This window comes from Janthinobacterium sp. SUN211, assembly GCF_030587315.1.
Classification (GTDB): Bacteria; Pseudomonadota; Gammaproteobacteria; order Burkholderiales; family Burkholderiaceae_D; genus Janthinobacterium; species Janthinobacterium kumbetense.
This window is the reverse complement of record NZ_JAPWIC010000002.1, coordinates 517,074-574,007: the sequence shown is the minus strand read 5'-3', so window position 1 is coordinate 574,007 and position 56,934 is coordinate 517,074. Positions and strand designations below refer to the sequence as shown.

At 60.8% G+C, this 56,934-nt stretch carries 55 protein-coding genes (2 of these 55 running past the window's edge); 28 read left to right on the top strand and 27 right to left on the bottom strand.

Annotated elements, in window-relative coordinates:
- The 3 genes in view from O3301_RS08320 to O3301_RS08310 are tightly spaced (at most 14 nt apart) and all read left to right on the top strand, a layout consistent with a single transcriptional unit that may run on beyond the window.
- Positions 1 to 2,127: the 3' portion of a phage tail protein gene (locus O3301_RS08320; protein ID WP_305056093.1), read on the top strand. 744 nt of this gene lie to the left of the window's left edge; 2,127 of the gene's 2,871 nt are visible here — the last part of the coding sequence; its start codon lies beyond the left edge, outside the window; it ends in the stop codon at positions 2,125 to 2,127.
- 14 nt (positions 2,128 to 2,141) lie between these two features.
- Positions 2,142 to 2,750, top strand: coding sequence for a phage tail protein (locus tag O3301_RS08315; RefSeq protein ID WP_305056092.1), 609 nt, complete (start codon positions 2,142 to 2,144; stop codon positions 2,748 to 2,750).
- On the top strand, positions 2,747 to 3,979 hold the full coding sequence (locus O3301_RS08310) for a phage late control D family protein (protein WP_305056091.1): 1,233 nt from the start codon (positions 2,747 to 2,749) through the stop codon (positions 3,977 to 3,979). Before O3301_RS08315 ends, O3301_RS08310 begins: the two co-directional genes overlap by 4 nt.
- A 138-nt stretch (positions 3,980 to 4,117) precedes the next feature.
- Here the strand turns inward: O3301_RS08310 and O3301_RS08305 are convergent, their stop codons facing one another.
- From O3301_RS08305 to O3301_RS08290, 4 genes are all read right to left on the bottom strand, one after another.
- On the bottom strand, positions 4,118 to 4,816 hold the full coding sequence (locus tag O3301_RS08305; protein ID WP_305056090.1) for a hypothetical protein: 699 nt from the start codon (positions 4,814 to 4,816) through the stop codon (positions 4,118 to 4,120).
- A gap of 367 nt (positions 4,817 to 5,183) precedes the next feature.
- A complete protein-coding gene (locus tag O3301_RS08300; RefSeq protein ID WP_305056089.1) occupies positions 5,184 to 6,071 on the bottom strand; it encodes a trypsin-like peptidase domain-containing protein in 888 nt (295 codons plus the stop codon).
- Positions 6,072 to 6,301: 230 nt separating this feature from the next.
- Entirely contained in the window at positions 6,302 to 6,805 is a 504-nt protein-coding gene (locus tag O3301_RS08295; protein ID WP_305056088.1) for a hypothetical protein, read from the bottom strand.
- A gap of 230 nt (positions 6,806 to 7,035) precedes the next feature.
- Entirely contained in the window at positions 7,036 to 7,479 is a 444-nt protein-coding gene (locus O3301_RS08290; RefSeq protein WP_305056087.1) for a helix-turn-helix domain-containing protein, read from the bottom strand.
- 294 nt (positions 7,480 to 7,773) lie between these two features.
- Between O3301_RS08290 and O3301_RS08285 the strand changes: the two genes are divergently transcribed.
- From O3301_RS08285 to O3301_RS08240, 10 genes are all read left to right on the top strand, one after another.
- Positions 7,774 to 7,977, top strand: coding sequence for a hypothetical protein (locus O3301_RS08285; protein ID WP_035820909.1), 204 nt, complete (start codon positions 7,774 to 7,776; stop codon positions 7,975 to 7,977).
- 37 nt (positions 7,978 to 8,014) lie between these two features.
- Positions 8,015 to 8,203 (top strand): hypothetical protein, encoded by a 189-nt coding sequence (locus O3301_RS08280; protein ID WP_046682347.1) that lies wholly within the window; start codon positions 8,015 to 8,017, stop codon positions 8,201 to 8,203.
- On the top strand, positions 8,200 to 8,463 hold the full coding sequence (locus O3301_RS08275; protein ID WP_305056086.1) for an ogr/Delta-like zinc finger family protein: 264 nt from the start codon (positions 8,200 to 8,202) through the stop codon (positions 8,461 to 8,463). The genes O3301_RS08280 and O3301_RS08275 overlap by 4 nt, the downstream gene beginning before the upstream one ends.
- Before the next feature lie 120 nt (positions 8,464 to 8,583).
- The gene (locus O3301_RS08270; RefSeq protein ID WP_305056085.1) at positions 8,584 to 8,985 is read left to right on the top strand and encodes a hypothetical protein; all 402 of its coding nucleotides are present in this window, start codon (positions 8,584 to 8,586) and stop codon (positions 8,983 to 8,985) included.
- A gap of 101 nt (positions 8,986 to 9,086) precedes the next feature.
- A complete protein-coding gene (locus tag O3301_RS08265) occupies positions 9,087 to 9,302 on the top strand; it encodes a hypothetical protein (protein ID WP_305056084.1) in 216 nt (71 codons plus the stop codon).
- A gap of 2 nt (positions 9,303 to 9,304) precedes the next feature.
- Complete coding sequence (locus O3301_RS08260; RefSeq protein WP_305056083.1) at positions 9,305 to 9,730, top strand: hypothetical protein; 426 nt, start codon at positions 9,305 to 9,307, stop codon at positions 9,728 to 9,730.
- Positions 9,730 to 11,496: a replication endonuclease gene (locus O3301_RS08255; RefSeq protein ID WP_305056082.1), complete on the top strand. Its 1,767-nt coding sequence runs from the start codon at positions 9,730 to 9,732 to the stop codon at positions 11,494 to 11,496. Before O3301_RS08260 ends, O3301_RS08255 begins: the two co-directional genes overlap by 1 nt.
- Before the next feature lie 50 nt (positions 11,497 to 11,546).
- Positions 11,547 to 11,735, top strand: coding sequence for a hypothetical protein (locus O3301_RS08250; protein ID WP_305056081.1), 189 nt, complete (start codon positions 11,547 to 11,549; stop codon positions 11,733 to 11,735).
- A complete protein-coding gene (locus O3301_RS08245) occupies positions 11,716 to 12,780 on the top strand; it encodes a DNA cytosine methyltransferase (RefSeq protein ID WP_305056080.1) in 1,065 nt (354 codons plus the stop codon). The genes O3301_RS08250 and O3301_RS08245 overlap by 20 nt, the downstream gene beginning before the upstream one ends.
- Positions 12,777 to 12,995 (top strand): AlpA family transcriptional regulator, encoded by a 219-nt coding sequence (locus O3301_RS08240; RefSeq protein WP_305056079.1) that lies wholly within the window; start codon positions 12,777 to 12,779, stop codon positions 12,993 to 12,995. Before O3301_RS08245 ends, O3301_RS08240 begins: the two co-directional genes overlap by 4 nt.
- 2 nt (positions 12,996 to 12,997) lie before the next feature.
- Here O3301_RS08240 and O3301_RS08235 read toward each other — a convergent pair whose 3' ends face one another.
- Complete coding sequence (locus O3301_RS08235) at positions 12,998 to 14,281, bottom strand: integrase family protein (protein WP_305056078.1); 1,284 nt, start codon at positions 14,279 to 14,281, stop codon at positions 12,998 to 13,000.
- A gap of 256 nt (positions 14,282 to 14,537) precedes the next feature.
- Between O3301_RS08235 and mutS the strand changes: the two genes are divergently transcribed.
- Positions 14,538 to 17,171 carry a DNA mismatch repair protein MutS gene (mutS, locus tag O3301_RS08230; protein WP_305056077.1) on the top strand — a complete coding sequence of 878 codons (2,634 nt, stop codon included), beginning with the start codon at positions 14,538 to 14,540 and terminating at the stop codon, positions 17,169 to 17,171.
- The gene (locus O3301_RS08225; RefSeq protein ID WP_305056076.1) at positions 17,168 to 18,205 is read left to right on the top strand and encodes a hypothetical protein; all 1,038 of its coding nucleotides are present in this window, start codon (positions 17,168 to 17,170) and stop codon (positions 18,203 to 18,205) included. Before mutS ends, O3301_RS08225 begins: the two co-directional genes overlap by 4 nt.
- A gap of 169 nt (positions 18,206 to 18,374) precedes the next feature.
- Here O3301_RS08225 and O3301_RS08220 read toward each other — a convergent pair whose 3' ends face one another.
- Entirely contained in the window at positions 18,375 to 18,926 is a 552-nt protein-coding gene (locus tag O3301_RS08220) for a peptidylprolyl isomerase (RefSeq protein ID WP_099666953.1), read from the bottom strand.
- A 93-nt stretch (positions 18,927 to 19,019) separates the two neighbouring features.
- On the opposite strand from O3301_RS08220, the gene O3301_RS08215 reads away from it, so the two are divergent.
- Positions 19,020 to 20,141 carry a cupin domain-containing protein gene (locus O3301_RS08215; protein ID WP_251350385.1) on the top strand — a complete coding sequence of 374 codons (1,122 nt, stop codon included), beginning with the start codon at positions 19,020 to 19,022 and terminating at the stop codon, positions 20,139 to 20,141.
- A gap of 353 nt (positions 20,142 to 20,494) precedes the next feature.
- Positions 20,495 to 20,749, top strand: a complete 255-nt coding sequence (locus tag O3301_RS08210) for a hypothetical protein (protein WP_034783358.1) — start codon at positions 20,495 to 20,497, stop codon at positions 20,747 to 20,749.
- Between the two features lie 171 nt (positions 20,750 to 20,920).
- Here O3301_RS08210 and bamC read toward each other — a convergent pair whose 3' ends face one another.
- From bamC to O3301_RS08170, 8 genes are all read right to left on the bottom strand, one after another.
- Positions 20,921 to 22,114 carry an outer membrane protein assembly factor BamC gene (gene bamC, locus O3301_RS08205; protein ID WP_251350384.1) on the bottom strand — a complete coding sequence of 398 codons (1,194 nt, stop codon included), beginning with the start codon at positions 22,112 to 22,114 and terminating at the stop codon, positions 20,921 to 20,923.
- Positions 22,115 to 22,194: 80 nt separating this feature from the next.
- Positions 22,195 to 23,073 carry a 4-hydroxy-tetrahydrodipicolinate synthase gene (gene dapA / locus O3301_RS08200; RefSeq protein ID WP_099666950.1) on the bottom strand — a complete coding sequence of 293 codons (879 nt, stop codon included), beginning with the start codon at positions 23,071 to 23,073 and terminating at the stop codon, positions 22,195 to 22,197.
- A gap of 84 nt (positions 23,074 to 23,157) precedes the next feature.
- Complete coding sequence (locus O3301_RS08195; RefSeq protein WP_305056075.1) at positions 23,158 to 23,730, bottom strand: bifunctional 2-polyprenyl-6-hydroxyphenol methylase/3-demethylubiquinol 3-O-methyltransferase UbiG; 573 nt, start codon at positions 23,728 to 23,730, stop codon at positions 23,158 to 23,160.
- 42 nt (positions 23,731 to 23,772) lie between these two features.
- Positions 23,773 to 24,450 (bottom strand): site-2 protease family protein, encoded by a 678-nt coding sequence (locus O3301_RS08190; RefSeq protein ID WP_289911080.1) that lies wholly within the window; start codon positions 24,448 to 24,450, stop codon positions 23,773 to 23,775.
- 93 nt (positions 24,451 to 24,543) lie between these two features.
- Positions 24,544 to 25,167, bottom strand: coding sequence for an L-threonylcarbamoyladenylate synthase (locus O3301_RS08185; protein ID WP_077407642.1), 624 nt, complete (start codon positions 25,165 to 25,167; stop codon positions 24,544 to 24,546).
- A gap of 38 nt (positions 25,168 to 25,205) precedes the next feature.
- Positions 25,206 to 26,090, bottom strand: coding sequence for a protease HtpX (gene htpX, locus O3301_RS08180; protein ID WP_099666947.1), 885 nt, complete (start codon positions 26,088 to 26,090; stop codon positions 25,206 to 25,208).
- A 92-nt stretch (positions 26,091 to 26,182) separates the two neighbouring features.
- Entirely contained in the window at positions 26,183 to 27,016 is an 834-nt protein-coding gene (locus tag O3301_RS08175) for a 3',5'-nucleoside bisphosphate phosphatase (RefSeq protein WP_305056074.1), read from the bottom strand.
- A gap of 90 nt (positions 27,017 to 27,106) precedes the next feature.
- The gene (locus tag O3301_RS08170; RefSeq protein ID WP_251350382.1) at positions 27,107 to 27,982 is read right to left on the bottom strand and encodes an alpha/beta fold hydrolase; all 876 of its coding nucleotides are present in this window, start codon (positions 27,980 to 27,982) and stop codon (positions 27,107 to 27,109) included.
- Positions 27,983 to 28,188: 206 nt separating this feature from the next.
- Between O3301_RS08170 and O3301_RS08165 the strand changes: the two genes are divergently transcribed.
- The 5 genes from O3301_RS08165 to O3301_RS08145 all read left to right on the top strand — a co-directional run bounded on the left by O3301_RS08165 (position 28,189) and on the right by O3301_RS08145 (position 33,808).
- Positions 28,189 to 28,713 carry a gamma carbonic anhydrase family protein gene (locus tag O3301_RS08165; protein ID WP_305056073.1) on the top strand — a complete coding sequence of 175 codons (525 nt, stop codon included), beginning with the start codon at positions 28,189 to 28,191 and terminating at the stop codon, positions 28,711 to 28,713.
- Between the two features lie 4 nt (positions 28,714 to 28,717).
- Positions 28,718 to 29,698: an Hsp33 family molecular chaperone HslO gene (hslO, locus tag O3301_RS08160; protein WP_305056072.1), complete on the top strand. Its 981-nt coding sequence runs from the start codon at positions 28,718 to 28,720 to the stop codon at positions 29,696 to 29,698.
- A gap of 140 nt (positions 29,699 to 29,838) precedes the next feature.
- Entirely contained in the window at positions 29,839 to 32,247 is a 2,409-nt protein-coding gene (locus O3301_RS08155) for a TonB-dependent receptor (RefSeq protein WP_305056071.1), read from the top strand.
- Positions 32,247 to 33,377 carry a glycerophosphodiester phosphodiesterase gene (locus O3301_RS08150; protein ID WP_099666942.1) on the top strand — a complete coding sequence of 377 codons (1,131 nt, stop codon included), beginning with the start codon at positions 32,247 to 32,249 and terminating at the stop codon, positions 33,375 to 33,377. Before O3301_RS08155 ends, O3301_RS08150 begins: the two co-directional genes overlap by 1 nt.
- A gap of 152 nt (positions 33,378 to 33,529) precedes the next feature.
- Complete coding sequence (locus O3301_RS08145; protein ID WP_099666941.1) at positions 33,530 to 33,808, top strand: hypothetical protein; 279 nt, start codon at positions 33,530 to 33,532, stop codon at positions 33,806 to 33,808.
- 338 nt (positions 33,809 to 34,146) lie between these two features.
- On the opposite strand, the gene ftsB is transcribed toward O3301_RS08145, so the two are convergent.
- From ftsB to O3301_RS08130, 3 genes are all read right to left on the bottom strand, one after another.
- Positions 34,147 to 34,470: a cell division protein FtsB gene (gene ftsB, locus O3301_RS08140; RefSeq protein WP_035821182.1), complete on the bottom strand. Its 324-nt coding sequence runs from the start codon at positions 34,468 to 34,470 to the stop codon at positions 34,147 to 34,149.
- A gap of 62 nt (positions 34,471 to 34,532) precedes the next feature.
- Positions 34,533 to 35,816, bottom strand: a complete 1,284-nt coding sequence (eno, locus tag O3301_RS08135) for a phosphopyruvate hydratase (RefSeq protein ID WP_034750709.1) — start codon at positions 35,814 to 35,816, stop codon at positions 34,533 to 34,535.
- 141 nt (positions 35,817 to 35,957) lie between these two features.
- Complete coding sequence (locus O3301_RS08130) at positions 35,958 to 37,610, bottom strand: CTP synthase (protein ID WP_099666940.1); 1,653 nt, start codon at positions 37,608 to 37,610, stop codon at positions 35,958 to 35,960.
- Between the two features lie 247 nt (positions 37,611 to 37,857).
- Between O3301_RS08130 and O3301_RS08125 the strand changes: the two genes are divergently transcribed.
- Positions 37,858 to 38,265, top strand: coding sequence for a PRC-barrel domain-containing protein (locus tag O3301_RS08125; protein ID WP_251350379.1), 408 nt, complete (start codon positions 37,858 to 37,860; stop codon positions 38,263 to 38,265).
- A gap of 30 nt (positions 38,266 to 38,295) precedes the next feature.
- Here the strand turns inward: O3301_RS08125 and O3301_RS08120 are convergent, their stop codons facing one another.
- The 5 genes from O3301_RS08120 to O3301_RS08100 all read right to left on the bottom strand — a co-directional run bounded on the left by O3301_RS08120 (position 38,296) and on the right by O3301_RS08100 (position 43,615).
- Entirely contained in the window at positions 38,296 to 40,554 is a 2,259-nt protein-coding gene (locus O3301_RS08120) for a TonB-dependent receptor domain-containing protein (RefSeq protein WP_305056070.1), read from the bottom strand.
- A gap of 38 nt (positions 40,555 to 40,592) precedes the next feature.
- Entirely contained in the window at positions 40,593 to 41,372 is a 780-nt protein-coding gene (locus O3301_RS08115; protein WP_305056069.1) for an energy transducer TonB, read from the bottom strand.
- Positions 41,369 to 41,794: a TonB system transport protein ExbD gene (exbD, locus tag O3301_RS08110; RefSeq protein ID WP_305052868.1), complete on the bottom strand. Its 426-nt coding sequence runs from the start codon at positions 41,792 to 41,794 to the stop codon at positions 41,369 to 41,371. Before exbD ends, O3301_RS08115 begins: the two co-directional genes overlap by 4 nt.
- 3 nt (positions 41,795 to 41,797) lie before the next feature.
- Complete coding sequence (gene exbB, locus O3301_RS08105) at positions 41,798 to 42,547, bottom strand: tonB-system energizer ExbB (RefSeq protein WP_289916742.1); 750 nt, start codon at positions 42,545 to 42,547, stop codon at positions 41,798 to 41,800.
- Between the two features lie 153 nt (positions 42,548 to 42,700).
- Complete coding sequence (locus O3301_RS08100) at positions 42,701 to 43,615, bottom strand: ChaN family lipoprotein (RefSeq protein ID WP_305056068.1); 915 nt, start codon at positions 43,613 to 43,615, stop codon at positions 42,701 to 42,703.
- Between the two features lie 199 nt (positions 43,616 to 43,814).
- Between O3301_RS08100 and O3301_RS08095 the strand changes: the two genes are divergently transcribed.
- Positions 43,815 to 45,224 carry an FAD-binding oxidoreductase gene (locus O3301_RS08095; RefSeq protein WP_369812180.1) on the top strand — a complete coding sequence of 470 codons (1,410 nt, stop codon included), beginning with the start codon at positions 43,815 to 43,817 and terminating at the stop codon, positions 45,222 to 45,224.
- On the opposite strand, the gene O3301_RS08090 is transcribed toward O3301_RS08095, so the two are convergent.
- Entirely contained in the window at positions 45,225 to 45,704 is a 480-nt protein-coding gene (locus O3301_RS08090) for a GNAT family N-acetyltransferase (protein WP_305056067.1), read from the bottom strand.
- Positions 45,705 to 45,743: 39 nt separating this feature from the next.
- Positions 45,744 to 48,884, bottom strand: a complete 3,141-nt coding sequence (locus tag O3301_RS08085; RefSeq protein WP_305056066.1) for an error-prone DNA polymerase — start codon at positions 48,882 to 48,884, stop codon at positions 45,744 to 45,746.
- 97 nt (positions 48,885 to 48,981) lie between these two features.
- Here O3301_RS08085 and O3301_RS08080 point away from each other — a divergent pair, with 97 nt between their 5' ends.
- Positions 48,982 to 49,776 carry a PhzF family phenazine biosynthesis protein gene (locus O3301_RS08080; protein ID WP_305056065.1) on the top strand — a complete coding sequence of 265 codons (795 nt, stop codon included), beginning with the start codon at positions 48,982 to 48,984 and terminating at the stop codon, positions 49,774 to 49,776.
- Between the two features lie 177 nt (positions 49,777 to 49,953).
- Complete coding sequence (locus tag O3301_RS08075; RefSeq protein ID WP_099666931.1) at positions 49,954 to 52,356, top strand: TonB-dependent siderophore receptor; 2,403 nt, start codon at positions 49,954 to 49,956, stop codon at positions 52,354 to 52,356.
- Between the two features lie 58 nt (positions 52,357 to 52,414).
- Here the strand turns inward: O3301_RS08075 and O3301_RS08070 are convergent, their stop codons facing one another.
- Entirely contained in the window at positions 52,415 to 52,810 is a 396-nt protein-coding gene (locus tag O3301_RS08070) for a VOC family protein (protein WP_251350369.1), read from the bottom strand.
- Positions 52,811 to 53,209: 399 nt separating this feature from the next.
- Positions 53,210 to 53,743, bottom strand: coding sequence for a histidine phosphatase family protein (locus tag O3301_RS08065; RefSeq protein ID WP_305056064.1), 534 nt, complete (start codon positions 53,741 to 53,743; stop codon positions 53,210 to 53,212).
- Between the two features lie 196 nt (positions 53,744 to 53,939).
- Here O3301_RS08065 and O3301_RS08060 point away from each other — a divergent pair, with 196 nt between their 5' ends.
- Positions 53,940 to 56,138: an OsmC domain/YcaO domain-containing protein gene (locus O3301_RS08060; protein ID WP_305056063.1), complete on the top strand. Its 2,199-nt coding sequence runs from the start codon at positions 53,940 to 53,942 to the stop codon at positions 56,136 to 56,138.
- An 86-nt stretch (positions 56,139 to 56,224) separates the two neighbouring features.
- Positions 56,225 to 56,827, top strand: a complete 603-nt coding sequence (locus tag O3301_RS08055) for a 2-hydroxychromene-2-carboxylate isomerase (protein ID WP_305056062.1) — start codon at positions 56,225 to 56,227, stop codon at positions 56,825 to 56,827.
- Here the strand turns inward: O3301_RS08055 and coaD are convergent, their stop codons facing one another.
- Positions 56,828 to 56,934, bottom strand: the 3' portion of a protein-coding gene (gene coaD, locus O3301_RS08050) for a pantetheine-phosphate adenylyltransferase (protein ID WP_305056061.1). It continues 1,039 nt past the right edge of the window; only the last 107 of its 1,146 coding nucleotides appear in the window; its start codon lies beyond the right edge, outside the window; its stop codon occupies positions 56,828 to 56,830.

Below are 56,934 nucleotides of genomic sequence, written 5' to 3'. Positions count from 1 at the left end.
AGCCAGAACGAGAACCTGGAACTGGTGCGCGACGCAATGTCGATCTTTGGCGACCTGCACCACGCGGAAATGGTCGCGCCCACCCTGGCCAAGATGAAGTTTGCCAACAAGGCATTCTTCGGCGCCGAGTCGGGCGAAGAGAACGAGCGCATCTTCATGGACTTGCTCAAAGTCATCGAGCAACGCGGCGGCACGGCCAGTTCGGAGAAATTCCACGACCAGGCCAACATGATGCAAAAGGTCATCACGGCCACGGGCGGACGCGTGGGACCGACGGAATGGCTAAACTTCATCAAGACGGGCGGCATTGCCGCCAAGATCATGGACGACAAGCAGTTCTATTACCAGATGGAACCGCTGGTGCAGGAAGTTGGCGGCCACCGTGCCGGCACGGCCCTGATGTCCGGTTATTCGAACCTGTATCAGGGACGCACCACCAAGCGCGCCGTGACCAATTTGGAAAACCTGGGACTGATCGGTGACCACAGTAAAGTGAAGCACGATAAGGTCGGTCAAGTCTCTACGCTTGGCCCTGGCGCCCTGCTTGGCAGTGACATTTTCCGGCGCAGCCAATTTGAGTGGCTGGAGCAAGTGCTGTTGCCACAACTGGAAAAGAAAGGCATCACGGATCCCAAGAAAATTGAGGACACCATCGGCAGCCTGTTTTCGACGCGCACGGCCGGCAATCAGTTTCTGGATATGTTCAAGCAACGCATCCAAATGCACAAGAACGCCAAGCTGAACGCAGGCGCGTATGACATCGAGCAGATTTATGACCTGGGCAAGCAGCAGGCCGGCGGCGCCGAACTGGAAGCGACGGCCAGGCTGGCCAACCTGAAACTGACCATGGGCGAAAAAATCCTGCCGCTGTACGCGCAGGGACTGGAAATGGCCATCAATGCCATTACACGCCTGAATGCCTTTATGGAACGCAACCCGACCGTGGCCAAGATCATGATTACGGCCTTTGCCGTGCTGGCTGGCCTGCTGCTGGTGCTCGGCCCGCTGATGCTGGGCATTGCCGCCCTGATCGGCCCGTATGCCATGCTGCACGTCATGTTCGCCAAGATGGGCGTGACGGGCGGCGTGCTCACGCCCATCCTGCGCAACCTGGGCGGTGCCTTCATGTGGGCAGGCCGGGCCGTACTATGGCTGGGCCGTGCCCTTCTGATGAATCCGATTGGCATCGCCATCACGGTCATCGCCGGCGCCGCCTTCCTGATCTACAAATACTGGGAACCGATCAAGGGTTTCTTTGGCGGCCTGTGGTCGGACGTCAAGACGGCGTTTGCCGGCGGCTTTACCGGCATCAATAGCCTGATCGCCAACTGGTCACCACTGGGCCTGTTCTATCGCGCCTTCGCGGGCGTGCTGGGCTGGTTCGGCATCACGCTGCCGGCCACGTTCACCGACTTCGGCGCCAGCATCCTGCAGGGCATCACCGCATCCTGGGCGCCCATTTCCGCCTTCTTTGCCGACATCTGGTCGCGCCTGCGCACGGTCTGTGCCGGCGGCATGGGCAGTATCAGCGCCCTGATTATCAACTGGTCGCCTGTCGGCGTGTTTTACCAGGCGTTTGCGGGCGTCATGAGCTGGTTCGGCATCAAATTGCCGGCCCAGTTCACCGAGTTCGGCGCCAACATCCTGCGCGGCCTGGTCAATGGCATCACGAGTTCCATGGGCGCCGTCAAGGACGCCATCAGCAACGCCGGTTCCAGCACCATTGCCTGGTTCAAGGAAAAGCTGGGCATCCACAGCCCGAGCCGCGTGTTTGCCCAGCTGGGTGACTACACCATGCAAGGCCTGGCCATGGGCCTGGACCGCAGCGAGGGCGCGCCGATTGCCAAGGTTTCCGGCCTGGCACAGCGCCTGACGCAATTGGGCGCCGGCATCGCCATCGGCGCGGCCACGGCCCTGCCGGCCAGCGCCTTCGACACGCGCGCGCCGCTGTCACAAGGTGGGTTCGGCGCCGGCATGACCATCCAGGGCGACAAGATCGAAATCACGATCCAGGCGCAAGCCGGTTCCGATCCCCAGGCCATCGCGCGCGCCGTGTATGCGGCCATGGAACAGCGCGACCGCGAAAAGGCGGCACGCATCCGCTCGTCCCTGCGCGACCACGATTAAGAAAGAACAGCACCATGATGATGATTTTAGGAATGTTCGTGTTCAGTCTGCCGACGCTGGCCTATCACGAGCTGCAGCGGCAAACGGAATGGAAGCACGCCAGCACGGCCCGCGTGGGCCTGCGCGACGCGCACCAGTACGTGGGGCCCGGCGACGACACGATTACGCTGTCGGGCTGGGTAGCCCCGGAACTGACCGGCTCCCTGTACTCGCTCGATGCGCTGCGCATGATGGCGGACACCGGTAAATCGTGGATTTTGATCCAGGGTACGGGCCGCATTCTCGGCTCGTACCGCATCACCAGCATGACGGAGGGCCGCACCATTCTTGACGGCAGCGGCGGCGCGCGGCGCGTCGAGTTCTCGATTGCGCTCAAGCGCGACGACGACGGCGTGCTGGCCATGGTCGGCCTGGGCGACATCGGCGACCTGAAAAACATGCTCAGCATCGACGGCATGACCAGCAGCATTGCCGGCGCGGCCAAGAATGCCGTGGGCAGCGTGGTCGGCAATGTGGTCGGCGGCATCACGTCGAAATACGGCGGCGTGGTCAGCGAAATGAAAGACAAGATCGGCGGCGGCATCAGCGGCGTCATCGGCAGCGCGGCGGACAAGTTCAAATGAGCGAGCATATCCCCGCCTTCAAAGTCAGCATCGAGGACAAGGATTTGACTGCCATCGTCTCGCCACGGCTGATCAATCTGACCTTGACCCTGTGTCGTGGTGACGAGAGCGACCAGCTCGACATTTCCCTGGACGACAGCGACGGCAAACTGGCCCTGCCGCCGCGCGGCGCGCAGATCGCCCTGGCGCTGGGCTGGCAGGCCACCGGCCTGGTGGACATGGGCAAGTTCACCGTCGACGAGGTGGAGCACAGCGGCGCGCCCGACACCATCACCCTGCGCGCCAGATCGGCCAACCTGATCGACACCTTCAAGCAGCAGCAGGAACACAGCTTTCACAAGACCACCTTGGGCGCCATCATCGAGGCCATCGCCTTTCGCAACGAGCTGGCGTCGGGCGTCTCGGCGCGCCTGCGCGATACCGCCGTCGAGCACATCGACCAGACCCACGAGAGCGACGCGGCCTTCCTGCGCCGGCTGGGCAGGAAATACGACGCGGTGGCCACCGTCAAGAATGACACCTTGCTCTTCATCCCCATCAACCAGAGCCGCACCGCCAGCGGCAAGGCGCTGCCCGTCATCCCCATTACGCGCGCCCTGGGCGACGGCCACCGCTACCACAGCGCCGAAAGCGACGCCTACACGGGCGTGCGCGCCTTCTGGCATGACGAGCGCTACGCGCGCCGCCGCAGCGTTGTGGCCGGCGTGCCCGGCAACAGCAAGCGCCTGCGCACCACCTTCGCCAACGAAGCCGACGCGCGCGCGGCGGCCGTGGCCGAATGGCAGCGCATCCTGCGCGGCCTGGCCACCTTTGAAATGAGCCTGGCCCTGGGCAACCCGGCCGTGTTCCCGCAATCGCCCGTGACCGTGCAAGGCTTCAAGCCCGAGATCGACGCCACCGAGTGGCTATCGGTCAAGGTCACGCACAGCCTGGGCGGCAACGGCTTTACCACGCGGGTGGAATTTGAAACGAAGACGGAGGCAGTAGAGGCCGAGCGCGAGGACGAGAAAGACCCGGACGAAGGCATCACGGGCGTAGTGGCGAAGTGGAAGGACGTGGCGGCGAAGAAGAAAAAGGCGGGGCAGGAACAGTCTGGCGCCAGTGGCCAGCTCAAAACGCTGGAGCATCTTTATAAGAGCAAGCACGGCGCGAAGCGGGCGGCGAAACTAGCATGGGAGCACATCAAAGAAGTGCGGGAAATCATCCACGAAAATAGAGAAGAATCTTAGAGAGCCATTCAAGTAGAACGAGGCATATCGAAAGCATGAATTTGTACTACTTACCTCTGCAGAAAAGCTGTGCTCGTCTCAAAGTAGATACATTTGCCACTCCATGTATAAATCACCAATGCACACTGCGTCACTTAACTACTCAGGCTCTGAGAAGATCTGTTGCCCTGCAGAAAAACTTGGCTCACTTTGATAAATATCAGCCGATTCCCAACGTCTTTCCAGTTCATCAACATCGGCACTATCCAAACCTATCGCCGCAAGCGTCTTAATCGCTGATAAAGCACCAATGGCTATTAATAGACGAGTGTTAGCAATGTAAAAATTCCAATCATGGTCATGAGTATGTTTTATCCCAAGTAGCTTTGAAGAGAGCTCGCGTTTTTTGTCTGGTGAGCAATACTTAAAAAAATCGGATAAGGAGCCGCCTAAATTTTTTACCTCGTGAGCAAATGAGTTGCGAAACTGTCCGACGGCGTCAAGCTGTTCTCTCACGTTTTTTGAGAAAATACTCAACTTATGGGCCAATTCCAAACGTTTAAAATTTGAAAGATTACTAAAATGATCGTACCAAATTTCGCGGTTTGAATCATTTCCCACCGAAGCAACCAGCGCGTGTGTGACCGCAGCCTCACAAAGAACAGCAAGTTTTACGATATAAGCCCAGTCATCTGGCTCTGAGTGGAGCTTATCAATAAAACCTTTAGGAATATCAAGGCGACTCTCAAGACTTGAATATAAAATGAGTTTCTTTCTATGGACCTTTTCCTGTTGGGAAAAGTATTCATTCCGCTCTTCCAAACTCCAATCATGTTCTACATCGTTCACCATTCTCATGTGAGTTTTCCTTTAATCGGTTTTTTAAGGCGAATCCTCAATCTAGGCCAACTGCAACCACTGACAAGTTCGCGTCTAAAACGGATGTTTCTGGCGAGTGCAAATAAATTTACTCTGGATAGGCTTTCACAGAAGCTGGGTAAATCCGTCCACATCATACGCATCAATTACTTCGGATTTACTCATAACCATGCTCTCCATATTGCTGGAGCAGCGTCCCAGCCTTAAACCGAGGGGTCGCTTTCGGCCGGTTGCCGTCGTTGGTCGGTTCCGCCCCAAAGCAGACTTTCGGATTAACGAAAGACGTCTAGCCTTGGGCTTAATACCGGCTACATATATAGCTTTTCTATTGTCGTTGCCCCGCACGTCATGTCGCGAGCGGAATGAAGGGGGCCCCAACAGGAAAGACTTGCTCGTCAAAGTCTCTAATCAAGTCGCCGTGCAAGGCGATTGCCAGGTTCAGGGAGGTCTTTGTTAACGGTATCTGAGTCAGTGCTGACGGAATTTCGACCACATGCAGCGTACCCTGGCTTGTTGTTTCAATTACACCCCAAACGACGCCTAGAAATTGGCCCTTCGAACCCGGCGCGAGAGTGCCGTCGTCCTGCCGGTAAAAAGGCGACTCGAACGAAAAGACCGGTGAGCCACTTGATCCCGCATAGGCAGCTACATCGACAAGAAAATCTCTTCGGTTTTTGTAGTGCGCCAAAGGATGGGTTGCGGTAGTACCCTTCCTCACAATTGGCATATTGTTGTGCGAGTCGAACAGCCCAACCGGATATCCAATTACCATGACCGGTTCCATGGTACGCATATTTTTCCGATCAATCTCGCTTGGCAGCCACGAAGCATCGATAATCATCGACCTAATTTGTTTCCCTGCACCTAACAAGTTACCAATCGGGATGGTCACGTCAATGGCGCAAAGATCGACGTTTTGATCGCGATGGTGATAGAGGTTTCCTGCAAGAGGCATTGTAAATAGTTGATCTTGGCGTCCCACCGGTTGGTGCTGCTTGTTCAAATCTGTTACCGACGTGGCGTGGGAAATAAGAAAGTGTACAACCTCGGCGCCATGGACAACATGCTTGTTCGTTATGAGCAAGCATTTAGCGATATTGGTGGTGGAGTGCGCCACCCGATATAGGAAGCCTGTGCCTACAGATGTTGGCTCCGCACTAGTTAGGCCTGCAGAGATTCGGACGGTAGTAAGCACCAGGGCATCTTCGGTGCGGGTTGCGGCTGGTGTCGGCATTCGTATACTTTCATTAGGAGTTTATCTCGCTGCGTCTGAGGCTCAGCGACTGTCACCGATCGGTGACTGACCGTTCTTGGCCACATGCTGCCGATTGAACGCAAAGGCGGTGCTTGCCTCAATTATTATAATTGTTCTCTTAGGTGCAATAGAATATCGGACGTTCTACCGAACAGCTAAGTGTGCGTAAGCCGAACAACCGAGCAAGGAATGTCAGACCGATTGTAGGCTCAAGCATCGTGTTCTGGTTTTAGTAATGCAATCCGGTTCTGATACCACTGGTATGACGCCCATGCTACCCCAGCAATGGACGCTAGCTCTACAAACATTCGTGTGTAGTTGACCAGCATCCCTTGAGACTGCCGAAAGGTTAGGTGAAACACCAAGGAGAGAGCTGCCAGCACCGTTAGCGCGAAGATCCAGGCCAAGTATGAATACCAGCCTTTGCGACTAAAGCCAGCGTTAACTTCCCAGTGATAGATAGCTTGGCCCACCCAAAGAGCGATGACAAAAGACAACGCCCCACTGGTAAGCCCGTAAGTTGTTTGATAAGAACTCACCTCGTCGTCGTAGCTGGATGGACCACTACCGCGCATGACGGCTATTGGTTCGTCCAGATCAATGTACGACGGAACGCCGAGCACTTCGCCACAAACAGTAAAGCCGATGCCAATGACAATGAGGGCGATGACTCCGACGAACCAACTTAGAAACGTGCGCATCAAAGGAGGCATAACGGTATCTATACGGTTTAGTTGCCGGGACACACCGGCTAATTTTTCAAGGACAAGAGACAGCTTCTGGCCGAGAGCTGTCGTTCGCAACCGATAATGTATGGTGCCAAAGGGAGCCGCCCGACTCGCCCGCCTTATGCACTCGCTTCCGAGGGTTCCAGCTGCTGAATATTATGCAGAGCAAACAAGCAGCAATTACAATAAGCATAAGAAGGTGAATCATTTGCAGACTATTTTTCCTTTTTTCGTCCGCTGCCGGCCACATTAAAAGTCTGCGGCCCAATGATATTACCCACGAAATTTTGCCCAATCTTGCCATGGGTTTCAACGTGTGGGGCATTCCCTACTTCGGATGCTGAGGGCGTTGGCGAGCGCATGCCATCAATCATTCCAAGTACACCTGCTTTCCCGCGAACGTCCATACTTCGATAACCAGTCAACAGTTCATGCTCGTCCGCAGGCAACGCAGACAATGCATGTTCTCCTGTCAGCAGATACAACACATCTACCCCAGCCGCAGCAACGGCCGCCAAATAGTCTGAATCTGGCGTGCGGGAGCCATTTTCATAGTTGAACTGGGCACCCTTTTTTACTCCACCAAGGGCCGCAAACTCATCTTGATTGAGGCCAAGACGTTTTCGTTCTTCCTTGAGACGATCAAAAAAATACTTCATTTGAGTACAAATACCTTTCCAAATCACTCAAATGAGTGATATATTTACGCCATTCCGTAGCGATTACAGATCATAACATTATGAATAATTTGTCAAAAGTCGGTCGTACTGCCAAGGGCGTCACGTCACGCCCCCTTGGCGTCCGCTTGACCCCTGCTGAGGTGGATGAGGTCGAAGGCTATGCAGAGAAACTTGAGCGCTCCCGTGCCTGGTTTCTCCGCTTCCTAATCCTGCGCGGCCTTGCCGATTACAAGCGTGAACTCGCCTCCAAACCCACCCACTAAGGACAACGTCATGTACCCCGATGCAAAACGTATCCGCAGCCACCGCGTCATGCTGCGCCTGGACGATTACGAGCACCAGCTTGTTTCCTCGATCGCCAACTACCAGGGCGAAGAGCTTGCGGTGCTGGTACGCCAGATCGTGATGCGTGAAGCCTTGGCTGTGATCGCCTTGGATGACGCCACCATCGACAGCGTACAGCGTCGCAGCGTTTAAACCGAGTCACTTTTGAGCAACTCTAAAGTTACAGAAAATGCCAGACCATCAAATTAACCTCAATGACGAAGAGCGCGCGGTGCTGGAACTCGTGCGCCAACGCCAGGGGCTGGCAAGTATCGATCAGGCAGCGGAATGGCTCGTCAAGTCGCGCTTACGCATACAGTCGAAGAACATGACAGGTCGCGGTCGCGCCCTGTACCAAGTGGAAAGAAAGCTGAAATGAGAGTCATCGGCCTGCCCTGCCCGCATTGCGAATACACCGTCCGCGCCGTCAAAAGCCGCACGATGTCCGCCATGTTCAAGGAAATCACCTACATGTGCCAGAACCCCGAATGCGGGCACTCCTTCGTGGCAGGCCTGGAAGTACTGCGCACCCTCTCGCTGTCCGCCATGCCCAAGCCGGATATCCGCATCCCGCTGTCCCAGCATGCGCGCGCGGCGGCTACCAGCCAGCTGGCCCTAGACCTGACTGCGGGCTGCTGATGACTATCCCTATCCTCGCGCCGCCGTAGCCAAGCTGCCGTAACTCCCCTCTTTTGCTGTGCCCTGCAGCGCTCTCTTTTGAGCGTGAGGGATTCGTTCAACCTGAAATAAGGAAAACCGATGGAAAACACGCTGCACGCCACCAGTCATGCCGACAAATCCATGGCATCAAGCACGATCCGCCCGACCATGCAAAACTGTATTGTCCCCGTGGCACCAACGTGTTTTCTGCTGCAAGCCAGCGCGGGCGTCGGCATCGCGGCGCTGACCGCCCACATCCATGAGATTGCCAAGACCTATCACGCCTACGGCGCTGCCAATCTGACCTTCATCGTCAGCGATGCGCGGGCACTGGAACGTGACGGCTTTTTCGCACCAGCCAAGCAGCGCGCCCTGGTCGGCAAGCTGGCCATCGAATTGAACTACATTTTCGCCAACGAAGCAGGTTCCCGCCACTGCTGCGGCGCATCGCACACGCTCCCGTACTGGGCAGAACATTTTCTCGAGGCAGGAGCACGCTGATGCTGCGCCTGGCCAAAACCTGCGGCATCTGGCTGCTGTCGCTCCTGATCGTCATTGCCCCCGGCGTGCTGCGGGCCATCGGCGCCATCAAGGACTGAACCATGCCGGCGCCCCTTATCGACAACCACCTGTCCTTCCAGCCTGCCGCCGAGATTTTGGCCGCGCGCGACAAGATTTTGAGTGTGTTGAACTCGTTCAAATCAAGAAAGATAAAGTTAATGAAAGAGAATCTGAAAACATTCTGCAGCGGCCTGCTGGCCGGATTGGTCATATTCGCGCCCGTGTTGATGGCAGCATTTGGTTGGATCGGGAGTTGAAAATGCGCAGCATAGCCAATGAATTGGCAGCCGTCGCTGCCGTCGCCGGACCGACACTAACCAAACAAGAGTTGGAAACCAGGGCGTTTCTGGCCGAAATGGACGCTGTGTCCGCGCAGATCAATGCAACACCACGCGAACAGCGCATGGAACGCTCAGCGGCTGTGCTGGCGATGATCGCCACACCGGCAGACGTCGAGGCTATCCGCGCCGCTTACTGGACACGTGTACCGCTGGCCGCTCGCATGGTAGCCGTCATGTCGGCGCGCATGCCAAAAGAGCGTGCACGCGACGCCCTAAATAAATTCAATGCATTGGAGCGCGGCCGCATCTGGGTCGAACTGGACAAGCTGCAAGGCAACCTCAGCGTGGTCAAGAAATGTATGAATGGCGGACGCATGCCTGGCGCCACGGGCAGGGCGGATTGATGTTGAGCATGGGGATACCGTCGCGCATGGCGAACGCCGTGCATCGCCTGTTCGGGGGATTGAACTGCCGCCGCGGCGAAGTGATCGATGCAATTCTAGCCGACGACCAGCGCCTGCCGCTGGCCGATAGTAACGGCATGATGACCGGCCCGGGCGCTATCTCGGTGGCCGCATTGCAGGCCGCGCGCGAGTGCTACGAGGTGTGCTCAAGCCTGCACGATGAGCACGCCATCAAGGCGCGAATCGACGCGATATGCAGTCGTCGCGGCGTCAAGTCGCCAGTGGCGGCAACGATACGCGGCTACATCGCGCGCGCCGCAGATCATGCATGGTGGCGCCGCGCACTGCGCAAGGAATTGATGCGCCGCTTCGAACATACGTCTATTCAGCTAGGCCTGACCTACGTGCGAGCGGATCCGTATGTGAGCCGCGAAACGTGCCTGGCCCAAGCGGCGCAGAACGAGGCAAACCAGAAAGCGCTGGCGGCCGTGACGGCCACCAATGAAAACGGCGACGTCTACAGCCTGGCCGAACTGGCCGAACTGGGTATGGGCAATAAAACGCTTCGACGCGGCGAATTGATGCTGCGCATTCGCGGCTTTGAAGAGGTGGCAGACAAGATGCGCCACGTTGGCATGTTCTGGACCATCACATGCCCCAGCAAGTACCACTCGGTGGGCGGTACGAACGCAAAATACACGGAATTCGGCAGTCCGACGCCGCGCGCGGCACAGGCGTATCTGGTTAAGGTATGGTCCGCCATCCGTTCCGCGCTGCATCGTCGCGGTATCCAGCCCTACGGCTTCCGCATCGCTGAGCCGCACACGGACGGGTGCCCGCACTGGCACATGCTGCTGTTCGTCGCGCCTGAACACCAGGCAGAGATGGAAGGCGTGATAAATGCCTACGCCATGCGCGAGGATGGCGACGAGCCAGGCGCCATCAAAAACCGCGTCAAGCTGGTACGGATCGAGGCGGGGAAAGGCACGGCGGCGGGCTACATCATCAAGTACGTCTGCAAGAGCATTGACGGCGCAGGCGTGGGCGATCACAAGGCATTCGAAGATGGCCACACTTACGTCATCGTGCCCGATATGTTCGACAAAAAGGAATTCACGGCATCCCAGCGCGTCACCTATTGGGCGCAGGTACACGGCATTCGCCAGTTCCAGCAGATAGGCGGCGTGCCGGTGGGAGTGTGGCGCGAGTTCCGCCGACTATCGGAGGAGTCGGTGCGCAATGCGCCGGAACCTATCCGCGAGGCGTACCAGGCCGCGCAGAAAGTCGAGTCCGAAAATCCCGCCATCGCCCAGCGCGCCGACTTCGCCCGTTTCATATGGGCCATGGGCGGCCCTACCGTGGGCCGCCGGGCCGCGATACAGCTTGCCAAGCGGGTAGAAGACGTCGAAGGGCGCTATGAGCAGGTGGAGGCGCACAGGCCCGTAGGCGTGTATCTGGCGGCGCAGCCGCATGCGGTCTATGAGTCCACCCGCTACCGCTGGACGATAGACCGGGCCGGGGTGGCCCTTGCCGTTCCTCGGACTGGTGTAAATAAGTATACGCAGGCCCCGCAAGCGCCGGTGGCAGTAGCACCAGAAAACAAAAAATTCACTCCGTCCTTCAACGCCGGCCGGAGTTTTGATAGAGAGGGCGCGCCATGCGCCCGGATTGATACCGATGCCATCTATCTGCACCACAAAAAACGGCAGCCAGGCGGGCCAAGCGCGCATCTGGCGCATCTGCAACGCAAATATAAAAAGGAGTGATACCCATGCAAACACCTGAATTATCTCGGCCGGTCTCCATTGGCGACCGCGTGACATTCGATACCGACGAAGGCTACCAGGCCGGCACCGTCAACGACCTGCGCCGCGACGTGGGCAATGGCGAGCTGCATGCCTGGGTGGAACTGGACCACCAGTGGGTCGGTATGTTCCGCGCGGTGCCCCTTGCCGCGCTGCAGTCCGCAAGCGCTGCCGCGCCGCATGTGGAACTCGCAAGCTGAGGCTATCCCGGTGAGCGCTTTTTACAACGAAATTGACCCATACGCAGCCGCTTGGCTGCGCAACCTGATAGAGGCCGGCCACATAGCGCCGGGAATTGTTGATGAACGATCGATCGAAGATATTTGTCCTGACGAGCTCGTCGGCTACACGCAATGCCACTTTTTCGCTGGCGTTGGAGTTTGGTCCTATGCTCTTCGTCGCGCAGGATGGGACGATTCGCGACGAGTCTGGACAGGCTCGTGCCCGTGCCAGCCTTTCAGCTCGGCAGGCGGCGGCGCTGGGTTCGCTGACGAGCGGCACCTGTGGCCAGCATTTCACCACCTTATCCGCGAACACGCTGAATGGTGTCGCCGGAAGAAGCTCCAGCCTCCAGTCATCCTTGGAGAGCAGGTTGCGAGTAAGGACGCAGATACTTGGCTCGACCTTGTACAAACTGACATGGAAGCCCTGGGCTATGCCTTCGGGGCGCTTGCGTTCCCGTCTGCGGGCGTCGGTGCTCCGCATATCCGGGACCGCACCTACTGGATGGGTAACGCCAGCGGCTCGGGACTGGAAGGACACACCGGGAATGGTGGCGCAACGCGATGGAAAGGATCGGGTGGATCAGCTACCCAGGCAAGCGTACTTGTGCGGCTGGCCGACGCCAACCCGCACGGACTCGGTGCGCACGCCAAGCCAGAACTTCACCACGCACAACATAACACTCAATCATGCAGCACTGTTTTCGGGATGGCCAACGCCCAATACGCTGGACGTAATCGACAGGAAGGGACTTCGGCCCAGCCGCGTAGCGACCAATCGGACGAGCGGCTATTTGACGGAGATGGTGCCATTGACAAGCAACTGCGCGGCCCGACTAACGGCATCTGGAGAGATGCTGACTGGCTGCACTGCAGGGACGGCAAGTGGCGGCCAGTTGAACCCGGCACATTCCCGCTGGCTGATGGGGCTCCCGCCCGAGTGGGACGCCTGCGCGCCTACGGCAACGCGATCAACGCGGAGCAAGCGCGCATCTTTATCGAATCAGTAATGGAGACAGAATGACCAGACCAATCTATGTTGACCTCCCAGCGGTATCGGGCCTGGTTACGCTGGCTACAGCAACGATCCAGCGTCTGGTGAGGGAAAACGCATTTCCGAAGCCGCGCCAGCTCTCACCAAATCGTGTCGCATGGTTGATGCGAGAAATAGAGGAATGGGCGGAAGAACGTCCAATTTCAGACATTCCACCACCAGCTAATACCAGCAGGCAAAAATAAAGTTATCGAGCCAATACTTCCAGGTGCGCGTCGAGCCGGCCCAGCCACTCTCTGCGCTCCTGGTCGTATGCGTGCCTGTTGTAGACGCCTACGACGCCCTTCTTCATATGACCAAGCACCGCCTCGGCAACCTCCTCCGGACATCCCAGTATTGCTAGCTGCGTGCGGCAGCTGCGCCGCAAATCATGCGGCGCCCAGTTTGTTACCGGCAGTCGTGGACGAAGGTCGTCCGGCTTCGTTGCGCTGTACGGCATAGAAACCCAAACCGCACAACCCACCGATTTTTGCTCCATGTAACCCACCTTTCCGTACGACTCAAAAAGGTATTTTCCTTTTACTACCCCCATACGGCGGCGTACCACGACCTCCGCCCGGCCGACCAGGGGAACACGCATATCTGTAGCATGCTCACGCCATGAATTCTTTGTCTTCGCTTTTGGAATCGTCCACCAGAGCCCGTCAGCCTCCTCGCTGATTTCGGTGACTTCCATGGCCATAATTTCCGACCCGCGAGTGCAAGTCCACAAATAGAGTGTCAATGCATCACACACCGTCTTTGAAAAATTTGGAAGCCACTTGATCAAGGTGGCCAACTCCTCGGCGCTCAACACTCGCTTGACTGGCCCGGCCTGGACGCCTTGCACCACTCGCCCCTTGCTTCGCAACTTGCCACGCATTATCAAGCGCCACCAGTTTGGCACGGTATCAGGCAGGCGCCCTGCATCGTGGACGTAGTCCCAAGCAGAGCCAAGCTCAGCTCGTAGCTTGGCGGCCTGGACCGGAATATGCGCAAAGCTCTCTATCAGGTCGAAGGCATCGGAGCGAGAAACCTCTGCTGCGGGCATCTCGCCGAAATCGCCCAGCATCGTCTCAAACATCCGCACCACTTCCTTGACGCCTTTTTCGCCGCGATTGCGCGACAGGTGGCCAGCCACATACATGTCCGCCACACGCCGGACCGTCAGCAACGTCTTCGCTTTGCGCTCACGCTCTGCCTCAGTAGCCTTGCGCGACTGCTCGCGTACCTCGCGCTTATCGACGGCTAGGTCGACGCCGGCACTGCGCGCACCCCGCAAGCGCTCCCACTCAACAGTCGCGGCGGCCAAGGAAATCGCAGGCCATTCGCCAATCTTAGTTTGCCGCATGCGCCCATCGAGCGGGCTTTTATACCGATAAATCCATGATCTCTTAGATTTCGTAGCCTCAAGTCGCAGCCCTGGGCAGTCGGAAATGGTAAAGTGTTGGCCAGCCGCGAGCAGCTTTGCCGCTCTTGCATCAAATTGCATTGTCATCTCACTCAGCGTAGGTTCAGCGTAGCTTTTTACCAGCTCTTGGAACAATAAACGGCTTTTTGGCGTAACTCTTTGAAATTGAGCAATTTAGCTACGCCAAAACATGAAGTGTGATGATATGCGGTGATATGGATAGATGCAATAGAGCGAATGCTAGCCCGCCAGAACAACGAAATAAATCAAAGACTTACAGATGAATATGCAGTCAAATCAAGAGCTTGCGAAAATCCAGAAAAGCAAACTCACGCCCATGATGCAACAATATCTTGGTATTAAAGAAAACCACCCGACGATGCTGGTCTTCTACCGCATGGGCGATTTCTACGAACTGTTTTTCGAAGATGCGGAAAAAGCCTCCCGCCTGCTGGGCATTACCCTGACGGCGCGCGGCGTGGCCAGCGGCAACCCGATTAAAATGTGCGGCGTGCCGTTTCATTCGCTCGATGGTTACCTGGCCAAGCTGGTCAAGCTGGGTGAGTCGGTGGCCATTTGCGAACAGATCGGTGACCCGGCCACCAGCAAGGGGCCCGTCGAGCGCAAGGTCATGCGCGTCGTCACGCCCGGCACCCTGACGGATGCGGACTTGCTGCCCGAGAAGGCCGAGCGCCCGCTGCTGGCCATGTGCAGCATCACGCAGCGCAAGACGGTCACCACGGGCCTGGCCTGGCTGTCGCTGGCCAGCGGCGCCTTGAAACTGATGGAGTTTTCCGGCGACAGCGCCACCGTGGCCGTACGCCTGCAGCAGGAGTTGGAACGCATCGTGCCGGCCGAAATCTTGAGCGGCGACAACGGCAACCTGTTTGACGATTACGCGGGCACGCACATCAACCGCGTGCCGGACTGGCATTTCGACGTGGTGGGCGGCCACAAGGCCCTGCTCGACCAATTGGGCGTGGCGACCTTGACGGGCTTTGGCGCCGATGGCCTCGGTGCCGCGTTCGGCGCGGCCGGCGCGCTGCTGCGCTATGCGCAATCGACGCAGGGCCGCGGCTTGCAGCACGTGCGCTCTTTGATCACGGAAACGGAAAGCGAATTCATCGGCCTGGATGCGGCCACGCGCCGCAACCTGGAATTGACGGAAACCATCCGCGGCCAGGAATCGCCGACGCTGTTTTCCCTGCTGGATCATTGCCGCACGGCCATGGGTTCGCGCATGCTGCGCCACTGGCTGCACCATGCGCGGCGCGACCAGAACGTGGCGCGCGCGCGCCATGAAGCGATCGCCGCGCTGGCACAAAGCGAAGCGGCGGGGCCCCTGGCCGCCACGCTGGCGCAAGTGCCCGACATCGAACGCATCACCACGCGCATCGCCCTGCTGTCGGCCCGTCCGCGCGACCTGGCCGCCCTGCGCGACGGCTTGCTGCAACTGCCGGCCCTGCGCGGCGACGTGGTCCGTTGTTATGGCCATGGCCAGGGCGGCGAAAGCGGCTTGCTGGCCGCCATCCACGGAGCGCTGGCCACGCCGACGGCCTGCCTGGACTTGCTGGTGCGCGCCGTGGCGCAGGAACCGGCCGCCATGGTGCGCGACGGCGGCGTCTTCGCCACCGGTTTCGACGCGGAACTCGATGAATTGCGCGCGCTGTCGGAAAACGCAGGCCAGTTCCTGCTCGACCTGGAAACGCGCGAACGCGCACGCACGGGCATCGCCAACCTGCGCGTCGAATACAACAAGGTGCATGGCTTCTACATCGAAGTCACGCACGGCCAGACGGACAAGGTGCCGGACGACTACCGTCGCCGCCAAACCCTGAAAAACGCCGAGCGCTACATCACGCCCGAACTGAAAGTGTTCGAAGACAAGGCCCTGTCGGCGCAAGACAAGGCGCTGGTGCGCGAAAAGATGCTGTACGACCTGCTGCTGGCCGAACTGGCGCCGCACATCGGCACCCTGCAGACGATTGCGCAGGGTCTGGCCCAGCTCGATACCCTGAATGCGCTGACGGAACATGCGCAGCAGCACAACTGGGCCGCGCCGCAACTGGTCGACGAGCCGTGCATCAACATCGTCGAAGGCCGCCACCCCGTGGTGGAAAAGCAGATCGAACGCTTCATCGCCAACGATTGCCGCTTCGTCAACGAGCGCCGGCTGCTGTTGATCACCGGCCCGAACATGGGCGGTAAATCGACCTTCATGCGCCAGGTGGCCCTGATCACCCTGCTGGCCTACGTGGGCAGCTACGTGCCGGCCGCGTCCGCCACCATCGGCCCCATCGACCGCATCTTCACGCGCATCGGCGCCACCGACGACCTGGCAGGCGGACGCTCGACCTTCATGGTGGAAATGACGGAATCGGCCGCCATCCTGAACGGCGCCACCGAGCATTCCTTGGTACTGATGGATGAAGTGGGCCGCGGCACCTCCACCTTCGACGGCCTGGCCCTGGCGTGGGCCATCGCGCGCCATTTGATCGACACCAGCCGTAGTTTCACCCTGTTTGCCACACATTACTTTGAGCTGACGCAATTGCCGGACAGTCATCCGAGCGCCGCCAACGTGCATTTGTCCGCCGTCGAGCACAAGGACAGCATCGTCTTCCTGCACGCCGTGCAAGCCGGTCCCGCCTCGCAAAGCTATGGCTTGCAGGTGGCGCAACTGGCTGGCGTGCCGCAGCCCGTGATCAAGGCGGCGCGCAAGCACCTGGCGCGCCTGGAAGCGCAGGCGCTCGACGCCACGCCGCAACGCGACCTGTTCGTGCTGCCTTCCGCCGATCCGTATGCGCAAGAGGAAGAAGAGGAAGAAGAGGAAGCGGCGGCGCCGCTGGCCGCGCTGAACGCGGCGCAGCAAGCCTTGCTCGACGCCATCGCCGACCTCGATCCCGACGCGCTCACGCCGCGCGACGCGCTGGAGCAGCTGTATCAATTGAAACGGCTGGCCGCCGCATGACCTTCCGGCGCAGCTCGATACGCCTGCTGGCCGCCGGCTTGCTCGCTGCCAGCCTGCCATGGCAAGCGGCGGTGGCGGCCCCCGCCGACCAGGCCGGCTTCGAGTTTGCCGTGCTGGGCCATTCCTTCAACGCGGGGCCGGACGATGCCCCCCTGAAAAAAGCCATCGCCGACACGAGCGCCTTCAATGCCTCCTTCGTCGTGGCCACCGGCATCAAGGCCGCCAGCGAATCGTGCAGCGACAAGCTGTATGGCCAGCGCAAGGACTTGCTCGACGCCAGCGGCCCGCCGCTGATCGTCTCGCTGTCGGCAAGCGACTGGGCCAACTGCCGCAATTCGCGCGGCAGGGTCAACGCCATCGAACGCCTGAACCGCTTGCGCGACGTGTATTTCGCCGATGACCAGAGCCTGGGCCAGCACAAGCTGACCCTGTCGCGGCTGTCATCGACGGCAAAATTCCGCAGCTATGCGGAAAATGCCCATTGGGAATACGGCGGCGTATTGTTTGCCACCGTGAATCTGCCGGCGAATAACAACCATTTCCTGCCGGAAGCGGGACGCAACAGCGAATTCGAAGACCGCCTGGTCGCCAACCGTTCCTGGCTGCAGCGCCTGTTCGCCATGGCGCAGCGCAAGCAGCTCGACGGCATCGTGCTGTTTTCCGATGGCGACGTGGGCGTGCTCGATGAAGACGACAATTCGCTGCTGCCCAGCTTCAGCTCGAAACAGGATGGCTTTGCCGGACCGCGCAAGCAAATCCGCACCCTGGCGAAGAAGTTCAGCGGCAAGGTGTTATTGGTCGATACGCAGCGCGATGGCGACGCGGATGGCAAGGAGGGAAAAAGTAAAAAAGCCGCAGCCAGGGCAGGCGGGCCGAAAATCAGCTGGAAAGGCAACCTGGGCCACGTCAGCATCGACAACGACTGGTCCGCCATCGCCGTCCGGCCCGGCAAGACCCCATTCTTTGAGGTACGTCAACGCGCTACCCGCCCATCGGCGCAGGCGCGAACCAAGGCGTCGACGCTGCGCCGATAAAATAAAGGCCGGCACGCAGCCAGCCTTTATCTAACAAACAACAGACGTCACGACGCCTGACAAAACCGTAGCGAGCAGCAGTGATTTGTGGCCGAGAAGCGCAACCGTACTCTAGTACGGTGAGCATCGCCGGCCGCAAAGCGCGCCGCGCAGTAGGTTTGGTCAGGTGTTAATGAATGGGGTGGGTGCGGAAGTGATCGCCCTCTTCGCCTTCGCCTTCATCATCTTCATCGCCATGGTCATGGCCGTGTGCGCCATGCACGTGGCCATGGGCGATTTCTTCTTCGGTGGCTTCGCGCACGTCGGCGACGGTCAGCGAGAAGCGCAGCGCGATGCCGGCCAGTGGATGGTTGCCGTCCAGCACGACTTTGTCGTCGGCGATATCGGTGACCGTGAAGATCATCGCTTCTTCATCCGGCGAATCGCTTTCCGGCATGCCTTCGAACTGCATGCCCACTTCCAGCGGCTCAGGCAGGCGATTGCGCGGCTCGACCTTCACCAGGGCTGGATCGTATTCGCCGAAAGCATCATCCGGTTCGATCTGGATCGTGTTGGAATAGCCAACTTCCTTGCCGTCGAGCTCTTCTTCGATCTTCGGCAGGGTGTTTTCATAATCACCGTGCAGGTAGACCATCGGCTGACGGCCGTCTTCGATCAGATTGTCTTGCGCGTCTGACAGTTTGTAGTTGACAGTCACGACCGTATTTTTGGCAATCTTCATTATGCTTCCTTTCATTGTATAAGCTGGCAAATTATACCTTCACGCCGCCAACGGCAGGCGCATTCCTGCATTTCCGGTTGTTATAATGGGCGCATGAAAACATTAACTCTCCTCGGCGATATCACGCCGGCGCAATTCCTGCGCGACTACTGGCATAAAAAACCCTTGTTGATCCGTCAAGCCGTGCCTGGCTTCAAGGCGCTGTTCGATTTCAAGGCCCTGGCCGAGCTGGCTACCCTCGATCACGTCGAATCGCGCCTGGTCAGCCATGCGGATGGCCACTGGAACATGCAGCAAGGCCCTCTGACCAGCCTGCCCTCGCTGAAACAGAAGGAATGGACCCTGCTGGTGCAGGGCGCCAACCTGCACAGCGCCAAGGCCGATGCCCTGCTGCGCCAGTTCCGCTTCCTGCCGGACGCGCGCCTGGACGACCTGATGGTCAGCTTCGCCACCGATGGCGGCGGCGTGGGCCCGCATTTCGATTCCTATGACGTATTCCTGCTGCAAGGCCAGGGCAAGCGCCACTGGCGCATCGGCGCGCAGAAAGACCTGAGCCTGATCGACGGCTTGCCGCTGAAAATCCTCAGCAACTTCACGCCCGATGAAGAATTCACGCTGGAACCGGGCGACATGCTGTATCTGCCGCCCCACTACGCGCACGACGGCGTGGCCATCGGCGATTGCCAGACGTATTCGATCGGCTTCCGCTCGCCCACGTTCCAGGAGCTGGGCGAAGCGTTCCTGCAATTCATGGCCGACTCGATCGACTTGCCGGGCATTTACAGCGATCCGGACTTGAAAGCGTCGGGCAAACCGGCGGAAATCCCCCGTGAAATGCTCAGCACCATCGCGGAAGAAATGAACAAGGTGCGCTTCACGGAAGAAGACGTGACCATTTTCCTTGGCGAACACCTGTCGGAACCGAAACACAATGTATTTTTCACGCCGCTGTCCAAGCCGCTGACGGTAGGCCGCTTCGCGGACGCCGCACAGAAAAAGGGTGTCGTGTTGTCGCGCAAGACCCTGATGCTGTATCGTGGCAAGAATGTCTTCATCAATGGCGAATCGTTTGCCATTGGCAAGGCCGATAAAGCGGCCCTGGAAACCCTGGCCAACGAACGCGCCCTCGATGGCGCCGCCGTGGCCCAGGCTTCCGATGACGTGATGGATGCGTTATATACGTGGTATCAGGATGGCTGGCTCGAACTGGCTTGAATGGGGGCGGCGTAGCAAAGTGGTATTACAGTAGGTAAAATAACAGCATCTGCGTTAGCGCAATAAAACATATTATTTTTATATCGTTTTGTCGCGCTTTCGCAAATCGCTTACACTTGCTTGCAATTTGCTTCGGCAAATATTGCGATATCACAAAATAGTTGCGAATTTGCCTCTTGCTCCTATTGCGACGCACCAAAAATCGCTATAATATTCGGTTAGGAAGTTTCCGTTGTCTGGCAGGCACCACCTGGTACGAAAAGCCTTCGAAGACGACCTAACGAGCGATAATTACCGGTAATTATTCATCGCAACAATATTGATTTATTTTTTGAAATAATTAAGGAAAACAAATGAAAAAATCCCTGCTGATCGCCTCCCTGATGGTTGTTGCTCTGGCTGCTTGCAGCAAAAAAGAAGAAGCTCCTGCACCAGCACCAGTAGTTGAAACCCCAGCACCAGCACCAGCAGTTGAAGCTGCTCCAGCTGCTGCTGCTGACGCTGCTGCTTCGGCCGCTACCGACGCTGCTGCTGCTGCTTCGGCTGCCGCTTCGGCCGCTACCGACGCTGCTTCGGCTGCTTCGGCTGCTGCATCGGCTGCTAAGTAATTTAGCACCCTGCACTAGGAAAAGCCGACCTTCGGGTCGGCTTTTTTGCGTCCGGCGTTTTATCCGCAGGATATAAGGCCGGACGCAGGCAATAAAAAAGGCTGCGCCGGTTTCCCGGATCAGCCTTTTTTATTGCGCGGCAGGTTGTGATACCCGCCGCAAATGCACCGCTTACTTCAGCTGCTCGTTCAGCAAGCCCAGGATCTTCTCGGCCACTGGCGAGACATCGGGCTGGCCTTCGTTGCTGAGAATGCTGACCAGGCTGGTCGAGCCATTGCCGGCCTTGACCAGGACGCGATAGCGCTGCGCTTCCTTGTCCTTGTCGGACGACGAACCCCAGCTGAACAGTTTCGAGAAGAAACCATCCTTCTTGACCGCGTCCGGATCGACGTAACGCACGAAATACGTGCCTTGCGTGCGGTCGCGGTCTTCCACGGTGAAGCCGACGCGGTCCAGCGCCAGGCCGACACGGCGCCAGGCGCGGTCGAAACCTTCATCGACTTCGATGGCGCGCGCCGGCGTGGCGGCATCGCCCACCAGCTTGGCGTGCAGCGGCTGCACGATGGCGCCATCAACGGCCGTCTTCGCTTGTGCTTCATCGCTGGCCGCGCCCAGGCGCGTCATCAGCTTGGCCAGGAATTGCGCCTCCAGGCCCGGATCGTTGGGACGCGCGGTCCAGGTGGTGGTTTCCTTGTCGCGGCCCGTGACGACCTCTTCCACGCCACGGTGGCTGATGTAGATCTCGGTCGAACCATCGGCCAGGCGCTCCACGCGGGTGCGGAACTTGTCTTTTTCACCAGTCGAGTACATCGAATCGAAGGCCTTGCCGATGGTGTTGCGGATAAAGTCTTGCGGCAGCTTGGCGCGGTTTTCGTTCCATTCGGTTTCCATGATGCCAGCCGTAGGCTGGTCGATGGCAACGGTAAAGCCCGAATCTTCCCAGAATTGCTTGAGTTGCGGCCACAGCACTTCAGGCGACTGCTTGACGACCAGCCAGCGCTGGTTGCCCGCGCGCTCGACCTTCACGCCACCGGCCGTGACGGGCACGACACCCACCACGCCGTCGGCGCCCACGATGACGGGCGTGCCGGCCGTGGCGTTGCGCTGCGCGTTGTAGCCGGAAGCCGTGGCCACGCCGTTTTTCGAATCCGGCAAGGAATAACGGTTGTCCTGCTGCAATTGCGTCAGGTCAGGCGGCACGTCCAGGGTGCTGGCTTTCTTGACCGACTTGTAGTCGACCTTGTCGCCGCCGACTACCGAACTGATCATGCCACAGCCCGCGAGGCTGGCTGCGACGGCGCCGATGACGATGCCGCGGACGGCGATGGTGGCAGGCGCCGGTTTGGTTTTCTTGCAATTAGTCATGTCGTAACTGGATAAGAAGCTAAGTAGCAGCTGGAATCAGGAAAGGTCCGGACTGGTCAAGCCCGGGCTTGAAGTTCGGCTTAAGACAGGATGCCAGCGTCGCGCAAGGCATCGCGCACGGTGGCATGGCAATTTTCAGCCAGCGGCACCAGTGGCAAGCGTATGCCGGCTGGCATCAGGCCCATTTCGGCCAGCGCCCATTTGACGGGCACCGGGTTGGGCTCGACAAACAATTTCTGGTGCAAAGGGAACACTTTGTTATTGATGGCAATCGCCGTGGCGCGCTCGCCCGCCATGGCTGCCACGCACAGTTCGTGCATGGCGCGCGGCGCAACGTTGGCCGTCACGGAAATGTTGCCGTGGCCGCCGCAGAACATCAGCGCCATGGCCGTCGGATCGTCGCCCGAGTACACGGCGAAGTCAGCTGGAACCAAACGCAGCAGGTCGATGCCGCGGCCGATATTGCCGGTCGCATCTTTCACGCCGACGATATTCGGGATGGCGGACAGGCGCACGATGGTCTCGTTGCTCATGTCGGCAACCGTGCGGCCAGGCACGTTGTACAGGATGACGGGAATGTCGACGGCTTCGGCGATGGCCTTGAAGTGCTGGTACATGCCTTCCTGGGTAGGACGGTTGTAGTACGGCACCACTTGCAAGACAGCATCGGCGCCCGCTTCTTTCGCGTAGCGCGTCAGTTTGATGGCCTCGGCCGTGGAGTTGCCTCCGGCGCCGGCGATGATAGGAATGCGTCCCTTGGCATGTTCGACGGTCAACTGGATCAGTTCGCAGTGTTCTTCCACGCTGACTGTTGCCGATTCGCCCGTCGTGCCAACGATGACGATGCCGTCCGTACCCTCGGCGATATGCCAGTCGATCAGCTTGCGCAGACCTGGAAAGTCCAGACTGCCGTCTGCGTGCATCGGGGTGACGATTGCTACAATGCTGCCCTTGATCATAGTAAGTTTATAGCGCCGATAAATAAAACAACGATTGTAGCGGATAGCCCGCGCCTGTGGTGCATTCTGACATAGTATGGCCGCTCAAAACGTCGGCAGCAGGGCTGCCAACCGTGGAAAATCCGGCCGGACGGCGCAAATTCGTTGCACCAGAGCAGCTTTTGGCTGTTCCACGCGCCCATCCTCATACGCTACCACACGCAAGCCATGCTGCACCGCCCAGGTCAGCATTTCGCCTTCCTTCAGCAGGAATTTCGGATTCGACGGCTTGCCGAACTGCTCATTGCCCTCGGCAAACGTTTCATACAGCAACACGCCATCGGGCGCCAGGCTGGCCACCATGGCTTCCAGCAGCGGCCGGTGCAGATAATTGGTGACGACGATGCCGGCAAAGCGGCCGGGAGCGAAAGGCCACACGGCGCCCGGCGCTTCCAGGTCCACCAGCGAGGTGGTGATGTCCGTGCCAGCCGCCTTTTCCAGCATTTCCGGATCATGGTCGAGCGCGATCACGGGGTGGCCCAGGCTGACCAGGTGGCGCGCGTGGCGGCCTGCGCCGCAGGCCAGGTCCAGCACCTCGCCGCCCGGGATCAGGGGCGCCCAGCGGCGCAGCCAGCCGGAAATCGCTTCGGTTTCTAATATTGGTTCAGTTACTTGCATCGGTACTTCCATCAATTATGTGCGTACATCCAGTTGCGGGCATCAAGTCAATATCGCCGTCAGGGGCGTGACCAGGGTGACAAAAATGCCGATGACAAATTCGATCGCCGCCAGCAAGGCGCGGTTCAAGATGCCCGTGTACATCAGCAGCACCAGGGCGCCGAAGACATACAGGCTGTAGCGCTCGATGCTGGCGTAAGGGCGCGCCAGCTGCATCGGCAGCAAGCCCGTCATGATGCGCCCGCCATCGAGGGGTGGCACGGGAATCAGGTTAAAGACGAACATGGCCGCATTCACGCTGACGCCGGCGCCCGCCATCTTGCGGAAAAACATGCCCATTTCCGTCGGCGGCAAGACGCTGAGCACGACAAAGGCGATCATCCAGCCCAGGCCCATGACGAAATTGGCGCCAGGCCCGGCAAACGCCACCCAGGCCATCTGCTTCTTCGGATTGCGCAGGCGGCTGAAATCGACGGGCACCGGCTTGGCATAGCCGAACGGCACCTGGATCGTGAAATACAGCATCAAGGGCAGCAAGATCGTGCCGAAAGGGTCGATATGCCGCATGGGATTGAGGCTCAGCCTGCCCTCGTTCGAGGCTGTGGGGTCGCCGAAATAGCGGGCCGCGTAGCCGTGCGCCGCCTCATGCAGGGAAATGGCAAACAGCACCGGCACCAGGTAGACCGCAACGGTCTGGACTATCGTATTGAAATCGCTCATGACCGCGATTCTACCAGAGGCGAACTAGGCTCTTTCTTACGTTGTCATTAAGAACAGGTGAAGACCGGCGCCAGCACGGGCGTGCGATGCCGCCTACAAACCCAGCACGGCCGGGTCGCCCCGTCCCACGCGCACCACTTCCGGCTCCGGCCCCGTCAGGTCGATCACGGTGCTGGGACCATGCGCGCAGACGCCGCCGTCGACGATCAGATCGACCAGTTTTTCCAGGCGCTCGCGGATCGTGTCGGCATCCGTCAGGCTGTCTTCGTCGCCCGGCAAGGTCAATGTCGCGCCCAGCAGGGGCTGGCCCAGCTCTTCCAGCAGGCATTGCACGATGCGGTGCTGCGGCACGCGCAGGCCGATGGTCTTGCGCGAAGGATGGCTGAGGCGGCGCGGCACTTCCTTCGTCGCTTCCAGGATAAACGTGTAGGCGCCGGGCGTGGCCGCCTTGAGCAGGCGGAACTGGCGGTTGTCCACGCGGGCATACACGCCCAGCTCGCTCAAGTCGCGGCACAGCAAGGTTAAATGGTGCTTTTCATCCACGCCACGGATGCGGCGCAGGCGCTCGACGGCGCCCTTGTCGTCGAGCTGGCACACCAGCGCGTAGCAGGAGTCGGTGGGCAAGGCCACCACGCCGCCGGACTGGATGATCTGCGCCGCCTGCTTGATCAGGCGCAATTGCGGATTGTCGGGGTGAATATGAAAAAATTGACTCATGTGTAAGCGTTCTGGCGAACCAGCTTGTTAAGTTGGCATTATTGTACGCTGCGCAGCGCGGCGATGCGTTGTTCCAGCGGTGGATGGGTGGCGAACAGCGCGCCCCAGCCGCCATTGCCGCCGCTGATGCCCAGCGCCTGCATCGATTGCGGCAATTCGCCCGGCGGCACGCCGCCCAGGCGGGCTAGCGCATGCATCATCGGCGTGGGGCTGCCCAGCAGCTTGGCGGAACCGGCGTCGGCGCGGAATTCGCGCTGGCGCGAGAACCAGGCCACGATGATGGACGCGAGCAAGCCGAAGATCACTTCGCACACCATCACGGTCACAAAATAGCCGATGCCGCGCCCGCCGCCTTCGCGGTTGTTATTTTTCAGCAGCACATTGTCGACAAAGAAACCCACCACGCGGGCCATGAAGACGACAAAGGTATTCACCACGCCCTGGATCAGGGTCAAGGTGACCATGTCGCCATTCGCCACGTGGGCGATCTCGTGACCCAGCACGGCTTCCACTTCATCGCGGTTCATGCTTTGCAGCAAGCCCGTGGACACGGCCACCAGCGCCGAATTCTTGAAGGCGCCCGTAGCGAACGCATTCGCGTCGCCTTCGTACACGGCCACTTCCGGCATGCCGATGCCGGCCCGCTCGGACAGCGCCCGCACGGTATTGACCAGCCACAACTCCGTCGACGACGTCGGATTGTCGATCACGCGCGCACCCGTGCTCCACTTGGCCATCGGTTTGCTGATCAACAGCGAAAAGATCGAGCCCGTGAAGCCCACCACCAGCGAAAACACCAGCAGGCTGCCCAGGTTCAAGGTGCTGCCGCGCGCCGGATTGCCCACGCCCAGCAAACTGAGCACGAGCGACAGCACCAGCATCACGGCCAGGTTGGTTGCAATAAACAGGACGATACGTTTCATGGGCGATGGCTCCGGAAAACAAGAATGACTAAAAGATAAGTATGCAGTCGCGACTTTTCAAGCCCGCGCGGCAGGCGCAGGCCAGCCGCGCCCTAGAACCAGTCGTGCCAGATTGGCGTGACATTCGATGGTAAAGGCGGCAACATGGCAAAATCCACGCGCGACTCGCCCGGCGCATGGAAATCCGTGCCGCGCGAGGCGAGGAAGCCGTAGGCGTTGGCCAGCTGCGCGTATTCCGGATACTGGTCCGGGCTGTGGCTGCCCGTGACGACTTCGATGGCCACGCCGCCGAGTTGCTTGAATTCATCGAACAGCACGCCTTGCGCCATGTCGCTGAAGCGGTAGCGGCCCGGATGGGCGATGACGGCCACGCCGCCCGCGCCGCGGATCCAGCCGACCGCTTCGGCCAGGGTGGCCCAGCGGTGCTCGACGTAGCCCGGCTTGCCTTCCGACAGGTATTTCTTGAACACGTCGGGAATGTTCGCGCATTTCCCCGTTTCCACGATGTAACGGGCAAAGTGCGTGCGCGACATCAGGTCCGGGTTGCCGACGAATTTCAAGGCCCCTTCATAGGCGTCGGGGATGCCGGCCAGGTCCAGCTGGCGGGCGATTTCGCGGCCGCGCGCGTCGCGTCCCGAACGCGTGCGGTGCAAGCCCTGCACGAGACCCGGATTGTTTTCATCGACTTGCAAGCCGACGATGTGCACGGTTTCGCCGGCCCACGTAATGGAAATTTCCACGCCGGCCACGAAGCGCATGCCCAGCTCCAGCGCGGCCGTGCGCGCAGCGGCGACGCCGGACACTTCATCGTGGTCCGTCAGCGCCCACACGTCCACGCCCGCCTTGCGCGCGTAAGCGGCCACGGCGGCCGGTGACAGCACGCCGTCGGAGATATTCGAATGACAATGCAGGTCGACTTTAAGCATGTGAAAACAATACCCTGCACGGGCTCAGCATGGAAGAAGTTTTCATTGTACGCTGCTTGGCCAATCGCGCTGCAGCGTTCCCGACACACATCAGGCCAAAAACGCTTCCACCAGCCGCGCCAGTGCCTGCGGCTGATCATGATGCAGCATGTGGCCCGCATCCGCCATCATCTCGCAGCGCACATCCTTGATGCAGGCCAAACGCCGGTCGATTTCGATGCGCGCCTGTTCCTTTGGCCCCATCCATTGCCACATATTCGTGTCATCGGCCTCCACCCACAGCACGGGCGCCGTGATGCGGCGCCAGCACGCCATCACTTCTTCCACCTGGTACAGGATGGGATTGACGCGCTTGTGCTGCGGGTCGCCCAGGATGTCCCACTCGCCCGCCTCGTTGCGCGCCGACCAGTGTTCGGCCAGGAAAGCGGCGCGCTCGTCCGGCAGGCGCGGATTGGTCTTTTGCAGGCGCTCAGCCACGGCGCGCTGCGAAGGATAGCTGCGCATGGCGGGCGGCTCGCGCAATTCGTCCAGCCACTTGGCGTAGCGGCCCGGCGCCTGCTCCGGCTGCGTTGCCATCATGCCGAAGCCTTCCAGGTTGATGAAGCGGCTGATGCGCTCCGGGCGCACGCCCGCGTACAGACCGGCCACGTTGGCACCCATGCTGTGGCCCAGCAGGTTGACGGGCGCGTCCGGCGAATAATGCAGCAGCATGGCGTCCAGGTCGGCCAGGTAGTCGGGGAACCAGTAGGTGTCCGATTGCGTGTAGTCGCTGAGGCCAAAGCCGCGCCAGTCGGGCGCGATCACGTGCCAGTCGCCCTGCAACTCGTCGACGACGAACTGGAACGAGGCGGCCACGTCCATCCAGCCGTGCACCATGAACAGGATGGGCGCGCCTTCGCGGCCCCAATGGCGCACATGCGTACGGGCGCCGCGGATGTTGATGAATTCGGAACGGGAAAGTTTCATGGGTTTCATCGGATGCCTGCCTTGAAAGTGGCGCAGATGGCGCCACATGCTGTGTCTGTAGATAGGGCGCACATAAAAGTACGACCGTTCGATAATTATACCGGATTAGCGGCCGGCGCTCGGACTTGCCCTGCAACAGCGTAAAATAGCGCAAAACTTCCGCGTCCGGCCGTGCCCGGCGCTTCCACCACCGCCACAGGCTAACGATGACACTCTACCAATTGGGCGCCGATGCGCCGCTGATTGATGCTTCCGCTTTTGTTGCCGACACGGCCAACGTGATCGGCAAGGTGACCCTGGAAGCGAATACGTCCGTATGGTTCGGCGCCACGATCCGCGGCGACAACGAACGCATCACCGTGGGCGCCAACAGCAATGTGCAGGAAGGCGCCGTGCTGCACACGGACCCGGGCTACCCGCTGGACATCGGCCGGAACGTGACCATCGGCCACCAGGCGATGCTGCATGGCTGCACGATCGGCGATGGCGCCCTGGTCGGCATCCAGGCCGTGATCCTGAATAGCGCGAAGATCGGCAAGAACTGCCTGGTCGGCGCGGGCGCGCTGGTCACGGAAGGCAAGGAATTTCCCGACAATATGCTGATCATCGGCTCACCGGCGAAAGCCGTGCGGGCCCTGACGGCAGACGATATCACCAGGCTACAAGGCAACGCCGTGAACTATGTGCAACGCGGCCAGCTATTTAATACGCAACTCAAGAAGATTGGATAAGAGAATGACGACTGAAACCACGGGCGCAATCAGCGCAGCCGTTAGCGGCCAGGATACCCTGCAAAAATTTATTTTCGACAACGCCGCCGTGCGCGGCCAGTTCATCGACGTTTCGACCACCTGGCAGGAAGTGGTGTCGCGCCACGCCTACCCGACGGCCGTGAAAAAAGTGCTGGGCGAAATGGTGGCCGCCGCCGCCCTGCTGTCGGCCAACCTGAAATTCAACGGTTCCATCATCATGCAAATCCATGGCGACGGTCCCGTGCGCCTGATGGTGGTCGAGTGCGACTCCGACCTGCGCCTGCGCGCCACGGCCAAGCTGGACCCGGACGCCACGATTCCCGACGTGGCCACCGTGCCGCAATTGCTCAACGCCACGGGCAAGGGCCGCTTCATCATCACCCTGGACCCGGCCGACAAGGTGCCGGGCCAGCAACCGTACCAGGGCATCGTGCCGCTGGACGGCGATGACATGGCGACCGTGATCGAAAACTACATGTTGCGTTCGGAACAGCTGGACACGCGCCTGTGGCTGGCCACGGACGACACCGTCTCGCGCGGCCTGCTGCTGCAAAAGCTGCCCCACCATGGCGGCAAGGCCGAAGCGACGCCCGTGTCGGAAGAAGACGCGCTGGACACGTGGAACCGCGCCGTGATGCTGGCGTCGACCCTGAAAGAGGCGGAAATCCTGTCGACGGACATCGATACCCTGATGCAGCGCTTGTTCTGGGAAGAAACGATCCGCGTCTTCGATCCCCTGCACCCGAGCTTCCATTGCACTTGCACGCGCGAAAAAGTGGGCAATATGCTCAAGATGCTGGGCGAGGAAGAAGTCAACAGCACCCTGGAAGAAGTGGGCCAGGTGGGCGTGAACTGCGATTTCTGCGGCCAGCACTATGAATTCGACAAGGTCGATTGCGCGCAGCTGTTCATCACGGATGCGCCGGCAGAAGTCTTGATTCCCCCCGCGGCAAGTATTAACTAATTGTAATAATCCCCGCGCCGCCCCTCAGGCGGCGCAATTGTTTCTGCTGTCATCTTCCCGTCATCAGTTCGTCATCAGCCCGTCACGCGCCGCCGTTACGCTGCGCAGCTTGTATTACTTCCAATACTTTCCACAGGCTGATGATGAATACCCACTTGACGCTGGCCCTGCGCCGCCATTCCTTCCATGTGTTGCTGGGCGCTTGCGCCGCTGGCTTCTCCTTGCCGGCCCTGGCGCAAACGGCCGTCGCCGCCGCCGTGGCGTCCGCCGCCACCGACATGGCCGCCGTCCCCGCTGCCGATGACAATGCTCCGATGGCCACCGTAGAGATTTCCTCGCGTAAGACGCGTTCTTCCGTCGCCCTGAGCAAGAATGAAATCCAGAAAATCCTGCCCGGCACGAATCCGTTAAAGGCCCTGCAAACCTTGCCTGGCGTCAGCTTCCAGACGGCCGACCCATGGGGCAACAACGAGCAAAACCTGTCGCTGTTCGTGCATGGTTTTTCCGGCCAGCAACTGGGCTACACCATGGACGGCGTGCCGCTGGGCGACCAGCAATACGGCAACTACAACGGCCTGTCGCCGCAGCGCGCCGTGATCAGCGAAAACGTGCGCAGCGTCGTACTGTCGTCGGGCGCGGGCGACCTGGCCACGGCGTCGACCAGCAACCTGGGCGGCACCATCGAAACCTATTCCAGCGACCCGCTGGCCACGCAGGGCGCCAGCGTGCAGCAAACGGTGGGCAGCCACCGCACGTCGCGCACGTTTGCCCGCTATGACACGGGCGCCTTCGGCGATGGCAGCAGCGCCTATTTTTCCATCCTGCACCATGAAGCGCGCGCCTGGGACTTCGATGCGCGCCAGGGCGGCGACCAGTTCAACGCAAAATACGTCAACCGCAGCGAGGCGGGCAAGCTGACCCTGTTCTTCAATTACTCGGACAAGATCGAGCCGAACGAAGACAGCACCGTGCACGTGGCGGGCGAGACGAGCGCGCCGTACACGCGCCCCTTCCTGTATCCGGACTTCAAGGCGGCCCTGAATTACCTGTCGCCGACGGGCGCCACGCCTGCCGCGGACGGCAACAATTACCGCAACTACTACAGCGATGCGCAGCGCACCGATTACCTGGCCTACGCCAAGTTCGACGCCAACTTGTCCGAAGGCATGACGTGGTCGAACCAGGTGTATTACCACAAGGATGATGGCGCGGGCGTGGTGGCCGGCCCCATCGGCGTGGCCGGCTTGCCGGGCTTGTTCAGCGTGTACTACCCGAAACAGAACCTGAAACAGGTGTTCGGCAACTCGGGCTACGCCGTGCGCACGACGGAATACGACATCAAGCGGGGCGGCTTCCTTTCCACCCTGCGCAAGGAAATCGGCAATCACCAGCTGGAAGCGGGCCTGTGGCTGGAACAGAACCGCTCGTCCGCCTACCGCCGCTGGTATGCGCTGGACGTCAACAACCCGACGTCGCCGTACGACCGTCCCAGCAATCCTTTGATCACGCAGTACGGCAGCGAGATCGACAACAAGGTGGTGCAGCTGCACTTGCAGGATGAATGGCGCATCCGTCCCGATATCGCCCTGCAAGCCGGTTTCAAGTCCAGCCTGCAATTTGCCGATGGCCAATTCCCCGTGCAGCCGGCCAAGGGCGCCATCGCCGGCGGCTCGACGGCCTTGCCGGTCGGCACCATCAACACGAAAAAATGGTTCTTGCCGCAAGTAGGCGCGCGCTGGGATTTCACGCCGCAAGACCAGTTGTACTTCAATATCCAGAAAAACATGCGCCAGTTCGTCACCTATGGCGGCGGCGGCGCTTCGCCCTGGAGCTTGTCGAGCCAGGCCGCGTTTGATTTGTTCAAGCGCGACGCCAAACCGGAAACGGCCCTCACCTATGAAGTGGGCGTGCGCGGCAGCCACCCATTGAGCCTGGGCGCCATCACGGCCATCGATGGCCAGGTCAACGTCTACCACGTCGATTTCAGCAACCGTTTGCTGCAGATCAGCCCGACGCCCGTGATTTCCTCCATCATTGGCGGCAACCCCGTCCTGGCCAACGTGGGCAGCGTGCGCACGGACGGCATCGATATCGCGGGCACCGTGCACTTCGGCAACAATTTCTCGTTCTACAATGCCCTGTCATACAACCGCTCGCAGTACGCGGACAATTACAACAATGGCGCCGCGCTGGTCTTGACGGCGGGCAAGAACGTGCCGGGCTCGCCTGAATGGCTGAACAAGTTCGTCGCTTCCGCCACGTTTGGCGACATCGAAGTGCAACTGACGGGAGACTATGTGGGCAAGCGCTACGCGACGTACACCAACGATCTGTCCGTCCCAAGCTATTTCCTGATGGGCCTGGGCGTGTCGGGCAAGCTGCCGGCCATGGCCGGCTGGCTGAAAAACCCGCGCTGGCGCGTGAACGTCAGCAACCTGGCCAACCGCGAAGGCGCGCTGAACGTGGTGGTGGGCGCGGCCGACAAGACGTACAACACCTTCCCCATCGCCCCGCGTCAGGGCTTCCTCACCTTGACGGCGGATTTCTGATGCGTACGCCTATCCTTCCGCAACGGCATTTTTCGCGCCGCAGCTTCGTCCAGGCGGCCGTCGGCGGCCTGGCGCTGGCCGCCGCGCCCGGCTTTGCCGCGGGCCTGCTGGAAACAAAGCCAAGCCGGCCGCTCGTCTTCGCCCACCGGGGCGCCAGCGCCCTGCGTCCCGAGCATACCTTGGCGTCCTACGCCAAGGCCATCCTCGACGGCGCCGACTACGTCGAGCCGGACCTGGTCGCCACGCGCGACGGCATTCTCGTGGCCCGCCACGAAAGCAACCTGATCGACACCACCGACGTGGCGCGCCGGCCCGAGTTTGCCAGCCGGCGCGGCAAGAAGATGGTCGACGGCGAATGGCACGAAGGCTGGTTCGTCGACGACTTCACGCTGGCGGAATTGAAAACCCTGCGCGCCATCGAACGGCTGCCGAAAGTACGCACCGGCAACACCTTGTACGATGGACAATTCCAGATTCCGACCTGGGAAGAAATCATCGATTTTGTTGCAGCGCAATCAGCCGCCAGCGGACGCGTCATCGGCCTCGTGCCGGAGCTGAAAAGCTCCACGTATTTCCGCGATGCGGGCCTGGCGCTGGAAGACCGTTTCCTGTCGACCCTGCTGGCGCACGAGTACACGCGCCGCGCGCCCATCGAAATCCAGTCCTTCGAAGTGGCCAATTTGAAATACTTGCGCGAGAAGCTGGGACGGCGCGCCAACGTGCGCCTGATGCAATTGGTGGTGGGCGGCGATATCCGCCCGATGGACGTGGCCAAGGCGGGCGGCAAGCTGACGTTTGGCCAGATGACGACGCCGGCCGGCCTGCGCGACATCGCCGCCTACGCGGACGTGGTGGCGCCGCCAACGCGGGGAATCATCCCGCTGGGCGCCGACCAGCGCCTGGCCAAGCCCTCTTCCATCGTCGACGATGCGCACCAGGCGGGCTTGCTGCTGCACACGTGGACCTTCCGTCCGGAAAACCGCTTCCTGGCGGCCGACTTCCGCGACGGCAATGGCGAAAATGCGCGCAACGAAGCGGGATCCGTGGCGGAAATGCGGCGCTATATCGAGACGGGACTCGACGGTTTTTTCAGCGACGATCCGGGTTTGGGACGCATCGCCGCAGGATAAACATTTCGTAACAAATTCATTTTCAGGGCGTGGCCGATGGCTACGCCCTTATTATGCGTTTCTTGAATTTCTGAAATTGGAATTTGAAATTGGACGCATATCGCAAACTCCATTATTGTGCAATGCAACAACAGACCATTCATGGAGGGCATATGTCCACTTTTACCAACACCTACAGCAACGACAACGACAATTACTTCAGCAACCTGGGCCGCGCCACGCGCGCCTTCCTGGGCGCCCTGCTCGCTTCCAAGCCGTACAGCGAACTGGCGCAGAAGGAAGTCATCGCCAGCAGCGTCAGCGATGAAGAACAGCGCTATGTGCGTCCAAGCAAGCGCGATTTCGCCCTGCTGAACTCGGAAGCGAACCGCTACGAAAAACTGATGCCGAATCTGGCCGCAGAACTGCGCTTCCTGGCGTCGCGCGGTTAAAAAACGTTCATGGCGGCGTTGCCTGCGCCTTGCCGTACGTTCGGCTGGGCGCCTGGCCCTGGACGTTTTTACCTAACTAAATATTAACAAGGAAATTTTATGATGTTTCTCGAAACCGTACTGGTAAGTGTCGCCGTCGTGGTCACCGGCATCCATTTTTACCTGATCACGACCGGCAAGGCCCGTTTCTGATCAGCAAGCAGCAAGCAGCAAGACAGCCGCACGCCGCGCCATGCGGCCAATCGTGTGCAGCAGTACAAGGTAATAAGTACAAGGAAGTAAAGTGATATGTCAGCCTGGCAATCGGTCCAGGCTGGCAAGCGGGAAGTAGTACTGTCTTAATGTGGCGCCGCGGCGTCCACCGGTGTTTCCAGCAGTGGCGGGGTCTGGCCCTTGCGCACGATCTGCACGAAAATCTCATTCTGTTTGACCATGCCCAGCTCGTAGCGGGCACGCTCTTCGACGGCGCCCGTACCATCTTTCAGGTCGCGCACTTCGGATTCGAGCTTGGCGTTGCGCGCCTTCAATTCCATGTTCTTCTTGTTGGCCACAGCCACTTGGGCTTCCATGTCGGCAACACGCAGCCAGCCGCCTTTACCCAGCCAGAGGGGAAATTGTATCAACAGCAGCAGGGCTGCCAGGGCGAGCGTAATGAGGCGCATGGGGCATTCAGTTAAAAAACCGGCCGGAACATCTCCGGCCGGCCAGTGGGTTTTACATCAGCTTACTTCAGATTATAGAACGCATCGCGACCAGGGTAGCTGGCGATGTCGCCCAGGTCTTCCTCGATACGCAGCAGCTGGTTGTACTTGGCCATGCGGTCCGAACGCGACATCGAGCCCGTCTTGATCTGCAGGGCGTTCGTGGCAACGGCGATATCGGCGATGGTCGAGTCTTCCGTTTCGCCCGAGCGGTGCGAAATGACAGCCGTGTAGCCGGCGCGCTTGGCCATTTCGATGGCGGCGAAGGTTTCCGTCAGGGTACCGATCTGGTTGATCTTGATCAAGATCGAGTTGGCGATGCCTTTCGAGATGCCTTCTTTCAGGATCTTGGTGTTGGTGACATACAGGTCGTCGCCGACCAGTTGCACTTTCTTGCCCAGTTCTGCCGTCAGAATCGCCCAGCCGTCCCAGTCGCCTTCGTGCATCGCGTCTTCGATCGAGATGATCGGGTACTTGTCGCACCAGGTCGCCAGCAGGTTGGTGAACTCGGTGGCGGTCAGGCTGAGGCCTTCGCCTTCCATTTCGTACTTGCCGTTCTTGTAGAACTCGGACGCGGCGCAATCGAGGCCGATGGCGATCTGCGTGCCTGGCTCGTAGCCCGCTTCTTCGATGGCCTGGATGATCAGCTTGATGGCTTCTTCATGGTTGGCCAGCGATGGCGCGAAACCGCCTTCGTCGCCCACGTTGGTGTTCAGGCCCTTCTTGTGCAGGATCTTTTTCAGCGTGTGGAACACTTCCGCGCCGTAGCGGACGGCTTCCTTGAACGACGGGGCGCCCACGGGAATGATCATGAATTCCTGGATGTCCAGGTTGTTGTCGGCGTGTGCGCCGCCGTTGATGACGTTCATCATCGGCACTGGCATCTGCATGGCGCCCGAACCGCCGAAATAGCGGTACAGCGGCAAGCCGGCTTCTTCGGCGGCAGCCTTGGCGACGGCCATCGAGACGGCCAGGATGGCGTTGGCGCCCAGGCGCGATTTGTTTTCCGTGCCGTCCAGGTCGATCAGGGTACGGTCCAGGAAAGCCTGTTCATTGGCGTCCAGGCCCATGATGGCTTCGGAGATTTCGGTGTTGATGTTCTCGCATGCTTGCAGCACGCCCTTGCCGAAGTAGCGCTTGGCGTCGCCATCGCGCAATTCCACGGCTTCGCGCGAACCGGTCGAGGCACCCGACGGTACGGCTGCACGGCCCATCACGCCCGATTCCAACAACACATCGCATTCGACGGTCGGGTTACCGCGCGAGTCCAGGATTTCGCGGCCGATAATATCAACAATAGCACTCATGTCATTCTCCAAAGTTAAGCTTAACAGGGGGCTGCACACTGCGTTCTGATGCGCAATTGCACAAAGGGGGCAAAGAAACTCCCGGCGGGAACGATCTGGCCGGGAGCTGTCTTACGGGTAATACTGTCGCGATCGACCGCGTTATTCCGCAGCGGCGTTGGCTTCTTTGTGCGCCAGCGCTGCCTTGATGAACGACGTAAACAACGGATGGCCGGTGCGTGGCGTCGACTTGAACTCGGGATGGTATTGCACGCCCATATACCAAGGGTGGGAATTTTCACCCGTGCGCGGCAATTCCATGATTTCGCACAAATCTTCGCTCGGCGTGCGGGCCGACACGATCAGGCCAGCCGATTCGACACGGGCCAGGTAGTGATTATTGGCTTCGTAGCGATGACGGTGACGCTCGGTCACCACGCTGCCGTAGATCTCGGCGGCGAGGGTGCCCGGATTGACGGCGCAGGTCTGCGCGCCCAGGCGCATGGTACCGCCCAGGTCCGAGTTTTCATCGCGCAACTCGACTTTACCATCGTGGTTTTGCCACTCATTGATCAGTGCAACAACAGGTTGATCCGTATCAAGGTCGAACTCGGTCGAATTCGCGTTCGGCATGCCAGCCTTGTTGCGTGCGTATTCGATCAGGGCCACTTGCATGCCCAGGCAGATGCCCAGGTAAGGGATCTTGTTTTCACGGGCAAACTGGGCCGCCTTGATCTTGCCTTCCACGCCGCGCTTGCCGAAGCCGCCCGGTACCAGGATGGCATCGTACTTGGCCAGGTTGTCGCAACCGGTCGTTTCGATTTCTTCCGAATCGATGTACTCGATGTTGACGCGGCTTTCCGTGTGGATGCCGGCGTGGCGCAGCGCTTCGATCAGCGACTTGTACGACTCGGTCAGCTCGACATACTTGCCGACCATGCCGACGGTCACTTCCGCCTTCGGGTGCTCCATCGTGTAGATCAACTTGCTCCAGATCGACAGGTCGGCCGGTGCAGGATCGAGGTCCAGCGCGTCGCAGATGATCTTGTCGAGGCCCTGGTCGTGCAGCATTTGCGGCACTTTGTAAATGGTGTCGACGTCCCACACGGAAATGACGGCGTCTTCCTCGATGTTCGAGAACAGCGAGATTTTCGCGCGCTCGTCTTCCGGGATGGCGCGGTCGGCGCGGCAAAGCAGCGCATTCGGCAAGATGCCGATTTCGCGCAGCTTTTGCACCGAGTGCTGGGTCGGCTTGGTTTTCAGTTCACCGGCCGAGGCGATGTAAGGCACCAGGGTCAGGTGGACGAACGCCGTGTTCTTGCGGCCGGCGCGCAGGCTCAGCTGGCGTGCCGCTTCCAGGAATGGCAAGGATTCGATATCGCCGACGGTGCCGCCGATTTCGCACAGGGCCACGTCGTAGCCTTCGGCGCCACGGCGGATGTAATCCTGGATTTCATTGGTGATATGCGGAATCACCTGCACGGTCTTGCCCAGATATTCGCCCCGGCGTTCCTTGCGGATCACCGATTCATAGATCTGGCCAGTGGTGAAGTTATTCACCTTTTTCATGCGGGTGGAAATGAAGCGCTCGTAGTGACCGAGGTCGAGGTCGGTTTCGGCCCCGTCATCGGTGACGAATACTTCACCGTGTTGCATAGGGCTCATCGTGCCAGGATCGACGTTGATATACGGGTCGAGCTTGAGCATGGTGACTTTAAGGCCGCGCGATTCGAGGATCGCGGCGAGGGAGGCGGCGGCAATCCCTTTTCCAAGGGAAGACACAACGCCACCAGTGACGAAGACAAATTTGGTCATTGCAGATGGTGCCGAACGGCACGTGCGGGAAATTGAAATTATACACTAAAGCCCGCCTGCGTCGCTCCCCGCGCACGGAAATTTGCGCCAAATACCGACTATCCCTCCCCCTCCTGCTGTCTACGCGCAACAAAATTACCCAATAACAATAATTGAAATATTTCCAATTCCATATGTTGTGTGGGCGAGCGAACAGACCCTGCCGCGCCCCGGCGGCAGACTGGGATTTTTCAACAGGAGGTCCATCATGAGCTACGAAGAACGCGACGCCTACGGCATGTATGTCAACCGCGGCCACAAAGGCCCCGGCCCTGAACTGATGGGCGCCGACACCCTGATCGGCGACCATGTGCACAATGCCAAGGATGAACACCTGGGCGAAATCAAGGAAATCATGCTCGACATGCGCAGCGGCAAGATCGCCTACGCCGTCATGTCGCACGGCGGCGTCTTCACCATCGGCGAAAAGCTGTTCGCCGTGCCGTGGGAGGCGCTGCTGCTCGACACCGTCAACAAGCGCTTCACCCTCAACGTCGACAAGGAACGCATCGAAAACGCCCCCGGCTTCGACACGGATAACTGGCCGAACATGGCGGACAGCGCTTGGGCGACGTCGATCCATAGCTATTATGGAACGACGCCGCGCGAGTATTAATTAAGCCAAGGCGCGGGGCTTGGGCCTGCTTTAAAAGCGGTACTCCAGCCCTGCCACATACGTCCTGCCCCGCGCCGTGCTCAGCGGCGTATTCTCCTGCGACTGCGACGGCATCGAGTTCAGGCGGTTCAGCGCTTCCGAGAAATCCTTGTTCATGGCGTTTTGCACGGACAGGCGCAGGAACAGGTTCTTGCTGACCTGGTAGCTCGCATACAGGTCGATCACGGCCGGGATCTTCGGATTGTCGGCCTTGAGCACTTCCCCCGTCGCTTCATCGGCGTCATTGTCCGGCGACAGGCGGCGGTTCGAGCCCGTGTGCTTGAGGATGGCGCCCACTTCCAGCTTGTTGTCCAGCAGGCGCGTGCCCACGTCGAGGTTGTAGTACACGCTGGGCAGTTCGCTGATGTCGGCCGCGCCAAACCAGGCGCTGGCGATCGACGTGGGCTGGCGCGTCGTTTCGCGCGTGTACGACAGGCGCGCATACGCCGGCCCCAGGTGATATTGCGCTTCCAGTTCCCAGCCGCGAGAATACACGGGCGTGGCCGAGTTGATGTAGATATACATATTGGTCACATATTCATCCACATTCTGCCAGTCCTTGGCGATCACTTCCGCGATATTGCACTTGCGCCCGCTGTCGCACACGAGGAAGGACTGGCTGGTGATATAGCCGTCGATCTTGCTCTTGAAATACAGGGCCTTGAAATTCAGCGCATCGTTAGCACTCAGCAAGCCATGCAGGCTGGAATTGAAACCCAGCTGGTAGGTGCTGGCCCGCTCGCCCTTCAGGAAGGGGTTCATCGAGGCCCCGCCGTCATTCGAGAAAAACACTTCCTGCGGATTCGGCCCGCGCATGGTGCGCTCGGCGCTGGCAAACGGCTGGAACCACGGCGTCACTTGCGCGGAAACGAGCAGCGAGGGATTGATGCCATGCTCCTTCAACGCAATATTGCTTGCCCCTTGCGGGAAGCACTGCACGCGCAAGTCGCAGGCGGGCTTGTGACCCGTCAAATCAAAGTGCGTGTAGTTGAGGCCCGCATTGACTTGAACAATGCCGCGGTTGTATTGCAGGCCCGCATACAGGCTGTTGATCTTTTGCACGCCCTCTGGGCCGAACGTATTGTTTTCGATCGATTGCTGGTTCGCATCCGGGTTGTCCGGATCGTCGACCAGGCTTTCCACGTGCTTGCTGTATTTATTGCGCATCAGCTTGCCGCCGATGGTCACCAGCGCATCGCCGCCCGCCAGCCTGAAGCTGCTGGTGTTGTTGATGTCGACCGCGTCGGCGCGGTTGGCCGCATTCGTATTGATGAAATTGGTCAGCGCCTCGGGCATGTATTTCTGGTTGCCGCGGCTGCTGCTGGCCACCACATTGAGGTCGATCAACTCGGAAAATGGCGTGTAGTGATATTTTACGTAGTAGTCATCGCTGTGGATGTCGCGGCGCGTAAACGTGCTGCGGTAATCGCGCGCCGACAGTTCCAGCGCATGGAAGTCGCTCAATTTGAGGTCCAGCTTGAGCAATTGCGACTTGGGCTTTTGCTTGTAATAGCGGTTGTAGCCGAAACCGAATTCCTCGCTGTTGACGCCCTTCGCATTCTTGTAGTTGTTGCCGATCACGCTCGCGCTGGTGGCGGCCATGAAGCCCACGCTGCCGCCATCGAAGGCGGGGTTTTTCATGGCCACGGCCAGCATGGCGCTGCGTCCCACGCCGTTATTGCCGGTCCACATCTTCGTGCGCGCCCCCGTCTTTTCCCCGGCGAAGACGACGTCATCGACGCCGATGGTGCGGAAATTGGCGCTGCCGGCCAGCGCATTGACGCCGTCGCCGCCGACGACATTGCCACGCGACACATCCACGCCGATGATGAAATTCGGGTCGATCAGCGCGCCGAACTGGCTGCTGGGCACGCCGCCGTGCGACACGGACGACGGCGCGCTGCCATAGTAATTCTGGCTCACGCCATCGACCATCATGTTGACGCGCCCCAGGCCCGACAAGCCGCGGATGTTGACGCTGACGGCGCCCTGCGCCGGATCGATCTGGGTAAACGTGCCCGGCATGCTGCGCACGATCTGGTCCACGGGCTGCAAGCGCGTATCGGCCCCGCGCGCGCTGACGGCGCCCGGTTTTTCCAGCGCCTGCCGTTCCGCAGGCACCGTTTCACCCGATACATTCAGCGGCGAAAATTCCACCTTGCCACTGTCTTGCGCCTGTTGCGCCCACGCCTGCTGCGCGAGCAAGGCCATGCAGATGCCCACGGCCTGCGTCATTGTCTTGATATGCATACACCCTCGATTTGTTATGTTATTGAAAAATTTAAAATTCAGCTGGCGTCGAGCTTGAACGACACGGGCAAGGTCACCGTCACCGTGCCCTGGCGCAATACGTTGTCGGGCGGCGCAGGCAGCGGCTGCGCGCGCTGCAGCACTTGCAAGGCTTCACGGTCGAGCAGCACCGTGCCCGACGACGTGACCAGTTCGCTGGCCAGCAATTTGCCGTCGCGGTCCACCTGGAAGCGCACCCAGGCGGCGCCAGCCCGCTTGCGCTGGCGCGCATCGCCCGGATAGCGCTTGAAGTGCGCCAGGTGGCCAAGCACCTGGCTTTGCCAGCTGGCCGGCGCCGCGCTGGTCGATGGCGTGTCGCTGTTGAACGGCGCCGCCTGCGGACCGCGCACGACGGTCGGCGCCGGCGTGGCGCTGCTGCTGGCCTGCGCAGGCACGGACGCTTCCTTCGCGGCATCCTTGCCCGGCTCCGCCGACGGATTCGCGGCCGCCTTTTCCTCTTTTTCCGCCGCGACGATCTCCGGCACGGCGGCGCGCGCCAGCACCGGCAGCGCCTCTTGCTTGATTGCACTCTTTGGCGGCCGGGAGGCGCTGGACGCGGCCGACTGGCGCGCGCCCACGGCGTGCGCCACCTGCGTCTCCGGCGACATCGCTTGCGCGGCAAACACCACCATCACGCTGGCCGCCGGATTGGCGGGCGCCACGGCGACGGGCTGCCAGCCGGCCCACAGCAGCAGCGCCAGCGCCGCGGCCACCACCAGCGACGCGGCAATGCCCCAGCTCAATAGGGGGCGCGGCGCCGGCCCGGACTGCGGACTCACCCGCCCTCCCGGCCGACCAGGCCCACTTTCAGGTAGCCGGCCTGGCGCAGGGCATCCATCACGCCCAGCACGTCTTCATACGCGGCTTGCTTGTCGGCCTGGAAAAACAGGGTGCGCTGGCGGTCGCCGCCCGTTTGCGCATCGAGCAGGCTGCCCAGCTGCTCGCGCGCCACGGGAGACTCGCCCAGGTACAGGCTGCGGTCCGCCTTCAGCGACACGAACAACGGTTTCTCGGGACGGGGTTCGGGCTTGGCCGTGGCGGCCGGCAAGTCGATTTTCAAGTCGACCGTGGCCAGCGGCGAGACGACCATGAAGATGATCAACAGCACCAGCATCACGTCGATGAAGGGCGTGACATTGATCTCGCTCAACTCCGGCATGTCGGCCGTGTCGTCGTCCGGGGAGGGAAACAGGGAAGCCATGGCTCAGGCCTGCTGGCGCGTGTCGAGGTCGCGGCTCAGCATCAGCAGCACTTGCGCGGAAGCGGCGCGCAGCTGCGCCTTGTACTGGTTGATGCCACGGCTCAAGACGTTATAGATGACGACGGCGGGGATCGCCGCCACCAGGCCCAGGGCGGTGGCCAGCAAGGCTTCCGCGATGCCCGGCGCCACGGTGGCCAGGTTCGTGCTCTGGCTGACGGCGATGCCGATAAAACTGTTCATGATGCCCCACACGGTGCCGAACAGGCCGACGAACGGCGCCACGGCGCCTATGCTGGCCAGCAAGCCGATGCCTTGCGTCATGGCGCGCACCTGCTGCGCAATGAACTGTTCCTGGCGAAAGCCGGCCCGCTCCTTCAGTGCCGCCGCCGGCGCGCTGGCGTGCGACAGACTCAGTTCTTGCTGTACATCAGCGAGCAACTGTTGCGCCAGCGAAATGGCGCCTGCGCCCTCCACTTTGACGGCCGCGTCCGGCAAGGAAGTGGCCGTCTTCAGCATGGCGACGGCATGCGCCGCCTCGCGCCGGGCTTGCAGCAAACTGGCGCCCTTCACCAGCAAGACCACCCAGGTGGCCAGCGCGGCGACCAGCAAACCGATGAGCACGCTTTTGACGACCTGGTCGGCGGCGAAAAACATGCCCAGCGGCGACATGTCATGGGGTAAGGCGGACGCTTGCGCGGTGGCATGCAACAGGGAAAGAACGACACCGCAGCTGGCGGCTTTGATACGGAACAAGGGGATACGCATGAGAACTTTGACAGGTAACAGGCATGGCTGCGCCAACGGCGCGCACGCGCATGCAAAAAAATCGGACGAACTACCTGGCTGCTATGGGGGAGCTTGCTGGGGGAGAGTGCCGGGCAGAACGCCCGGCGGCGATACAAGAAATTACTTGGCGCTGGCGACGGCGGGCGTTACGGGTGTGAACCAGACGAAATCCGCCTGCGGCGCCAGCACCGTGGCGCCCTGCTGTGCCAGGACCAGCACCAGCGGCGCCGGGCCGCCCGTCAAGTCCTGCACGTGCAGCGGCACGCCCAAGTCCTTGTGCGCATGGTAGGCGCCGGCGATCAGCACGGCCGGCGCGGGCGCGGCCAGCAGGCGCTCGGCCATGCGGCGGTCGCGCTGCTGCTGCACCGACAGCATGGCGGCCAGGCGCGGCTCGTCGATCTGGTTGTCATGCATGACGCGGATGATGTCTTTCAGTTTCTCATGCACCTTGCCATCGTTGGCCAGGTTCGAATGCTTGCCCTGCACGGCTGGCTTGTCGATAAACAATTGCTTGATTTCGCTGCGGTCCAGGTTGGCCGACCAGACGGGATACGGCGCGCGCATCACGGTCATCACCAGGTCTCCATATTGCGCCCACTTCCAGCTGGGCTGCCAGGCCAGCAGCTCGGCCACGTGTTCGGGGCGCACGACGGGGTCCGTCTGCAGCCACGGCTTGACCTTGTCCACCTTGGCTTGCTGGTCCGGGTTCAGCATTTCCAGCAGCACGCTGCCTTGCGGACGCTGGCCCTGCAATTGCTGCAGCAGCCATTGCTCGATCTGGTGATGGCTGAGCTGGTCATGCTGCTCGCCGATGATCACGCGCGGCGCGGCGGCCAGCTGGGCCAGCAATTGTTCGGCGCTCACGCGCTGGCCGCTGCGCAGGTCGACGATTTCGCCCAGCTGGCGCACGTCTTGCGCGACGGACACTGCGCCGGCGCCGGCAGAAGCGTCAGTCGCTGGCGCCACGCTGCTGCAGGCGCTCAGCGCCAGCACGCAGGCGGGCAGGACTGCGGAGAAGGACAGGGGGAATTTCATGGCATGGCCTTTCGGGGTCTGAGCTGCGGGTCAAACTGTTGCAAAATAGGTATAGGCGGGCATTCTAATAGAAATGATTCTCATTTACAACCAAAGCGCGGCAAACCATGCAGGTTTTTTTACAACTGGCAAAAAATCAATATGGTGCTTCGGTGAAATTCCCGGGCGCGGAGTAGAATAAAAAAAACGGAGGACTTGCGTGAATCAAACTGACCAGTTGGCGGTACTGAAAAAACCGCTGCCCGTATCCCTTGCTGCCGTACTTTCCCTGATCTTTGCCGACCGTTTTTCCATGACGCAAGCCATGCGCGCACACCATGGCCGCGACGAGTCGAGCTATCCCCCCATGCTGCCGGACGCCGTCATTTTCGCCCATTCCACCGAGGAAGTGGCGGCCGCCGTCAAACTGTGCAGCGCGCACGACGTGCCCGTCATCGCCTACGGCAGCGGCACTTCGCTGGAAGGCCACGTGCTGGCCCTGCATGGCGGCGTGACAATTGATCTGTCGCAAATGAACCAGATGGTAGCCGTGCATAGTGAAGACTTGACGGCCACCGTGCTGGCGGGCGTCACGCGCAAGCAGCTGAACGAAGAGCTCCGCGACACGGGCCTGTTCTTCCCCATCGACCCGGGCGCCAATGCCTCGCTGGGCGGCATGGCCGCCACGCGCGCCTCGGGCACGAACGCCGTGCGCTACGGCACCATGCGCGAAAACGTGCTGGCCCTGACGGTGGTGACGGCCGATGGCCGCATCATCAAGACGGGAACCAGGGCAAAGAAATCGTCGGCCGGCTACGACCTGACGCGCCTGTTCGTCGGCAGCGAAGGCACCCTGGGCATCATCACGGAAGTGACGGTAAAACTGTATCCGCTGCCGGAAGCGATCTCGGCGGCCGTGTGCTCGTTCCCCGGCACGGGCGAGGCCGTCAGCGCCGTGATCCAGACCATCCAGATGGGTATTCCCTTGGCGCGGGTCGAGTTTCTCGATGAAAACGGCGTGAAAGCCATCAACGCCTACGACAAGATGGCCTTGCCGGAAAAACCCTTGCTGCTGTTTGAATTCCACGGCACGCCGGCCAGCGTGGCTGAGCAGGCGCAACTGGTGCAAACCATCACGGCGGAACACGGCGCCAGCGATTTCGAGTGGGCAAGCCGCCCCGAAGACCGCTCGCGCCTGTGGGCCGCGCGCCACAACGCCTACTTCGCCCTGCTGCAGATGCGCCCCGGCAGCCGCGCCATTTCCACCGATTGCTGCGTACCCATTTCGCGCCTGGCCGAATGCATCCTCGCCACCCAGGCCGATTGCGAAGCGCAAGGCCTCGTCTACGCCATCATCGGCCACGTGGGCGACGGCAACTTCCACGTGCAGATGCTGGTCGACCCGGACGATCCAAACGACATCGCCCGCGCGGAAAAGGTCAACAGCGACATGGTCACGCGCGCCATCGGCATGGATGGCACGTGCACGGGAGAACACGGCGTGGGCATGCACAAGATGGCCTTTCTCGTGGAAGAACATGGCGAAGGCGCCATCGACACCATGCGCGCCCTGAAACACGCGCTGGACCCGAAGAACATCATGAATCCGGGCAAGATCGTGCGCTGGTAATCAGGCCGTCCATTCCATGCGCATCGGCACGAAGGCGATGCCGCCCGTCTCCACCTTCGGCCCCGTGGCGACAAAGCCCAGGCTTTCGTACAAGGGCAAGGCATAGGCCGAGGAATTGACGGTAAACGCCGTGACCTTCCCCCTGGCCAGCGAGGCATCGCGGGCCGCCTGCCACAGGCGGCGCGCCATGCCGCGCCGGTGCAGCGTGCGCGGCACGAACATGTGGAACAGGTGCGTATTGTCGCGCATGGCCACCACGCCGGCCAGCTCGCCGTCGATATGCGCCAGCTGGTAATGATAGTTGGATAGCGACAGGTAATTTTCGATGGCCGGCTGGCGGCAATGTTCGATGAACTTTTCCGCCCCCGCGCCATCGGGATGCAGGGTCAAAAAGGGCATCAAGTCGTCGATCAGGGCGACGATGGCGGGCGCGTCGGCGACCAGGGCGGGGCGCAGTGTCGGTTCGGGCAAAGTAGTCATATGACAATCATGCCACCGCCTGGCCGACATTGACAAGCATCAACAGAAATCCCGGCTGCTGGTGCGCAAGCGTCCCAGCAGATGCGACATGTCGACTAGGCGCTTGGCCACCAGGTTGCGCACCAGCCCCTCGCGCTGCCACACGCCGTACACGCCCAGCAGCGGCGCGCTCAGCACTTCGCGGCGCTGGCTTTCCACCAGGTCGGGCCAGACGATGACGTTCACCGTGCCCGTCTCGTCTTCCAGGGTCATGAAGATGACACCCTTGGCCGTGCCCGGACGCTGGCGCACGGTGACGATGCCGCAGGCGCGCGCCAGTTGGCCATCCGTGTAGCTGGCCAGCGCGGATGCCGGCAGGAAACGCTGCTCCAGCAATTGCCTGCGCAGCAGCGCCAGCGGGTGGCGGCCCAGGGTCAGGCCTTGCGCGCGGTAGTCGCTGACGATGCTCTCGCCTTCCGTGGGCGCGGCCAGCACGGGCAAGTCTTCCTCTGGCGTGGTGACGCGCAGCAAATCCCTGTCGGGCACGGCGCCGGCCGCCTGCCACAGCGCCGCGCGCCGGTGCCCGGCCAGCGCGTGCAGCGCGTTGCCTGCCGCCAAGACCTGCAAGTCATGACGATCCAGGCCGCCACGCCGCGCCAGGTCGGCCACGTCGACAAAGGCGGCGATGGCGCGCGCATCCTCGATGCGCCGGGCCGCCTCGGCGCGCATGCCGAACAGGCTGTTCAAGCCCAGGCGCACGGCGGGCGCGGGGTCCTGCCCTGCTTCCAATGCCGCTTCCCAGGCGCTGACGGTCACGTCGACGGGCAGCACTGGCACGCCATGCCGGCGCGCATCCTGCACCAGTTGCGAGGGGCTGTAAAAACCCATGGGCTGGCTGTTGAGCAAGGCGCACAGGAAGGCGGCCGGTTCGTGGCATTTCAGCCAGGAACTGGCATACGTCAGCAGCGCGAAACTGGCCGCGTGCGACTCGGGAAAACCGTATTCGCCAAAGCCTTCGATCTGGCTGAAGATGGCCTCGGCAAACTCCTTGCCGTAACCATTCTCCACCATGGCATTGACGATGCGGTCATGGTAATTGTTCATGCCGCCCTTGCGTTTCCAGGCCGCCATGGCCCGCCGCAACTGGTCCGCTTCGCCAGGCGTGAAACCGGCCGCGATGATAGCCACCTGCATCACTTGCTCCTGGAAAATGGGAATGCCGAGGGTGCGCCCCAGCGCCTTTTCCAGGCCCTTGGGATAATCGACCGGCTCTTTCTGCTGGCGCCGCTGCAGATACGGATGCACCATGCCGCCCTGGATGGGGCCGGGACGCACGAGCGCCACCTCGATGACGAGGTCGTAGAATGCACGGGGACGCAGGCGGGGCAGCATGCTCATCTGCGCGCGCGACTCGATCTGGAACACGCCGATGGTGTCGGCCTGGCACATCATGTCGTAGGTGGCAGGGTCTTCGGCAGGAATATCCTGCAGGCGGAGTGGCTCGCCGCGCCGCGCACCGACCAGTTCCAGGGCGCGGCGCAGGGCCGACAACATGCCCAGCGCCAGCACATCGACCTTCATCAAGCCCAGCTCTTCCAGGTCGTTCTTGTCCCACTCGATGACGCTGCGCTCGGCCATGGCCGCGTTTTCAATCGGCACCAGGCGCGACAACTTTCCTTGCGCAATCACAAAGCCGCCCGGATGCTGCGACAAATGGCGGGGAAAGCCCAGCAGCTGCTGCGCCAGGCCGGCCCACTGCTGCGACAATGCCGCTTCCGGGTCCAGCCCGCATTCGGCCAGGCGCTCCAGCAAATCGCGCTTGCCGTCGAACCAGCGGTGCGCCTTGGCCACTTTTTCCACGATGGCCAGGTCGATCCCCAGCGCCCGGCCGCTGTCGCGCAAGGCGCTTTTCGGCCGGTAGCTGATCACCACGGCGGCCAGCGCGGCCCGCTCGCGCCCATACTTGCCGTAGATATATTGAATCACTTCTTCGCGCCGCTGGTGCTCGAAGTCGACGTCGATGTCGGGCGGCTCGTTGCGCTCGCGCGACATGAAGCGCCCGACCAGCGAGTTGCCGCGCGCCGGGTCCACTTCCGTGATGTGCAGGCAATAGCAGACGGCCGAATTGGCGGCCGACCCCCTGCCCTGGCACAGGATGTCTTGCGAGCGGGCAAAGCGCACGATGTCGTACACAGTCAAAAAGTACGCTTCATACGACAGCTCCGCGATCAGTTCCAGCTCCTGTTCGAGCTGCTCCTGCACGTTGGCCGGAATGCCCAGCGGAAAACGGATGCGCGCGCCCGCATACGTTTCTGCGCGCAGATACGTCGCCGGCGTGTGGCCGTGCGGCACCAGCTCGTCGGGATAGTCATAGCACAAGCTGTCGAGAGAAAATGTGCACAGGTCCGCGATGCGCAGGGTTTCCGCCAGCGCCTGCGGCGGATACACATTGGCCAGGCGCAAGCGCGCGCGCAGATGCTGCTCCGCGTTTTGCGCCAGCGCATAGCCGCACTCGCCCACGGGCTTGCCCACGCGGATCGCGCACAGGGTGTCGAGCAGCGGCTTGCGCGAACGCACGTGCATGCACACATGGCCGACGGCCACCATGGACAAGCCCAGCACCTGCGCGGCGTCCTGCACGGCGCTGCGGTGCGCGTCATCCTGCGCCCGCTGCAGCAGGTTCAAGCCTATCCAGCTGCGCTCGCCGCCAAAGGTGGATAGCATCCACGCCCCCTGCGCGCGCAGCGTCGCGGACTGGGCCGGATAGCCAGGCAGCAAGATCATCAGGCAGCCGGGCAGCCCTTGCAAATGGGCAAACTGCGCCGGCGGCGCGGCGAAATCGTCGGGCGTCAACAGATAGCGGCCCTTGGCCGCCCGCGTGCGCGCCATGGTGATCAGTTCCGACAGGTTGCCGTATCCGTCGGCATCGCGCACCAGCGCCAGCAGGGACGGCCCCGGGCTGCCGTCGGCCTGCGTCAAGTGAAAATGCGCGCCGATAATCAGGGGGAAACCGGCCCGCTTGGCCGTCGCATGCGCGCGCACGACACCCGCCAGCGAGCACTCGTCGGTAATGGCCAGCGCCCGGTAAGCAAGCTGGACAGAGCGCGCCACCAGCTCTTCCGCATGCGAAGCCCCATGCAGGAAGCTGAAATTACTCAGGCAGTACAACTCAGCATACTCGGGTAAGACTGCGCTCCCCATGATCTACCTCAATACTGTATATAAACACAGTATATTATACTCATCTGAAAACGGCCATCTCAGTTATGCTGAGGTTTTACCTTGCACAGTGCCCGCCATGATCGTCCACTCATTAAAATGTTTCGGCGCCGCCCCCGGTGGCGGCAATGCGGCGCTGGTCGTGGAAAACGACCACGCCAGCGAAACGCAGCGCCAGGCCTTTGCCCGCGAACGCCAGGTCAGCGCCTGCGTCTTCCTCGACCGGCAAGCGGACGGCGCGGAGGGATGCCTCGTGCTCGACTATTTTTATCCGCACACGCGCAGTCCCCTGTGCCTGCACGCCACCCTGGCGGCCGCGCATGTGCTGCTGGCGGCGCCCGGCGCGCCGGCGGCGCTGACGGTGACGACCGCCATGCACGGGCAAGCCTTGCAGCTGGTGCGCCGCGCGGAGGGATTGTTCATCGGCCTGGCGCCGCAGCCGGCGCCTGCCGTCCTGGTGGAAAAGTATGTGCCGTCCGAGCTGATGGGCCAGCACATGCACTTGCTGTCGCCGCCCGTGGTCGCGTCCGTCGGCAGCCCGAAGCTGCTGCTGGAAGTGGCCGACCGCACCACCCTGCGCGCGCTGCGGCCGAACCTGGAATTGATCGCCGACTGGAGCGCCTTGCACAAGGTCAGCGGCTGCTATGCGTATTGCCGCGTCGGCGAAAACGAATATGAGGGACGCAACTTCAACCACCTCGACCCGGCGCTGGAAGACAGCGCCACGGGCGTGGCGGCGGGCGCGCTGGCAGCACACTTGCAGCAGTCGTTGCGCCTGCACCAGGGCCACGTGACGCAGCAGCCCTGCCTGATCGAAGTGCAATACAGCACGCAAGCGATCTGGGTGGGCGGCATGGTGCAACGCAGCACCTGAATGGGGCATGCCGCACCAGCACAAGGCAAGCCAGGCAGTGGCCAAAAGATAATCAACCAGGAAACAACAGTTACAGCAAATTTGTAATAACAAAACAAAGTATCGCTGGTGAATGCCGAAAAGATGGCACTAGAATCAAGTCACGAATCTTGCTCATCAGCCACTTGGAGATACTGCGTGCCGACCCTCACCACCTTGCGTCAAGCCATCCTCATCAGCCTGTACGGCAGCGCCGCCCTGGCCGTTTTCAGTCCTGCCGCCATGGCCCAGAACACGGAAGCGGCCGCCACGGAAGGCCCCGTGCAAACGGTCAGCGTGGTCGGCTCGCGCCGGGTCGCCAGTTCCGCCACGGATACCATGGTGCCGGTCGATATCATTCCCATTTCCAAGGTGGCCGAGCAAGGCGGCCAGTTTGATCTGGCGCAATCGCTGCAATACATCTCGCCCTCGTTCAACTCCACGCGCCAGACGGGCGCCGACGGGGCCGACCTGATCGATTCAGCCGCCCTGCGCGGCCTCGGTTCCGACCAGACCCTCGTGCTGGTGAACGGCAAGCGGCGCCACACGACGGCGCTCGTCAACCTGTTCGGTGCGCGCAACCGCGGCAACACGGGCACGGACATGAATGCGATTCCCTTGTTGGCGATCAAGAACGTGCAAGTGCTGCGCGACGGCGCCGCCGCCCAGTACGGCTCGGACGCCATTGCCGGCGTGATCGACATCGAACTGAAGAAAAGCCTGGGCTGCGAAGCCGTGGCCGGCTACAGCCAGTATTCCGCAGGCGACGGCAAGAATTACATGACCTCCGCCTACTGCGGCATCGCGCTGGGCGACAAGGGCACCCTGGCCATCACGGGAGAATACCTGGACCGGGGCCGCTCGAACCGGGCCGACGCGGACAGCATGCGCATCATCGGCGACACCAAGTCCAAGAACAAGACCCTGTACGTGAATGGCGACTACGCCACCAGCCCCACGGGCAAGCTGTACTTCACGGCTGGCGCGCAGACGCGCGACGCGTCCAGCGCCGCGTTCGGCCGGGGCGGCATCGGCAGCGACGACATTCCATCGCGCAATTCGGCCGCCATGTATCCGGATGGTTTCGTGCCTTTCATCAATGGCAAGATCGACGACCAGTACGCCACCATCGGCCACCGCAGCCAGATCGGCGAATGGCATGCTGATTTTTCGCAAACCTATGGCTACAACAAGATGCGCTACGACATCAGCAACACGCTGAATGCCTCGATCGCCAACCTCGACCTGATGAACGGCGGCAAGGGCGTCAGCCCCAGCCGTTTCGATGCGGGCGGCTTTTCGTTCCAGCAACTGACCAGCAACGCCGACTTCAGCCGCTACTACGACACGGTGATGCGCGGCATGAACGTGGCCTTCGGCGCCGAGTACCGCAGCGAGGAATACAAGATCATGGCTGGCGAACCGGGCTCCTACAACGACGCCGACGGCGTGGGCGTGGGCGGCAATGCGGGCAGCCAGGGCTTTCCCGGCTTCCAGCCCGGCGACGCCACCAAGGCCAAGCGCCACAGCATCGCCGCGTATGGCGATGTGGAACTGGACTGGACGGAACGCCTGAAAACCCAGGCGGCCCTGCGCTACGAGAAATTCAGCGACTTCGGCTCCACCGTGACGGGCAAGCTGGCCGCCAGTTACAAAGTGGCGCCCAACGTGCTGCTGCGCGGTTCGGCCAGCACGGGTTTCCGCGCGCCATCGTTGCAGCAAGTGTATTTCTCGTCCACCTTCACGGACTTCATCGGCGGCGTGCCCACGGACGTGGTGCTGGCGCCCAACGGCGGCGCCGTCGCCAACGCGGCCGGCATTCCGAAGTTGAAAGAGGAAAAGTCGACCAGCTTTACCTTCGGCACCACCTGGACGCCGACGCAAGCCATTTCCGTGACGGCAGACTTGTACAACATCAAGATCAAGGACCGCATCGTGCTGTCGGGCCGCTTCAATGCCGACAACTACCCGGACCTGGCCGCGCGCCTGGCCCTCCTGGGCGTGGGCGAGGCGCAATTCTTCGTCAATTCCATCGACACGCGCACGCGCGGCCTGGACCTGACGGCGTCGCACAAGGGAGAATTGGCTGGCAACCGCCTGAACACCTTCCTGGCCTTGAATTTGAGCAAAACGGAAGTGACGAAGGTCAAGACGCCGGAATCGCTGAAGGGCTATGAAGACGTGCTGCTGTCCGAGCGCGAACGCCTGTTCATCGAACAGGGCGGCCCGCGCGCGAAAGCCACCCTGGGCTTCGACTACATCACGGGCAAGCTGGAATCGGACTTGCGCATCATTTATTTTGGCCCGCAAACCCTGGGCACCTTCAGCGGCACGGCCGAAGGCGTGCCGAATGCCCGTTACGCGGCCAAGACGTCCGCCGACCTGAGCTTCACCTACAGCATCAGCAAGAACACCAAGCTGACCTTTGGCGGCAACAACATCTTCAACGTCAAGCCCACCACGCAAAACGCGGACGAGACGGACAATGGCTTCAAATACGACAGCGTGCAGTTCGGCCTGAACGGCGCCTCCTACTTCGGGCGGCTGTGGGTGAAGTTCTGATCACCGTGTCCGCATGAAAACAGCGGCTGCGCCAGCATGGGCAGCCGCTGTTTTTTAGTTAAGCCGAACAGTTCAGCATCCACTGCACCCCGAACTGGTCCGTCAATTTACCGTAATAATCGCCCCATACCTGGATGGCGAGCGGTGTCGTCACCACGCCTTGATACGCCAGCTTGTCAAAAAGCTGTTTCGTTAACTGCCTGTCATGCATTTGCAAAATATGTGCAGACCCTCGCATGGGCTCTGCATCGTCATTATCAGAAGCAAAAAACAACACGCCTGGTCCTTCAAATCGGGCATGCATGATTTTCCCGCGCATGGCTTCATGACGGAGCGGCATGCCATCCACGCCAAAGCGCAAGACATCGCTTATCTTGCCCAGCCCGCATTGCGTGTAGAACGCCAAGGCTTGTTCGCAAGTGGTAGTAAAGAAAAGATAATTGGATAATTGCATCAGCTCATCCTTGCATCAGGTTAGGCAAAGCGAAAGTGACGGAGCGGTCGCTGGCAGGATATCCAGATGCGATCAACCGTCCAGCAGTGGCTGCAGGCAGCCCCCATGGAGGATAGCCAATTATCCATCCGAAAAACTCATGCATTGTCACGAAAACACCAGTGACCGCCGATGGACGCTGCCCCCCACAGACATGGATATCGCTTCAACGCCCCTGCTGCTCCAGTTTTCGCACAAAGTCACTTTTCCGGCCATCCCACAGGCATTTCCGGCATCGGCCTGCCTCGAACACGTGCTCGCACCGTGGCAAGCCATAGATGACCGAGGCGCATTCCGGGCACAGGCTGGCCATGCCTTCGGCGTCGTCGCGGTATCGGCTGCCGCATTCGTCACAGGTTTTCACAGCTCATACACTCCCATGCTCCAGTACCGGCTGCCTTGCCTGTTGCGGGCAAGCCAACCCAAGGCCTGCAACTCCTTGCCGATCAATCGATTCATGATGCCATGCCCGACCAGCAGCACGGGCCCCCTGGCGGCAAGCGCAACCAGCCGCTCGGCGGCGGCCCTGGCGCGCTGCCGGGTTATCTGCAACGAGTCCGATCCGCGCGCATAACCGAACAACCAGAGCAGGCGAAAAATCGCTGCCCAGGCTTCAGCCGGCAGCCAAGGGGCCTTCCAGAGTGCAAAGGGCAACCCTGCTTCAGAGAACATCGCCTCTTGCATGAATGGCAAGTCACCCAATGCCCTGGCCGATGAGCATGCCCTGGGTGCCGTGCTGGCCACGATGATCGACGCGGAAAGCGCTGCCGCAGCGCACTGCGCAGGGATGCCACCTTCTTTGATGATCGATTGATTGTAGAGATTAATCCACTGTCCCATTTGCAGCGGCGCTATCCAGCGCCCTTTGGCGAGTCGGGGCTCGCCGTGTCTCATTAATGTTATTCGCATGTCCAGTCAGATCGCCTCGCACATTTATCCGTCCGCTTCATGGGGGAACCTGCCCCTTGCCTGCCCTGCCGGCCTAGTCTTGCGGCTCCCCGCCAGCACGGCCGCCGCGAACAATCTTTGCCCTGCGGCGGAAAGCACGGATAATAGCGGCTAACTCATAAGCACAGTATTGGATTACCTCATGGAAATTAAAGTCAACTTTCTCGACAAGCTGCGTCTCGAAGCCAAGTTCGACGATTTTACGGTCATCGCCGACCAGCCCATCCGCTATAAAGGCGATGGTTCGGCGCCCGGCCCGTTTGATTACTTTTTGGCATCATCGGCACTGTGCGCGGCCTACTTCGTGAAGTTGTATTGCGATACGCGCAATATTTCCACTGAAAATATCCGCCTGTCGCAAAACAATATCGTCGATCCTGAAAACCGCTACCAGCAGATTTTCAAGATCCAGGTCGAGTTGCCGGCCGATATCTCGGACAAGGACCGCCAGGGCATCCTGCGTTCGATCGACCGTTGCACGGTGAAAAAAGTGGTGCAGGCGGGACCGGAGTTCGTCATTGAAGAAGTGGAGAACCTGGACGCCGATGCCCAGGCCTTGCTGGCCCTGAATCCCGCCCCTGGCGCGAGCACCTATATCGTCGGCAAGGACTTGCCGCTGGAACAGACGATCGCCAATATGTCCAGCCTGCTGGCTGGCCTGGGCATCAAGATTGAAATCGCTTCGTGGCGCAACATCATTCCCAACGTGTGGTCGCTGCACATCCGCGATGCGCATTCGCCCATGTGTTTCACCAACGGCAAGGGTGCGACCAAGGAAAGCGCGCTGGCGTCGGCCCTGGGCGAGTATATCGAACGCCTCAGCAACAACCATTTCTACGCCGGCTCGTTCTGGGGCGAAGACATCGCCAACGCGGATTTTGTCCATTACCCGAACGAGCGCTGGTTCAAGCCGGGCCGCAAGGATGCGCTGCCGAAAGAGATTCTCGACGCCTACTGCCGCGACATCTACGATGCCGATGGCGAACTGCGCGGCTCGCACCTGATCGACACCAACTCCGGCAATGCGGAGCGCGGCATCTGCTCGCTGCCGTATGTGCGCCAGTCCGATGGCGAGACCGTGTACTTCCCATCGAACCTGATTGAAAACTTGTACGTCAGCAATGGCATGAGCGCCGGCAACACTCTCGTCGAAGCACAGGTGCAATGCCTGTCGGAAATTTTCGAACGGGCCGTCAAGCGCGAAATCATCGAAGGCGAAATCGCCCTGCCCGACGTGCCGCAGGAAGTGCTGGCGAAATATCCGGGCATCCTGGCCGGCATCGCCGGCCTGGAAGAACAGGGTTTCCCCGTGCTGGTGAAAGATGCGTCGCTGGGCGGCGTGTATCCGGTGATGTGCGTCACCCTGATGAACCCGCGCACGGGCGGCGTGTTTGCCTCGTTCGGCGCGCACCCGAGCCTGGAAGTGGCGCTGGAGCGCAGCCTGACGGAATTGCTGCAGGGCCGCAGCTTCGAAGGCCTCAACGACTTGCCGCAGCCCACGTTTGCCAGCGAAGCCGTCACCGAACCGAACAACTTCGTCGAGCACTTCATCGATTCCAGCGGCATCGTCTCGTGGCGCTTCTTCAGCGCCAAGGCCGATTACGATTTTGTCGAGTGGGATTTTTCCGGCCACGGCGAAAACTCGAATGCCGAGGAAGCGGCGACCCTGTTCGGCATCCTCGCAGGCATGGGCAAGGAAGTCTACACGGCCGTATATGACCAGCTGGGCGCCACCGCCTGCCGCATCCTCGTGCCCGGTTATTCCGAGGTGTACCCGGTCGAGGATTTGATCTGGGACAATACCAACAAGGCGCTGCTGTTCCGCGCCGACATCCTGAACCTGCACCGCCTGGACGATGCCAGCCTGGAAGACTTGCTCGACCGCCTGGAAAACAGCGAGCTCGACGAGTACGGCGACATCGCCACCCTGATCGGCATCGAGTTTGACGAAAACACGGTGTGGGGCCAGCTGACGACCCTGGAATTGAAGCTGCTGATACAGCTCGTCCTGCAGCAATTCGAGGAAGCGAAAGAGCTGGTGGAAACCTTCTTGCAGTACAACGACAACACGCTCGAGCGCAAACTGTTCTATCAAGCATTGAACGTGGTGCTGGAAGTGGAACTCGATGACGAGCTGGAGCTGGACGATTACGTCGTCAATTTCCGCCGCATGTTTGGCGACGCCCGCATGGATGCGGTGCTGGGCTCGGTGGACGGCAGCGTGCGTTTCTTCGGCCTGACCCCGACCAGCATGCAACTGGAAGGCCTCGACCGGCACCAGCGCCTGATCGACAGCTTCAAGAAATTGCACGCGGCGCGCGCCAAGGCAGCGGCCCGCTAACGCGACAGGCGGGGGCCGGCGCGGCAGTCGCGCCTTCGCGCCCCGGCGCAGGAATCAACCCTGCGCGACCGCATGGAAAAGAGACCATGGCCACACTGGAATTCTGGTTCGACTTCGGCAGCAACTACAGCTACCTGAGCGCCATGCGCATCGATGCGCTGGCGCGTGAAAAGAAGGTAAAAGTGATCTGGAAACCCTTCCTGCTGGGCGTCGTCTTCAAGGCGCTGGGCTGGGAAACGTCGCCGTTCGTCTTGCAAAAAATCAAGGGCGACTACACGTGGCGCGACATGGCGCGCCAGTGCGAAAAGTATGCATTGCCATGGCAGCAACCGAGTTCCTTTCCCCGCGCGGCCCTGCTGCCCATGCGCGTGGCCCTGGTCGGCGCGGACCAGGGCTGGATCGCGCCGTTTGCGCGCCGCATGATGGCGATGAATTTCGCCGAAGACCGCGACATCGACAACTTCGAAGCCGTCAGCGAAGCCTTGGAAGGGCTGGGTCTCGATGCGCGCGCCATCGTGGCGCTGGCTTTGACACAGGACAACAAGCTGCGCCTGCGCCGCCAGACTGAGCAGGCGCAAGCGTTGAAGCTGTTCGGCGCGCCCAGCTTCCTCAGCGGCGGCGAACTGTTCTGGGGCAACGACCGGCTCGACGATGCGCTGGCGCATGCCGCCGCCCTCCCTTCACGATAATCAGCCGGCCAGCGCCGCGATTTCCTTCTGCATGTTTTCAATGGCCCGTTCGTTATACTGGTTGGCAAAGTATGCATCGCCGAACAGCTGGCCCGCCTGCGCCTTGC

Bases quoted from the DNA above. Each gene is read 5' to 3' on its own strand.
- O3301_RS08190 (WP_289911080.1), bottom strand. From the start codon at position 24,450: ATGAGCGATTTCAATACGATAGTCCAGACCGTTGCGGTCTACCTGGTG.
- O3301_RS08310 (WP_305056091.1), top strand. From the start codon at position 2,747: ATGAGCGAGCATATCCCCGCCTTCAAAGTCAGCATCGAGGACAAGGAT.
- O3301_RS08315 (WP_305056092.1), top strand. From the start codon at position 2,142: ATGATGATGATTTTAGGAATGTTCGTGTTCAGTCTGCCGACGCTGGCC.
- O3301_RS08175 (WP_305056074.1), bottom strand. From the start codon at position 27,016: ATGCTTAAAGTCGACCTGCATTGTCATTCGAATATCTCCGACGGCGTG.
- O3301_RS08070 (WP_251350369.1), bottom strand. From the start codon at position 52,810: ATGCAATTATCCAATTATCTTTTCTTTACTACCACTTGCGAACAAGCC.
- ftsB (WP_035821182.1), bottom strand. From the start codon at position 34,470: ATGCGCCTCATTACGCTCGCCCTGGCAGCCCTGCTGCTGTTGATACAA.
- O3301_RS08260 (WP_305056083.1), top strand. From the start codon at position 9,305: ATGCGCAGCATAGCCAATGAATTGGCAGCCGTCGCTGCCGTCGCCGGA.
- htpX (WP_099666947.1), bottom strand. From the start codon at position 26,090: ATGAAACGTATCGTCCTGTTTATTGCAACCAACCTGGCCGTGATGCTG.
- O3301_RS08065 (WP_305056064.1), bottom strand. From the start codon at position 53,743: ATGAGACACGGCGAGCCCCGACTCGCCAAAGGGCGCTGGATAGCGCCG.
- O3301_RS08305 (WP_305056090.1), bottom strand. From the start codon at position 4,816: ATGAGAATGGTGAACGATGTAGAACATGATTGGAGTTTGGAAGAGCGG.
- O3301_RS08080 (WP_305056065.1), top strand. From the start codon at position 48,982: ATGATCGTCCACTCATTAAAATGTTTCGGCGCCGCCCCCGGTGGCGGC.
- O3301_RS08055 (WP_305056062.1), top strand. From the start codon at position 56,225: ATGGCCACACTGGAATTCTGGTTCGACTTCGGCAGCAACTACAGCTAC.
- O3301_RS08195 (WP_305056075.1), bottom strand. From the start codon at position 23,730: ATGCAAGTAACTGAACCAATATTAGAAACCGAAGCGATTTCCGGCTGG.
- O3301_RS08165 (WP_305056073.1), top strand. From the start codon at position 28,189: ATGACACTCTACCAATTGGGCGCCGATGCGCCGCTGATTGATGCTTCC.
- exbD (WP_305052868.1), bottom strand. From the start codon at position 41,794: ATGGCTTCCCTGTTTCCCTCCCCGGACGACGACACGGCCGACATGCCG.
- O3301_RS08255 (WP_305056082.1), top strand. From the start codon at position 9,730: ATGTTGAGCATGGGGATACCGTCGCGCATGGCGAACGCCGTGCATCGC.
- O3301_RS08290 (WP_305056087.1), bottom strand. From the start codon at position 7,479: ATGAAGTATTTTTTTGATCGTCTCAAGGAAGAACGAAAACGTCTTGGC.
- O3301_RS08270 (WP_305056085.1), top strand. From the start codon at position 8,584: ATGGAAAACACGCTGCACGCCACCAGTCATGCCGACAAATCCATGGCA.
- O3301_RS08220 (WP_099666953.1), bottom strand. From the start codon at position 18,926: ATGAAGATTGCCAAAAATACGGTCGTGACTGTCAACTACAAACTGTCA.
- O3301_RS08275 (WP_305056086.1), top strand. From the start codon at position 8,200: ATGAGAGTCATCGGCCTGCCCTGCCCGCATTGCGAATACACCGTCCGC.
- O3301_RS08285 (WP_035820909.1), top strand. From the start codon at position 7,774: ATGTACCCCGATGCAAAACGTATCCGCAGCCACCGCGTCATGCTGCGC.
- O3301_RS08295 (WP_305056088.1), bottom strand. From the start codon at position 6,805: ATGCCTCCTTTGATGCGCACGTTTCTAAGTTGGTTCGTCGGAGTCATC.
- O3301_RS08210 (WP_034783358.1), top strand. From the start codon at position 20,495: ATGAAAAAATCCCTGCTGATCGCCTCCCTGATGGTTGTTGCTCTGGCT.
- O3301_RS08125 (WP_251350379.1), top strand. From the start codon at position 37,858: ATGAGCTACGAAGAACGCGACGCCTACGGCATGTATGTCAACCGCGGC.
- O3301_RS08265 (WP_305056084.1), top strand. From the start codon at position 9,087: ATGCCGGCGCCCCTTATCGACAACCACCTGTCCTTCCAGCCTGCCGCC.
- O3301_RS08300 (WP_305056089.1), bottom strand. From the start codon at position 6,071: ATGCCGACACCAGCCGCAACCCGCACCGAAGATGCCCTGGTGCTTACT.
- O3301_RS08225 (WP_305056076.1), top strand. From the start codon at position 17,168: ATGACCTTCCGGCGCAGCTCGATACGCCTGCTGGCCGCCGGCTTGCTC.
- O3301_RS08085 (WP_305056066.1), bottom strand. From the start codon at position 48,884: ATGGGGAGCGCAGTCTTACCCGAGTATGCTGAGTTGTACTGCCTGAGT.
- hslO (WP_305056072.1), top strand. From the start codon at position 28,718: ATGACGACTGAAACCACGGGCGCAATCAGCGCAGCCGTTAGCGGCCAG.
- O3301_RS08145 (WP_099666941.1), top strand. From the start codon at position 33,530: ATGTCCACTTTTACCAACACCTACAGCAACGACAACGACAATTACTTC.
- O3301_RS08060 (WP_305056063.1), top strand. From the start codon at position 53,940: ATGGAAATTAAAGTCAACTTTCTCGACAAGCTGCGTCTCGAAGCCAAG.
- mutS (WP_305056077.1), top strand. From the start codon at position 14,538: ATGATGCAACAATATCTTGGTATTAAAGAAAACCACCCGACGATGCTG.
- O3301_RS08120 (WP_305056070.1), bottom strand. From the start codon at position 40,554: ATGCATATCAAGACAATGACGCAGGCCGTGGGCATCTGCATGGCCTTG.
- eno (WP_034750709.1), bottom strand. From the start codon at position 35,816: ATGAGTGCTATTGTTGATATTATCGGCCGCGAAATCCTGGACTCGCGC.
- O3301_RS08245 (WP_305056080.1), top strand. From the start codon at position 11,716: ATGTGGAACTCGCAAGCTGAGGCTATCCCGGTGAGCGCTTTTTACAAC.
- O3301_RS08100 (WP_305056068.1), bottom strand. From the start codon at position 43,615: ATGAAATTCCCCCTGTCCTTCTCCGCAGTCCTGCCCGCCTGCGTGCTG.
- dapA (WP_099666950.1), bottom strand. From the start codon at position 23,073: ATGATCAAGGGCAGCATTGTAGCAATCGTCACCCCGATGCACGCAGAC.
- O3301_RS08240 (WP_305056079.1), top strand. From the start codon at position 12,777: ATGACCAGACCAATCTATGTTGACCTCCCAGCGGTATCGGGCCTGGTT.
- O3301_RS08150 (WP_099666942.1), top strand. From the start codon at position 32,247: ATGCGTACGCCTATCCTTCCGCAACGGCATTTTTCGCGCCGCAGCTTC.
- O3301_RS08215 (WP_251350385.1), top strand. From the start codon at position 19,020: ATGAAAACATTAACTCTCCTCGGCGATATCACGCCGGCGCAATTCCTG.
- O3301_RS08235 (WP_305056078.1), bottom strand. From the start codon at position 14,281: ATGCAATTTGATGCAAGAGCGGCAAAGCTGCTCGCGGCTGGCCAACAC.
- bamC (WP_251350384.1), bottom strand. From the start codon at position 22,114: ATGACTAATTGCAAGAAAACCAAACCGGCGCCTGCCACCATCGCCGTC.
- O3301_RS08130 (WP_099666940.1), bottom strand. From the start codon at position 37,610: ATGACCAAATTTGTCTTCGTCACTGGTGGCGTTGTGTCTTCCCTTGGA.
- O3301_RS08280 (WP_046682347.1), top strand. From the start codon at position 8,015: ATGCCAGACCATCAAATTAACCTCAATGACGAAGAGCGCGCGGTGCTG.
- O3301_RS08170 (WP_251350382.1), bottom strand. From the start codon at position 27,982: ATGAAACTTTCCCGTTCCGAATTCATCAACATCCGCGGCGCCCGTACG.
- O3301_RS08185 (WP_077407642.1), bottom strand. From the start codon at position 25,167: ATGAGTCAATTTTTTCATATTCACCCCGACAATCCGCAATTGCGCCTG.
- O3301_RS08090 (WP_305056067.1), bottom strand. From the start codon at position 45,704: ATGACTACTTTGCCCGAACCGACACTGCGCCCCGCCCTGGTCGCCGAC.
- O3301_RS08155 (WP_305056071.1), top strand. From the start codon at position 29,839: ATGATGAATACCCACTTGACGCTGGCCCTGCGCCGCCATTCCTTCCAT.